General features: G+C 71.3%; 48 protein-coding genes, 1 pseudogene and 1 riboswitch (2 of these 50 running past the window's edge). Of the genes and pseudogenes, 31 read left to right on the top strand and 18 right to left on the bottom strand.

What is annotated here, in order from left to right; translation table 11 throughout:
- The 5 genes and pseudogenes from guaA to OG329_RS14890 all read left to right on the top strand — a co-directional run.
- A protein-coding gene (gene guaA, locus OG329_RS14910; protein ID WP_405795574.1) for a glutamine-hydrolyzing GMP synthase crosses the window boundary here: on the top strand, nucleotides 1–812 show its 3' portion. 769 nt of this gene lie to the left of the window's left edge; only the last 812 of its 1,581 coding nucleotides appear in the window; its start codon lies beyond the left edge, outside the window; the stop codon is at nucleotides 810–812.
- 123 nt (nucleotides 813–935) lie between these two features.
- Entirely contained in the window at nucleotides 936–1,556 is a 621-nt protein-coding gene (locus OG329_RS14905; protein WP_405795572.1) for a Uma2 family endonuclease, read from the top strand.
- Between the two features lie 42 nt (nucleotides 1,557–1,598).
- Nucleotides 1,599–2,362, top strand: a pseudogene (locus OG329_RS14900) (SAM-dependent methyltransferase).
- 96 nt (nucleotides 2,363–2,458) lie between these two features.
- Nucleotides 2,459–3,724, top strand: a complete 1,266-nt coding sequence (locus tag OG329_RS14895; RefSeq protein ID WP_405795570.1) for a hypothetical protein — start codon at nucleotides 2,459–2,461, stop codon at nucleotides 3,722–3,724.
- 112 nt (nucleotides 3,725–3,836) lie between these two features.
- On the top strand, nucleotides 3,837–4,355 hold the full coding sequence (locus OG329_RS14890; protein WP_405795568.1) for a DoxX family protein: 519 nt from the start codon (nucleotides 3,837–3,839) through the stop codon (nucleotides 4,353–4,355).
- On the opposite strand, the gene OG329_RS14885 is transcribed toward OG329_RS14890, so the two are convergent.
- Both OG329_RS14885 and OG329_RS14880 read right to left on the bottom strand, forming a co-directional pair.
- Nucleotides 4,262–4,525: a hypothetical protein gene (locus OG329_RS14885; RefSeq protein ID WP_405795566.1), complete on the bottom strand. Its 264-nt coding sequence runs from the start codon at nucleotides 4,523–4,525 to the stop codon at nucleotides 4,262–4,264. The two genes, OG329_RS14890 and OG329_RS14885, sit on opposite strands and share 94 nt — an antisense overlap.
- Entirely contained in the window at nucleotides 4,512–5,840 is a 1,329-nt protein-coding gene (locus OG329_RS14880) for a PspC domain-containing protein (protein WP_405795564.1), read from the bottom strand. Before OG329_RS14880 ends, OG329_RS14885 begins: the two co-directional genes overlap by 14 nt.
- Nucleotides 5,841–6,017: 177 nt before the next feature.
- Here OG329_RS14880 and OG329_RS14875 point away from each other — a divergent pair, with 177 nt between their 5' ends.
- Both OG329_RS14875 and OG329_RS14870 read left to right on the top strand, forming a co-directional pair.
- Entirely contained in the window at nucleotides 6,018–7,424 is a 1,407-nt protein-coding gene (locus OG329_RS14875) for a PspC domain-containing protein (protein ID WP_405795562.1), read from the top strand.
- Entirely contained in the window at nucleotides 7,421–8,149 is a 729-nt protein-coding gene (locus tag OG329_RS14870; RefSeq protein WP_405795561.1) for a LuxR C-terminal-related transcriptional regulator, read from the top strand. The genes OG329_RS14875 and OG329_RS14870 overlap by 4 nt, the downstream gene beginning before the upstream one ends.
- 28 nt (nucleotides 8,150–8,177) lie before the next feature.
- Here OG329_RS14870 and OG329_RS14865 read toward each other — a convergent pair whose 3' ends face one another.
- Nucleotides 8,178–8,567 carry a hypothetical protein gene (locus OG329_RS14865; RefSeq protein ID WP_405795559.1) on the bottom strand — a complete coding sequence of 130 codons (390 nt, stop codon included), beginning with the start codon at nucleotides 8,565–8,567 and terminating at the stop codon, nucleotides 8,178–8,180.
- Nucleotides 8,568–8,653: 86 nt separating this feature from the next.
- On the bottom strand, nucleotides 8,654–9,694 hold the full coding sequence (locus OG329_RS14860; protein WP_405795557.1) for an NlpC/P60 family protein: 1,041 nt from the start codon (nucleotides 9,692–9,694) through the stop codon (nucleotides 8,654–8,656).
- A gap of 288 nt (nucleotides 9,695–9,982) precedes the next feature.
- Between OG329_RS14860 and OG329_RS14855 the strand changes: the two genes are divergently transcribed.
- Entirely contained in the window at nucleotides 9,983–10,225 is a 243-nt protein-coding gene (locus OG329_RS14855) for a hypothetical protein (protein WP_405795555.1), read from the top strand.
- Between the two features lie 36 nt (nucleotides 10,226–10,261).
- Here OG329_RS14855 and OG329_RS14850 read toward each other — a convergent pair whose 3' ends face one another.
- Nucleotides 10,262–11,371 (bottom strand): hypothetical protein, encoded by a 1,110-nt coding sequence (locus tag OG329_RS14850; RefSeq protein ID WP_405795553.1) that lies wholly within the window; start codon nucleotides 11,369–11,371, stop codon nucleotides 10,262–10,264.
- A 135-nt stretch (nucleotides 11,372–11,506) separates the two neighbouring features.
- Nucleotides 11,507–12,691, bottom strand: a complete 1,185-nt coding sequence (locus OG329_RS14845; RefSeq protein ID WP_405795551.1) for an NlpC/P60 family protein — start codon at nucleotides 12,689–12,691, stop codon at nucleotides 11,507–11,509.
- A riboswitch (cyclic di-AMP (ydaO/yuaA leader) is annotated at nucleotides 12,690–12,851 on the bottom strand. It overlaps the preceding gene by 2 nt.
- Before the next feature lie 202 nt (nucleotides 12,852–13,053).
- On the opposite strand from OG329_RS14845, the gene OG329_RS14840 reads away from it, so the two are divergent.
- Nucleotides 13,054–15,642: an ATP-dependent DNA helicase gene (locus OG329_RS14840; protein ID WP_405795549.1), complete on the top strand. Its 2,589-nt coding sequence runs from the start codon at nucleotides 13,054–13,056 to the stop codon at nucleotides 15,640–15,642.
- A 99-nt stretch (nucleotides 15,643–15,741) separates the two neighbouring features.
- On the opposite strand, the gene OG329_RS14835 is transcribed toward OG329_RS14840, so the two are convergent.
- Both OG329_RS14835 and OG329_RS14830 read right to left on the bottom strand, forming a co-directional pair.
- Entirely contained in the window at nucleotides 15,742–17,325 is a 1,584-nt protein-coding gene (locus OG329_RS14835) for a peptidoglycan DD-metalloendopeptidase family protein (protein ID WP_405795548.1), read from the bottom strand.
- A gap of 305 nt (nucleotides 17,326–17,630) precedes the next feature.
- Complete coding sequence (locus OG329_RS14830; RefSeq protein WP_405795547.1) at nucleotides 17,631–18,551, bottom strand: esterase/lipase family protein; 921 nt, start codon at nucleotides 18,549–18,551, stop codon at nucleotides 17,631–17,633.
- Between the two features lie 228 nt (nucleotides 18,552–18,779).
- Between OG329_RS14830 and OG329_RS14825 the strand changes: the two genes are divergently transcribed.
- Nucleotides 18,780–19,193 (top strand): cobalamin B12-binding domain-containing protein, encoded by a 414-nt coding sequence (locus OG329_RS14825; RefSeq protein WP_405801844.1) that lies wholly within the window; start codon nucleotides 18,780–18,782, stop codon nucleotides 19,191–19,193.
- A 52-nt stretch (nucleotides 19,194–19,245) separates the two neighbouring features.
- On the opposite strand, the gene OG329_RS14820 is transcribed toward OG329_RS14825, so the two are convergent.
- Nucleotides 19,246–20,892, bottom strand: a complete 1,647-nt coding sequence (locus OG329_RS14820; RefSeq protein ID WP_405795545.1) for a DUF5691 domain-containing protein — start codon at nucleotides 20,890–20,892, stop codon at nucleotides 19,246–19,248.
- A gap of 195 nt (nucleotides 20,893–21,087) precedes the next feature.
- Entirely contained in the window at nucleotides 21,088–22,461 is a 1,374-nt protein-coding gene (locus tag OG329_RS14815) for an SWIM zinc finger family protein (protein ID WP_405795543.1), read from the bottom strand.
- 118 nt (nucleotides 22,462–22,579) lie between these two features.
- Between OG329_RS14815 and OG329_RS14810 the strand changes: the two genes are divergently transcribed.
- The 5 genes from OG329_RS14810 (at nucleotide 22,580) to sucD (ending at nucleotide 29,663) form a co-directional block, all read left to right on the top strand.
- Entirely contained in the window at nucleotides 22,580–23,716 is a 1,137-nt protein-coding gene (locus OG329_RS14810; protein WP_405795542.1) for an AAA family ATPase, read from the top strand.
- Nucleotides 23,713–26,130, top strand: coding sequence for a DUF5682 family protein (locus OG329_RS14805; RefSeq protein ID WP_405795540.1), 2,418 nt, complete (start codon nucleotides 23,713–23,715; stop codon nucleotides 26,128–26,130). Before OG329_RS14810 ends, OG329_RS14805 begins: the two co-directional genes overlap by 4 nt.
- Nucleotides 26,127–27,344, top strand: coding sequence for a VWA domain-containing protein (locus OG329_RS14800; protein ID WP_405795538.1), 1,218 nt, complete (start codon nucleotides 26,127–26,129; stop codon nucleotides 27,342–27,344). The genes OG329_RS14805 and OG329_RS14800 overlap by 4 nt, the downstream gene beginning before the upstream one ends.
- Nucleotides 27,345–27,582: 238 nt before the next feature.
- Entirely contained in the window at nucleotides 27,583–28,758 is a 1,176-nt protein-coding gene (gene sucC / locus OG329_RS14795; RefSeq protein ID WP_405795537.1) for an ADP-forming succinate--CoA ligase subunit beta, read from the top strand.
- A gap of 20 nt (nucleotides 28,759–28,778) precedes the next feature.
- The gene (sucD, locus tag OG329_RS14790) at nucleotides 28,779–29,663 is read left to right on the top strand and encodes a succinate--CoA ligase subunit alpha (RefSeq protein ID WP_405795536.1); all 885 of its coding nucleotides are present in this window, start codon (nucleotides 28,779–28,781) and stop codon (nucleotides 29,661–29,663) included.
- Nucleotides 29,664–29,826: 163 nt separating this feature from the next.
- Here the strand turns inward: sucD and OG329_RS14785 are convergent, their stop codons facing one another.
- Nucleotides 29,827–31,206 (bottom strand): helix-turn-helix domain-containing protein, encoded by a 1,380-nt coding sequence (locus OG329_RS14785; protein ID WP_405795534.1) that lies wholly within the window; start codon nucleotides 31,204–31,206, stop codon nucleotides 29,827–29,829.
- Between the two features lie 116 nt (nucleotides 31,207–31,322).
- On the opposite strand from OG329_RS14785, the gene OG329_RS14780 reads away from it, so the two are divergent.
- Entirely contained in the window at nucleotides 31,323–33,125 is a 1,803-nt protein-coding gene (locus OG329_RS14780) for a DUF6350 family protein (protein ID WP_405795533.1), read from the top strand.
- An 87-nt stretch (nucleotides 33,126–33,212) separates the two neighbouring features.
- Here OG329_RS14780 and OG329_RS14775 read toward each other — a convergent pair whose 3' ends face one another.
- Nucleotides 33,213–34,259 (bottom strand): hypothetical protein, encoded by a 1,047-nt coding sequence (locus OG329_RS14775; protein WP_405795532.1) that lies wholly within the window; start codon nucleotides 34,257–34,259, stop codon nucleotides 33,213–33,215.
- A 362-nt stretch (nucleotides 34,260–34,621) separates the two neighbouring features.
- Between OG329_RS14775 and purN the strand changes: the two genes are divergently transcribed.
- Nucleotides 34,622–35,227, top strand: coding sequence for a phosphoribosylglycinamide formyltransferase (gene purN / locus OG329_RS14770; protein WP_405801843.1), 606 nt, complete (start codon nucleotides 34,622–34,624; stop codon nucleotides 35,225–35,227).
- Entirely contained in the window at nucleotides 35,224–36,837 is a 1,614-nt protein-coding gene (gene purH / locus OG329_RS14765; protein WP_405795530.1) for a bifunctional phosphoribosylaminoimidazolecarboxamide formyltransferase/IMP cyclohydrolase, read from the top strand. The genes purN and purH overlap by 4 nt, the downstream gene beginning before the upstream one ends.
- Before the next feature lie 105 nt (nucleotides 36,838–36,942).
- On the opposite strand, the gene OG329_RS14760 is transcribed toward purH, so the two are convergent.
- The 4 genes from OG329_RS14760 to OG329_RS14745 all read right to left on the bottom strand — a co-directional run bounded on the left by OG329_RS14760 (nucleotide 36,943) and on the right by OG329_RS14745 (nucleotide 40,704).
- Nucleotides 36,943–37,509, bottom strand: a complete 567-nt coding sequence (locus OG329_RS14760) for a peptidase inhibitor family I36 protein (RefSeq protein ID WP_405795529.1) — start codon at nucleotides 37,507–37,509, stop codon at nucleotides 36,943–36,945.
- 158 nt (nucleotides 37,510–37,667) lie between these two features.
- Complete coding sequence (locus OG329_RS14755; protein WP_405795528.1) at nucleotides 37,668–39,044, bottom strand: protein kinase domain-containing protein; 1,377 nt, start codon at nucleotides 39,042–39,044, stop codon at nucleotides 37,668–37,670.
- On the bottom strand, nucleotides 39,041–39,793 hold the full coding sequence (locus tag OG329_RS14750) for an FHA domain-containing protein (RefSeq protein WP_405801842.1): 753 nt from the start codon (nucleotides 39,791–39,793) through the stop codon (nucleotides 39,041–39,043). Before OG329_RS14750 ends, OG329_RS14755 begins: the two co-directional genes overlap by 4 nt.
- A gap of 311 nt (nucleotides 39,794–40,104) precedes the next feature.
- Complete coding sequence (locus tag OG329_RS14745; protein WP_405795526.1) at nucleotides 40,105–40,704, bottom strand: hypothetical protein; 600 nt, start codon at nucleotides 40,702–40,704, stop codon at nucleotides 40,105–40,107.
- Between the two features lie 289 nt (nucleotides 40,705–40,993).
- Here OG329_RS14745 and OG329_RS14740 point away from each other — a divergent pair, with 289 nt between their 5' ends.
- The 13 genes from OG329_RS14740 to OG329_RS14680 all read left to right on the top strand — a co-directional run bounded on the left by OG329_RS14740 (nucleotide 40,994) and on the right by OG329_RS14680 (nucleotide 56,491).
- Nucleotides 40,994–41,872 (top strand): bifunctional methylenetetrahydrofolate dehydrogenase/methenyltetrahydrofolate cyclohydrolase, encoded by an 879-nt coding sequence (locus tag OG329_RS14740; protein ID WP_405795525.1) that lies wholly within the window; start codon nucleotides 40,994–40,996, stop codon nucleotides 41,870–41,872.
- A gap of 11 nt (nucleotides 41,873–41,883) precedes the next feature.
- Nucleotides 41,884–42,480 (top strand): DUF3017 domain-containing protein, encoded by a 597-nt coding sequence (locus OG329_RS14735; protein WP_405795524.1) that lies wholly within the window; start codon nucleotides 41,884–41,886, stop codon nucleotides 42,478–42,480.
- Nucleotides 42,481–42,852: 372 nt separating this feature from the next.
- A complete protein-coding gene (locus tag OG329_RS14730; RefSeq protein ID WP_405795523.1) occupies nucleotides 42,853–43,881 on the top strand; it encodes an XRE family transcriptional regulator in 1,029 nt (342 codons plus the stop codon).
- A 555-nt stretch (nucleotides 43,882–44,436) separates the two neighbouring features.
- Nucleotides 44,437–44,859: a hypothetical protein gene (locus OG329_RS14725; RefSeq protein ID WP_405795522.1), complete on the top strand. Its 423-nt coding sequence runs from the start codon at nucleotides 44,437–44,439 to the stop codon at nucleotides 44,857–44,859.
- Nucleotides 44,860–45,224: 365 nt separating this feature from the next.
- Nucleotides 45,225–46,214: a malate dehydrogenase gene (locus tag OG329_RS14720; protein ID WP_405795521.1), complete on the top strand. Its 990-nt coding sequence runs from the start codon at nucleotides 45,225–45,227 to the stop codon at nucleotides 46,212–46,214.
- Between the two features lie 154 nt (nucleotides 46,215–46,368).
- Complete coding sequence (locus OG329_RS14715) at nucleotides 46,369–47,556, top strand: DUF5954 family protein (protein WP_405795520.1); 1,188 nt, start codon at nucleotides 46,369–46,371, stop codon at nucleotides 47,554–47,556.
- Nucleotides 47,557–47,831: 275 nt separating this feature from the next.
- Nucleotides 47,832–48,320 carry a phospholipase gene (locus tag OG329_RS14710; RefSeq protein ID WP_405795518.1) on the top strand — a complete coding sequence of 163 codons (489 nt, stop codon included), beginning with the start codon at nucleotides 47,832–47,834 and terminating at the stop codon, nucleotides 48,318–48,320.
- A gap of 269 nt (nucleotides 48,321–48,589) precedes the next feature.
- The gene (locus OG329_RS14705; protein ID WP_405795516.1) at nucleotides 48,590–50,098 is read left to right on the top strand and encodes an aldehyde dehydrogenase family protein; all 1,509 of its coding nucleotides are present in this window, start codon (nucleotides 48,590–48,592) and stop codon (nucleotides 50,096–50,098) included.
- A 159-nt stretch (nucleotides 50,099–50,257) separates the two neighbouring features.
- A complete protein-coding gene (locus OG329_RS14700; protein ID WP_405795514.1) occupies nucleotides 50,258–51,811 on the top strand; it encodes a GMC family oxidoreductase in 1,554 nt (517 codons plus the stop codon).
- On the top strand, nucleotides 51,811–52,878 hold the full coding sequence (locus OG329_RS14695; RefSeq protein WP_405795513.1) for a glycine betaine/L-proline ABC transporter ATP-binding protein: 1,068 nt from the start codon (nucleotides 51,811–51,813) through the stop codon (nucleotides 52,876–52,878). The genes OG329_RS14700 and OG329_RS14695 overlap by 1 nt, the downstream gene beginning before the upstream one ends.
- Nucleotides 52,875–54,920, top strand: a complete 2,046-nt coding sequence (locus tag OG329_RS14690; RefSeq protein ID WP_405795511.1) for an ABC transporter permease subunit — start codon at nucleotides 52,875–52,877, stop codon at nucleotides 54,918–54,920. Before OG329_RS14695 ends, OG329_RS14690 begins: the two co-directional genes overlap by 4 nt.
- Before the next feature lie 106 nt (nucleotides 54,921–55,026).
- The gene (locus OG329_RS14685) at nucleotides 55,027–55,983 is read left to right on the top strand and encodes a glycine betaine ABC transporter substrate-binding protein (protein WP_405795510.1); all 957 of its coding nucleotides are present in this window, start codon (nucleotides 55,027–55,029) and stop codon (nucleotides 55,981–55,983) included.
- A gap of 145 nt (nucleotides 55,984–56,128) precedes the next feature.
- Nucleotides 56,129–56,491, top strand: a complete 363-nt coding sequence (locus OG329_RS14680; protein WP_405795509.1) for a hypothetical protein — start codon at nucleotides 56,129–56,131, stop codon at nucleotides 56,489–56,491.
- An 11-nt stretch (nucleotides 56,492–56,502) separates the two neighbouring features.
- Here the strand turns inward: OG329_RS14680 and OG329_RS14675 are convergent, their stop codons facing one another.
- A complete protein-coding gene (locus OG329_RS14675) occupies nucleotides 56,503–57,552 on the bottom strand; it encodes a LacI family DNA-binding transcriptional regulator (protein WP_405795507.1) in 1,050 nt (349 codons plus the stop codon).
- 60 nt (nucleotides 57,553–57,612) lie between these two features.
- On the bottom strand, nucleotides 57,613–57,671 hold the final stretch of the coding sequence (locus OG329_RS14670; protein ID WP_405795505.1) for a DUF305 domain-containing protein. It continues 547 nt past the right edge of the window; the window shows 59 of its 606 coding nt (coding positions 548–606); its start codon lies off the right edge, out of view — the gene reads right to left on this strand; its stop codon occupies nucleotides 57,613–57,615.

The following is a 57,671-nucleotide window of genomic DNA, read 5'->3' as shown; positions in this document are numbered from 1 at the left end:
ACGGTCTGATGCGCAAGGGCGAGACGGAGCAGGTCGAGAAGGACTTCGTCGCCGCGACCGGCGTGCAGTTGAAGGTGGTCGACGCCTCCGAGCGCTTCCTGGCCGCGCTGGCCGGGGTCTCCGACCCGGAGCAGAAGCGGAAGATCATCGGCCGCGAGTTCATCCGGGTCTTCGAGCAGGCCCAGGCGGAGATCATCGCCGAGGCCGAGCCCGGCGAGCCGGTCGAATTCCTCGTCCAGGGCACGCTCTACCCGGACGTGGTGGAGTCCGGCGGCGGCACCGGCACCGCCAACATCAAGTCGCACCACAACGTGGGCGGGCTCCCCGAGGACCTGGAGTTCTCCCTGGTCGAGCCGTTGCGCCAGTTGTTCAAGGACGAGGTCCGGATGGTCGGCCAGGAGCTGGGCCTCCCCGACGAGATCGTCCAGCGCCAGCCCTTCCCGGGTCCGGGTCTCGGCATCCGTATCGTCGGCGACATCACGCGTGAGCGCCTGGACCTGCTCCGCGAGGCGGACGCCATCGCCCGCGAGGAGCTGACGGCGGCGGGCCTCGACCGCGACATCTGGCAGTGCCCGGTGGTCCTGCTCGCCGACGTCCGCTCCGTGGGCGTCCAGGGCGACGGCCGCACCTACGGCCACCCGATCGTGCTGCGCCCGGTCTCGTCGGAGGACGCGATGACGGCGGACTGGACCCGGATGCCGTACGACGTGCTGGCGAAGATCTCCACCCGCATCACCAACGAGGTGGCCGACGTGAACCGGGTGGTCCTGGACGTGACGAGCAAGCCGCCGGGGACGATCGAGTGGGAGTGAGCCCCTGCCCTGGGGCCTCCGGGTCAACGCCGCTGCCGTCGCTCATTCGTTTGGGTGGCGGCATTGGCATATGCCCTGGGTAGGCTGCTTGGAGAGGTCAGACTCCGTCGCATGGGAGTAATCATGAGCGCCGCACCTGAACACGGTCTCGAACCGCGCTACCAGTGGCCGATCCCGCCCGCCCAGGGCTGGACCGCGGACGATCTCGACCGGATTCCCGGCCTCCCGCCGCACACTGAGTTGATCGACGGGAGCCTTGTCCTGGTGAGTCCGCAGCGGAAATTCCACACGCGCACGATGTGGCTGCTGGAGAACTCGCTTCTCACCCAGGTTCCGGACGATCTGGACGTCGATCGTGAGATGACGGTGAAGCTCGGCCGCAAGGACCGACCCGAGCCGGACATTCTCGTCTATCGCGCCGACGCCGACACCGGCCCCGAACAGACTTGGTACGACCCGGCGGACGTGGTGCTCGTCATCGAGGTGGTCTCGGACGATTCGGTCGAGCGTGACCGTGACGTGAAGCCTCGTAAGTACGCGGCCGCAGGCGTGCCCTTCTTCTGGCGGGTTGAGGAGGAGCACGGTCTCCCCGTTGTCTACAGCTTTGAACTCGACCCGGCTACGCAGGTCTACGTCCCGACCGGCATCCACCGCGAGCATCTGGAGCTGAAGGTCCCCTTCCCGATCGACATCGATCTGACCTCGGTCGACCGTCGTCGCCGCTCCGGCGGCAGCGCCGGATAACTCGCTCGCACCGCGCCGACCGCGTGTGCGAACGTCTCGGCCATGTCCGACCACGACGAACTCAACGCCATCCTCGCCGCCCCCAACAACCCCCTCCTGACCTGGAACGCACCCCTCTCCGAAGACCACGCCCGCTTGCTGATCGACGCCTGCGCCGTGCCCGACGGTGGGCGGGTGGTTGATCTCGGGTGTGGCTGGGGCGAGTTGCTGTTGCGGCTGGTCGACGGGCTCCCGGCAGTACCGGAGACGGGGTGGAGAAGGACCCCGCCGCCGTGGCGCGTGGGCGGCGGCTCGCCGAGGAGCGGGGGCTGGGTGGGCGGGTGACGTTCCACGAAGGGTCCGCCCATGTGTGGCCGGGGACCGGCTACGACCTCGCCGTCTGTATCGGGGCCGTACACGCCTGGCCCGGTACGACCCGTGAGGCGCTGCGCGCCCTGCGCGCGGCCGTGAAGCCCGGCGGGCGGGTGCTGTTCGGGGACGCGTACTGGACGCGGAAGCCGACCGCCGCCGCCCTGGCGGGACTTGGCGGCGCCGAGGAGGACGAGTTCGTCGGTTCGCTGGACGATCTGGTCCGGGCCACCGCCGACGCCGGCTTCGCCCCGCTGCGTACGACCGTCGCCGACGAGCGCGAAATGGACCTCTTCGAGTCCAACGGCCGGGCCGGCTGGGGCGAGCGCTGGGCGAGCGAGCACCGGGACCACCCGCTGCACGCCGCGGCCCGCGAAGCCGCCGCCGGGTACCGCACCGGCTATCTCGGGGGCTACCGGGGGTACTTCGGCTTCGCGTATCTGGTCCTCGGCGTCTGACACCCTCCCGGATACGGCACAATTCCCAGTCACAGCAAGGTAGTTCACCCAGAGGATCCACATGGGTGCGGGGCGGGCGGGAAGGCGGCATTCGGCGTGGCGGTGCAAGTGGCGGGACAAGGCACGCACGGCGGGGGCTGTACCTGCGGGAACTGCCCGCACGGGGCTCCGGAGGGGCATCGGCGGGCGGTCGCCGCGTTCCTCGCCAAACGGGAGGAGTTCGCGGCGGGGCAGGGTCTGCCCGCCGCCCTCGCCCACTCCCCGGGCGCGTCCCGGCAGTGGGTGTCCGACGAACTCGCCCAGTCCGCGCGCGCCGTCGCCGACCGCAGCCGGGAGGCGGGTGAAGCCTGGCTGCTGGCCGTGTGGCGGCGCACGCTGATCGTGGTGTGGGGCGCCGTCGCGGTGTTCGCGCTCGCGCTGGCCGGGACCGCGATCGGCGCGGGCTGGACCGTCGCCCGTACGGCGGGGCTCCTCGCCGCCCTCGCCGTGGCCGGACTGCTGACCGGCGCGGCCAGGCTGCACCGTACGCGCGGCGGCCTCCTCGCCCCGGTCATCGGGGAGGACAACCGGCTGTCGACCTCCCGCACCGTCGCCTCCGCGTGGGTGCTGCTGCTTGTCTTCGCCGTGCTGGTGCTCGCGCTCCAGCTCGCCGGCGCGTCGGAGAACGACGCGCGCGACGAACTGATCGCCGGGCTCGAACTCGCCCGTGGCGCGGGCATGTTGACCGTGCTGGCCGTGGTGTGCGCGATCGCCGTCGTCGTACGCCGAGTGGTGGGCGTACGCGTCACGGACCGGCGGCTTCAGAAGGTACGGGCCGAGCGTCCGCGCCTCGCCGACCTGCTCTGCGACGATGCCGGGCGCGGCAGCTTCGCCGACGTCCAGTACACGCTGGTGACGGCCGTCGCCGTACTCTTCTCGGCCGTACGCCTGGCCCGCCGCCCCGAGCAGTTGCCCGACCTGCCGTGGGCGCTCGCCCTGCTGGTGACGGTCTCGGCCGCCACCTACTTCGCCGGGAAGTGGGCGGAGGGCGGTCGCCCGGTGGTGCTGTCGGTCGTACGGGCGAGGGAGGCCGGGGATCTGGACGCACCGATCCGTACCGGTGACGACATCGAGATCCGGGGGACGGGTTTCGTACCGCCGGGCGCGGGCACACCGGACCGACTGGGCGCGATGGTCGTACGGATCGGGCCCGTCCATGTCCACGTACCACTGGTCCCGGTCCCCGGCGGCTTCCGGAACCCCTCGGACACGGTGCTCACCGTGCCCGTGCCGGTGGACGTCGAGCCGGGGCGCCTCGATGTGCAGGTGGTGACGGCGGCGGGCGTCGAGACCAACCGGATGCCGATCGACGTCGTGGACTGAGTCACGCGCCGGCGGCTGAGCGTGATGTCCGTCGCATCCGTATGCATGCGCGAGGCGCGCGGGGACAATCGAGCCCTGCGAGTGACGTGGGCGGCGGAGAGGCAGGCGCGCGATGGCGCACGGATACCGGACAGACACCTACGGGACGATCGGCGGTGAGCGGCGGGGCTGGAAGGACACGGCGGCCACGTACGCCCTGGTGCCGCTGCGGATCTTCCTCGGCGTGACCTTCATCTACGCCGGACTCGACAAACTCACCGACAGCGCCTTCATGTCGGCGACCGGGCCCGGTTCGGTCGGCGAGCTGATGCGCGGCGTGCGGGACAGCTCGGCGATACCCGCGCTCGTCGACCTGGCCCTCAAGAGCCCCGAGGGCTTCGGTTACGCCATCGCCCTCGGCGAACTCGCCGTCGGCCTCGGCATCCTCGTCGGGCTGCTGGCCCGGCTCGCGGCGCTCGGCGGCGTGCTGATCTCGCTGAGCCTGTGGCTGACCGTGAGCTGGCAGACGGAGCCGTACTACTACGGCAACGACCTCGCCTACCTCATGGCCTGGCTGCCGCTCGTGCTCGCGGGTGCCTCGGTGTTCTCCCTGGACGCGGCCCTCGCCGACAGGCGGCGCCGGATGCGGTAGTCCACCAGCGCCACGGCGGACGCCAGGAAGAGACCGCCGCAGATGATCGGGATCATCACGAACCACGGGGCGTCCCACCAGCCCCCCGCGTCACCGGCGAACACGGTGGCCGCACCCATCACGGCCAGACCGGCCACCAGCTTGCCCGGCTTGAACTCATGCAGCGGCACGGGTCACCTCCACCTGTCCGACACCGACTTCGAGCCGCAGGTCCAGTGTGCCCGCCGGCTTCACGCCCTTGGGCGGGGCGACCGTACGCGTCCGCTGCTGGGCCGGTGAGAGGTCGATGTCGTTCGGCGGCTCGCCGGGGAGTTGGATGTCGCCGAGGCCCGCCTCAGCGTGCACCTTCAACGTCACGTCGCGCGGTACGACGACCTTCAGCTTCCCGGCGGAGACCTCCGCCTTCGTACGGAGGGTCGTGCCCGCCGGGACGCCGACGGCGGTCAGGTCGAGCTTCCCGACACCGGTGCCGAGTTCGTACGAAGGCGCCACCGAGGCGACGGCCGCCGGGCGCCAGGTCTTACGGACCCAGTCGGTGCTGATGTCCTTGGGGATGGCCGCCGAGGCCGCGAGCAGTCCGGCGGTCAGGACGGTCAGGAAGATCGTGCCGACGCCCGTACGTCCCAGGAAGGCGCTCACGGCGAGGCCGAGGCCGAACACGGCGAGCGCGGCGGCGAAGCCGATCTGGAGGCTCGTACCGAGCGGATGGGTGTCCCACGACAGCCCCGTGCCGAGATTGCCCGCGAGCAGCGCCAGCAGGAAGACCCGCCCGCCGATCCGGCGCGGGCCCTGCCGCGCGCCCGGCGCCCCCGACGGCTTCCCCCTGCCCGCGCCCCGGCGCGACCCGCCCCCGCCGGGCCCACCGGTCCCGTCCGCCTCGTCGGCCGCGTCGTCGGGACCCCACAGATAGGTGGGCGGCGACCCGGGGCCCGTCGTACCGTCCTTGACGATCGGGTCGCGCCACCACGACGGACTGCCCGGCGTCGGCGGCGCCTTCGTCTCCGGGGGCGCCTCGGCCACGGCCGCCGCCGTCCCGTGGTCGAGCGGGCCGCCCTCCTGCGCGGTGGCGCGCCGGCGGTGCGACCAGACCGCCGCGCCGATCACGGCGATCGACAGCATCGTGGCGAAACCGAGCGTGTCGCCGTTGTTGAGCATCGACAGGAACAGACCGCAGCCCACGAGCGCGAGCAGCACGGCGATCAGCGAAGCGCCGTCCACGCGGCCCGACAGCAGCCGGCGCAGCTCGTTGTCGTCCTCACCGTCGAGCGGGACGAGCAGCCAGGCGATGCCGTAGAAGATCAGCCCGATGCCACCGGTCAGTGTCAGTACGACGACGGCGATCCGGAAGATGACCGGGTCGAGGCCGCAGTAGCGCCCCAGCCCGCCGCAGACGCCCGCGACGACCTTCTGCCGGGGCGCGCGCACCAACTGAGGAGGCGGCGGCTGCGCGGGCCGCGTCGAGGTGTGGGGCACGGACTGAGTCATACGTCCATGGTGACCGCCCGCCCGCCCGGTCTCCACCCGTCCCGACCCTGGCCCGTCCCTGATATTCCGCGCCGGCAGGCTCCGGGGCGGCCCGGGGGTGTCAGGGTCGTTCTCGGGGCCGCTCTCAGGGCGCAGCCCTGATGCCACGGGCCGCACCGCCGTGTGACCATCAATGGCATGCCGGTCGCCACGCCTACCCCACCCCCGTCGTCCTCGTCTTCGTCCTCCTCGTCCTCCTCGTCCTCCTCGTCGTCGTCTTCTTCTACTTCGGCCGCGGGATCGTCGAGCGCGCCCCGGAGCCGGAACCGGGCGTCAGGGACGGCACCAGGGGCCGACGAGCAGCCCCTGCGCAAGCTCTACCGCAGCGCGGACGGCAGACTGCTGGGCGGCGTCGCACGCGGGCTCGCGGGCCATCTGGGGCTGCCGGTCGGCTGGGTACGGCTCGTCTTCCTCGCCCTGTTCCTGGGGCAGGGGCTCGGCGCGCTGCTGTACGCCATCTTCTGGATCGTCGTCCCGCTGGGCGTCGGCGGCACCCCCACCGAGACGCGCCCGCTGTTCCACACCACCGGCGACGGGCGGCGCCGGCTCCGTAAACCCGACCGGGGACAGACCCTGGCGATCATCGCGCTGTTCGTCGTGGCGACCGTCTTCGTCGCCGGCGCCGACCTCGGCCGTGGCGGCAACTACATCTGGCCGACGCTGCTCATCGGCGCCGGTGTCGTCCTGGTCTGGCGCCAGGCCGACAACGCGCGCCGCGCGCAGTGGGCCTCGCTGTCGACCGACAACAGGCGCCGCAGGATCTTCCAGGTCGCGCGCGGACTCGCGGGTGTCGCCCTCGTCGGCATGGGCCTGACCGTCTTCATGGTCGTACGCGGCTCGGCCGCCCAGCTCGGCAACGTCCTTACGGCGGCCATCGCCGTCATCGCCGGAGTCGCGCTGCTCGCCGGGCCCTGGCTCGTACGGATGACCCAGGACCTGTCCGACGAGCGTCTGATGCGCATCCGCGCCCAGGAACGCGCGGAGGTCGCCGCGCACGTCCACGACTCCGTCCTGCACACGCTCACGCTGATCCAGCGCAGCGCGGACGACGGCGGCGAGGTGCGGCGCCTGGCCCGCGCGCAGGAGCGGGAGCTGCGCGCCTGGCTGTACAAGCCGGAAGGCACCGGCAAGGACGAGGAGAACGAACCCGACACCCTCGCCGAGGCGGTGAAGGCGACCGCCGCCGAGGTGGAGGACTACCACGGCGTACCGATCGAGGTCGTGGTGGTCGGCGACTGCCCGCTCGACGAGAAACTGACCGCACAGATGCAGGCAGCACGCGAGGCAATGGTCAACGCCGCCAAGTACGGTGGCGAGGGAGGCGCCGTGCAGGTCTTCGCGGAGGTCGAGGGCCGGACGGTCTTCATCTCCGTACGAGACCGGGGGCCGGGGTTCGATCTGGACTCGGTGCCCGACGACCGGATGGGCGTACGGGAGTCGATCTTCGGCCGGATGGAACGCAACGGCGGTACGGCGAGGGTGCGTTCGGCGCCCGACGGGGGCACGGAAGTGGAGCTTGAGATGGAGAGGGCGGCGGACGCATGACCGGCATCAGCGGGACGGGCGGCACGAGCGGCGGCGGCACGAGCGGCGAGGAAGAGGGTTTGACCAGGCGCGTGCGGGTGGTGCTGGTCGACGACCACCGGATGTTCCGCACCGGCGTACAGGCCGAGATCGGGCAGACCGCGACCACGGGCGTGGAGGTCGTCGGCGAGGCCGCCGACGTCGACCAGGCCGTCACGGTCATCACGGCCACCCGCCCCGAGGTCGTCCTCCTCGACGTCCATCTCCCCGGCGGCGGCGGCGTGGAGGTCCTGCGCCGCTGCGCGCCGCTGATGGCGGCGGCCGAGGACCCGGTGCGGTTCCTGGCGCTGTCGGTGTCCGACGCGGCGGAGGACGTCATCGGCGTGATCCGGGGCGGGGCGCGCGGCTATGTCACCAAGACAATCACCGGCACCGACCTGGTGGACTCGGTCTTCCGCGTCCAGGACGGCGACGCGGTCTTCTCGCCACGGCTGGCGGGCTTCGTCCTCGACGCGTTCGCCTCTACCGACGCGCCGCCGGTGGACGAGGACATGGACCGTCTCACGCAGCGCGAGCGCGAGGTGCTGCGGCTGATCGCGCGCGGTTACGCGTACAAGGAGATCGCGAAGCAACTCTTCATCTCGGTGAAGACGGTCGAGTCGCACGTCTCGGCGGTGCTGCGCAAGCTCCAGCTCTCCAACCGGCATGAACTGACCCGGTGGGCGACGGCGCGCAGGCTGGTGTGAGCCCGCCTCTTCAGGAGGTGCGGTCGGATCAGCTCGAACAGAGCCATTCGGTGACGTAGTCCCGGCCGTCGTGGTGCATGAGTCCCCGGACGCACTCGCCGCGTGCCGTGTCGAGCGTGCCGGTCAGCGCGGCCGAGCCGTCCTTGGTACGGAGGGTGCCGAACCAGCCGGGGAACGCGGTGATCCGCGCGTCCTTGCGCTGGTAGCCGAGCTGGACGGGGAGGCCGGGGCCCTTGGCGCGGCCGGCGCCGTGGCGTACGTAACGCGTGGTGAAAGCCCCCTTGCCGCCCACCGGGCCCTCGACACAGAGCCGGCCGCCGGTGAGGTCGCCGCAGCCCTTGGGGGTGACGCCGACCGGGGCGAGGACGAGCAGCGAGCCGACAGCGAGCGCGGTCGCGAAGGCCCGTCCGTGTCTCATGGCGTCATCGTCGTGCGACGGGCATGGCACGGCATCCGGGCTTGGGCCGGGTGGGCGCCGGGGGCTCCGGGGCGTTACGCGGGGCGTTACGCGGGGCGGGCCGCGCCCGCGAACGGCATCTGGTCGATCGGGGCCATCCGCACCACGGCGTCGGGCCGAGGGGCGTGGATCATCTGCCCGCCGCCGACGTAGAGCCCGACATGCGAGATACCCGAGTAGAAGAACACCAGGTCGCCTGGCGCGAGCTGGGCGCGGGTGACCCGTTGGCCCGCGTTGATCTGGGTGTACGTGGTGCGGGGGAGGTCCACTCCGCCGGCGCGCCAGGCGGCCTGGGTGAGTCCGGAGCAGTCGAACCCGTCGGGCCCGGTCGCGCCCCACACGTACGGCTTGCCGATCGCCCCGCGCGCGTACGCGACCGCGGCGGCGGCACGGGCGTTGGGCGCGGCCACGGTCGCCGTAGCGGCGTCGGCGGTCCCGTTGGTCCCGGCCGTCCCGGCGTACCGCGCGCGCTCGGCGGCGGTGAGCCGGTCGAGCAGCTTCCGGGCGTCCTCGAGCTTCTTGTTGACGGTGGACTTGTGTGTGGCCAGCTCCGCCTGACGCTGCTTCAGGTCGGCGAGTTTTCCGTCCGCCTTCGTACGGAGGCGGCCGATGTCGCCGAGCTGCGCGCGCATCCTGCTGACGGCCTGGGCCTGCTGGAAGCCGGCCCGTTCGGCGAGCGCCGAACCGCGCAGATACTCGTCGGGGTCGGAGCTGAGGGCGAGTTGTACGGCGGGGTCGAGGCCGCCCGCGCGGTACTGCGCGGTGGCGATCGAGCCGAGCGCGTCGCGCGAGACGTTGAGCTGTTCCGTACGCCGGGTGGCCTCGTCGCGCAGTCGGTCCAGCGAGGAGCGCGCGTCGTCCGCCTTCTCCTTCGCCCCGTTGTACTTCTCGGTGGCGGCCTCCGCCTCGTGGTAGAGCTTGTCGACCTTGGCCTTCACCTGCGCCGGCGTGAGCTGCGGCTCGGCGTGTGCGGAGCCTTCGAGACCGGTGGCCGTCGCGGCTCCCGCGAGGGCGAGCGTGGCCGCCGTACGGCCGTAGGGGCCGCTGAACGGGCGGTACTTGGATCGGGGTCGGCGGTGCGCTGCCACGGGGGCGTCCACATCCTTCGTTCCACGCAGGCCCGGATGGCCCTTACGGGACAGGACGCTAGGCGCGCGGGTCACGGACGCGCGCTGGCATGGCCGGTATTGCCCGAGGCCGGTAGATCGGCGACGGATTGTGGCCGCCGGGATCCCACCGGATTCGACACTTCCGGACAGAACCTGACCGATCCGACGACACCGGCACACGGGCGGGGGAACGGTGGTACGCGGGCCCCGGACCGGCCGGACTGTCAGTGGGCGCGGCTAGATTTTTCCCATGACCACTCTCGGGGAATGTCGGTCTACACCGCGCGGGCGGCGTGGACCGCGAACGGACCGCTCGCGTTCATGTCGTCGGACGACGGCGACATCCTCTTCGGCGACGGCCGGGTGCGGCGGCTGTCGTCCAAGCCGAGCCTCGCCGCCTTCACCCCGGACGGCCGCGCCCTGGTCACCGTCGGGGGCGCCGAACAGGACGAGATGGAACCCGTCGACGTCTGGTTCCTCGACGGCCCGGACGGCCCGGACGGCCCGTAGAGCCCATAAGGGAGAGGACGCCAGGGGCGTGTCCGCCTACGACCGCGTCGCCGCCCCGCACTCCCCGTCCGCGCCCGCCGTCCCCTCGGTCACCGGCCCGCTGCGGTCGTAGGGGTCGATCGCGGGCCCATCCGCGTCGGCGGCCTGCTCGGCTCCGTATTCGGGGACGAGGTAGCCGGTGGGGTCGCCGCAGCCGCCGTTGGTCATATGGACCTTGTACGAAACGAGGGAGAAGGACCCCCGCTCGGTGATCACCTTGGCGGGATCGTCCCAGTTCAGCACCGTCTCGCGGCGCACGATCACGCGCGCGACCTCGTCGTCGCCGCCGCTGTCCGCCGCCGCCCGCGTGACCGGGTAGACATACGTGACATCGGCGCTCACCTGGAGGGCACCGCGCTCGCCCTCCTGGTAGCTGATCCGCCCCCGTGTCTTGACGACGTCCCCGACGACACGGGTGTGCTCCTTGTCGAACCGGCTGAACAGCAGCAGCGGGTCGTTCTCCTCGCTCGGCGCGCGGAACGCGGTCGCCAGAAAGTCCTGGACGTCCTTCTGATGAGGATTGATCAGCGCGATCGCCTCCGCCGGCTGCCCGCCCCGCAGCACCGCCGGATCCAGACTGGACGCGGCGAGGAAGTCACGGCTGCTGTCGAGCGCGTCCTTCACCTGCGCCTCGCTCATCCACCCGGTCGCCTTGGCCACGGGCACCGTGATCCCGGCCGTCCCGCTGTCCCAGCGCTCCGCGGGCGACCCCTTGAACGGTTCGTCCAGCGTGGGCAGCCCGGCCGGCTCCATGGGCGGTGGCTGGTCCGGGCGCTCCGACTCCGCGGCGAGCGGCCCCCCGGCCCCGCCGTCGTCCTCGAACCACCCGGTGACGCGTCCCGGATCCAGCGCCACGGCCAGCAGCGCGACAGCGGCCAGCAGCCCGACGACGTACCGGCCCTTCAGCCGCCTCGGCCGCCGGGGCGGCTGGTGCGTACGCCATCCCTCCGGTGGCGCGGGCTCCTCCCGCAGCCGCCGCGTCACGATCCGGGCCCGCGCCGACGCCTCCTTGGGCGCGTCGGGCACGCCCTCCGCCGACTCCCGCAGGAATCGCTCCCACTCGTCGTCGGACACGGACGAACCGTCTTGATCCCCACCCGCGTTCATGCCGGACTCCCTCTCTCACCACCGCGGTGTTCGAGACCACCGCGACGGCCCCTCCCCAGGGCACTTTTTCGCATGATCGCACAGGCGGTGAGAGGGGCCCGTGAGACCCCGTGGGCAGCCCCCGGGAGCCAGGGCTCAGGCCGGGCGCACGCTGCCGTAGATCGGCATGTAGTAGATCGACTCCTCACGGACGTTCGCACCCGGCTTCGGCGCGTGGATCATCTTGCCGTCGCCCTTGTAGATGCCGACGTGGCTGATGTCGTCGTAGAAGAACACCAGATCGCCGGGGAGCAGATCCGCCGTGGCGACGCGCGTGCCGACCTTCACCTGGTCCCAGGTCGTACGCGGCAGTTGGACGCCCGCCGCCTTCCAGGCGGCGGCCGTCAGCCCCGAGCAGTCGTACGAGTCGGGGCCGGTGGCGCCCCACACGTACGGCTTGCCTATCTGGGCGCGGGCGAACGCGAGGACCTTCTCGGCCTTGGCCGCGTACGTACCGTCCGTGGCCCCCGAGCCGGTCCCGGTGTCCGCGCCGGTGTCCGTCCCGGTGTCCGTGCCGCCGGTGGCGGGCGCCTCCTCCTGCCGCGCCTCCTCCTGCCGCTTGCGCTCCGCCGCCTCCTCCTTGGCCTTCGCCTCGGCCTTGCGGCGCGCCTCCTGCTCCTTCTTCCGCTCCAGCTCGGCGAGCCGCGCCTTCTCCTCGGCCGTCAGCTCCGACAGCAGCGAGCGCGCCGCGGCGAGCTTGTTCTGGACTTTCTGCTTGCCCTCCTTGAGGGAGGTCTGCGACTCGGTCAGCGTTTCCAGGCTCTTGGTCGCCTTCGCGCGCTGCTGGGCCGCGGACCGCTGCTCCTTCTGGAAGTCCTCGACGGCCTCCTGCTGGCGGTCGGTCAGCCGGCTCATCAACTGGGTCTGCTCGAAGTACGACTCCGGGCTGTCGGCGAACATCAGGGCGGCCGTGGGACCGACCGCGCCCGCGCGGTACTGCGCCGCCGCATACGTACCGAGGGCGCGCCGCGCCTCGTTCACCTTGTCGGCGCTCTTGGCGACGTCGTCCAGGACCCGCTCGACCGACTTGCGCTGGGTGTCGGTCGCTTCCTTCGCCTTGTTGTACTGCTGCGTCGCCGTACCGGCCTGCCGGTACAGGTCGTCGACCTTCTTCTGCACCTCTTCCACCGAGGGCTTGGGCTCGGCCGGCGCGGCGGTGGCGCTCTGCGTCGACAGCAGCGTGACGGAGGCGAGGGCGGCCGTCGTGAAGCCGACAGCCGGAGTGTTCGCGCGCATGCCGGTCCGACTGCGCGATTTGCGATGCGACGCCAAGGTCGACATCTCCTTCCGTGGACCGCCTACCGGGTTAGCTGTCGGGTTCGGGCGGAACGGAAGGCTGCCCTACGGGCCAGGAACGCGGCCCGATTCACCCCGGTCGAACATGGTGGGTCCCCGGTTCCGAACCCCCCTTCGGGAAGCCCGGATTCGGCGCAGGCCGCCCGCCCGGCGCTGATCGCCGGTGGAGTACGGACCGCCTCGGCGAGCACGCTAGCCAACCTGTGGTGCCCCTGTGAAGGTTCGATTCCGATATGCCCGATACATTTTCGTGACCTTTCGCGTAAACGCTCGTCGGCGGCCCCGCGAGGCCGTGTGGCGCCATGCGGCGGCGGGCTGTCAGTGCGGCACCCTAGACTCAGGAAGCGATGAGCAGCCTTTTTGACGACAGCTTCCTGGCGGACCTCCAGCCCTCGGCCGAGGAGCCCCCGCCGCCGCCCGAGGACACCGTTCCGGAACAGGTGCCCGACGATCTCTTCGGAGGGAAGTTCGACGTGCCCCCGCCCAGGGATCCGTATCACCGCGACGGTGCCCCGCGCACGGTCGTGGACCCGGCGGCGCTGCTCGAGGGGCTGAACGACGAGCAGCGCGCCGCCGTCGTACACACCGGATCGCCGCTGCTCATCGTGGCCGGCGCGGGCTCGGGCAAGACCCGGGTGCTGACGCACCGGATCGCGTATCTGCTGGGGACCCGCAGCGTGCATCCCGGCGAAATACTGGCCATCACGTTCACCAACAAGGCCGCCGGCGAGATGAAGGAGCGCGTCGAGCAGTTGGTCGGACCGCGCGCCAACGCCATGTGGGTCATGACGTTCCACAGCGCCTGTGTGCGGATCCTGCGCCGCGAGTCGAAGCGGCTCGGTTTCACGTCGTCGTTCTCCATCTACGACGCCGCCGACTCCAAGCGGCTCATGGCCCTGGTCTGCCGTGATCTCGACCTCGACCCCAAGCGCCACCCCCCGAAGGCGTTCAGCGCCAAGATCTCGAATCTCAAGAACGAGCTGATCGACGAGGAGACCTTCGCCGGTCAGGCCACGGACCCCTTCGAGAAGACGCTGGCCGAGGCGTACCGGATGTACCAGGCGCGGCTGCGCGAGGCCAACGCGCTGGACTTCGACGACATCATCATGACGACGGTCCATCTGCTCCAGGCGTTCGGGGACGTCGCCGAGCACTACCGCCGCCGGTTCCGCCACGTCCTGGTGGACGAGTATCAGGACACCAACCACGCGCAGTACACCCTGGTGCGTGAGCTGGTCGGCCCCTCGGGCGAGGGACACGACCCGGCCGAGCTGTGCGTCGTCGGTGACGCCGACCAGTCCATCTACGCGTTCCGGGGCGCCACGATCCGTAACATCCTCCAGTTCGAGGAGGATTACCCGGACGCGACGACGATCCTGCTGGAGCAGAACTACCGCTCCACACAGACGATCCTCAGCGCGGCCAACGCGGTCATCGAGCGCAACGAGAGCCGGCGGCCCAAGAATCTGTGGACGAACGCGGGAGCGGGCGCCCAGATCACCGGGTACGTGGCCGACACCGAGCACGACGAGGCGCAGTTCGTCGCCGACGAGATCGACCGTATGACGGACGCGTCGGAGGCCAAGGCGGGCGATGTCGCGGTCTTCTACCGGACGAACGCGCAGTCGCGTGTCTTCGAGGAGATCTTCATCCGCGTCGGCCTGCCCTACAAGGTCGTCGGCGGTGTGCGCTTCTACGAACGCAAGGAGGTCCGCGACGTGCTGGCCTATCTGCGCGTCCTCGCCAACCCGGAGGACAGCGTCCCGCTGCGCCGGATCCTGAACGTGCCCAAGCGCGGTATCGGCGACCGCGCGGAGGCGATGATCGACGCGCTCTCGGTACGGGAGAAGATCTCGTTCGCGCAGGCGCTGCGCCGGGTGGACGAGGCGTACGGCATGGCGGCCCGCTCGTCCAACGCCGTGAAGCGCTTCAACACGCTGATGGAGGAGCTGCGTACGGTCGTGGAGTCCGGCGCCGGACCGGCGACGGTCCTGGAGGCCGTGCTCGAACGGACCGGCTATCTGGCCGAGTTGCAGGCGTCGACCGACCCGCAGGACGAGACGCGGATCGAGAACTTGCAGGAACTGGCCGCCGTGGCGCTGGAGTTCGAGCAGGAGCGGGCCCAGGCGGCGGGGGCGGACGCGACAGCGACCACGGACGCGGACGCGGGTGTGGACGCGGGTGCAGAGGGCGCAGGTGCGGAGGGCGCAGCGGGTGCGGGTGCGGCGGGTGCCGACTCCGATGAGGCGACGGCTGACGCTGACGCGGACGCGGTCGCAGCGGCCCCGTCCGGCACACTCGCCGAGTTCCTGGAGCGCGTCGCGCTCGTCGCCGACTCCGACCAGATCCCCGACGAGGACGAGGACGGCTCCGGCGTCATCACACTCATGACGCTGCACACGGCGAAGGGGCTCGAATTCCCCGTCGTCTTCCTGACGGGCATGGAGGACGGCGTCTTCCCGCACATGCGCGCGCTCGGCCAGGCGAAGGAGCTGGAGGAGGAGCGCAGGCTGGCGTATGTCGGCATCACGCGCGCCCGCGAGCGGCTGTATCTGACCCGGTCCTCGATGCGCAGCGCCTGGGGCCAGCCCTCGTACAATCCGCCGTCGCGCTTCCTGGAGGAGATCCCGGGCGAGCATCTGCACTGGAAGCGCACCGGCCCGATGGCGGCTCCGGCGGGACCGACGTCGGGGATCACGTCCTCGCTGTCCACGTCCCGCTCACGGTCGGGCCCCGCCGGCTTCGCCACGCGGCGCGCGACCGAGAAGCCGGTCATCTCGCTCGCGGTGGGGGACCGGGTCACGCACGACCAGTTCGGGCTCGGCACGGTCGTCACGGTGACGGGGTCGGGCGCCGACGCGCAGGCGACGATCGACTTCGGCGACTCCAAGCCGAAGCGGCTGCTGCTGCGGTACGCGCCGGTCGACAAGCTGTAGAAGCACGCGGACATACGGATGCGGCGGGCCGGGAGGCCCGCCGCATCCGTCGTATGCCTGGTGAGGTCGCTGTGCGCGCTGTGCGGGTCGCCGTGCCTGCTACAGGTCGAGACCGTGGCTGCTGAACCAGGCCAGCGGGTCGATCGCCGCGCCGCCGCCCGGCCGTACCTCGAAGTGCAGGTGCGGACCGGTGGAGTTGCCCGAATTCCCGGAGTACGCGATCTCGTCACCGGCCTTGACCTGGCCGGAGCGGATCTTCGTGCTGCTGAGGTGGCAGTACCAGGTCTCGGTGCCGTCGGCGGCGGTCACGATCGCCATGTTGCCGTAGGAGCCGTTCCATTGCGTACGGACGGTGCCGTCCGTCGCCGCCATGACCGGCGTGCCGTACGAGACGGGGAAGTCGATGCCCGTGTGCATCGACATCCAGTTGACGCCGGCCTGGCCGTAATACGCGCTGAGTGCGTGATTCGCCACGGGGATCGCGAACTTGGGGCGGGCGGCCTCACGGGCCGCGGCCTCCTCGTCGCGCTTCTTCTTCTCCTGCGCCTGGCGTTCCTTGAGGTCGATGCGCTCCTGGGTGCGGCTGGCGCGGTCCCCGAAGTCACGCGCGTCGGCGTCGAGAGCGGCGAGTTGGGTGTCGAGCTTGTTGTTGACCGCGGCGGGTTTGACCGCTGACGCGTCCGACGCGCTGAGCGAGGTCGAGCTGTCCTTGGTCTCCTCGGCGCCGAGTCCGCCGACCGACGCGGCGGCGATACCCGCCACGCCCATCACACAGGCGGAGGGCACGGCCACGGTCAGCAGAGCCGAACGCTTCGTCGGTGTACGGCGCCTGCCACGGGCGCTTCCGGCCGCGCGGCGTACGGAGCGGGGGGCGGGGGGTGCGGCGGTCGCGGCGGTGACGGTGGCGGCCCCGACGAGCTGGTCCGCGTCCTCGGAGTGGGCCGGTTCGGGCTCCAGCTCCGATTCCGACACCTGTTCAGGCTCCGGACCGGGCGTGTCGTAGTCGTACTCATGCTCGCGCCGCGCGTACTCGCCGTGCGGGTAGTCGTCCTGCGCGAACTCCGGCTGGTCGTACGCGGGTTCGTGCTGGTGCTCGACCTCGGGCTCGGGCTCGTAGGCCGCGGGCTCGTACGTCGTGGTGTCGCCGTAGTACGCGGCCGGAACCTCTGCCGGGAACGGCTCAGGCTGGAACTGCTCGGTCTGGAACGGTACGTCCGCCGGGGCGGCCACGGGTGCGCCCGAGTTCCAGGCGGTGGCGTCGTACGCGCCGGTGTCGGCGACGGGCGCCGCCGCCCACTGCTCGGCCGACTCGTAACCGTAACTGGCCGTCTGACCGGCCTCGTTCGCCTCGTTCCAGGCGTTGGCGTCCCACTGGCCCGTCGTGTCGTACGACTGCTGGGGCTGCTGGAGTTGGTCGAGTTGCTGGGCCTGTGCCGCGTACGCGTCGTACGCCTCGTACTGGGCCTGGGGTGCGTGCGGCGCCTGTGTCGCGTAGGGGTCGTAACCCTCGTAACCCGCGTTCCACTGCGCCGAGTCGTACTGACCGCTGTGGTCCGACTCGTAAGTGACCGTGCCCACCGGGCTCGTGCCCGGAAGCGCGCCGAAGAGCGGGTCACTGTCGAAGCTGCCTGTGGAATAGCCGTCGTGGGCGGCGTATCCGGCGTGGGGGTGCTGGTCGTTCACCAACTTCTCTCTCGCCTCGGCAGCAGAACCAGGCTCCTGGGCCGCCTTGACGCACGGAGGTACCCAGAAGGGAAAGCAGTGGCCGCGACTGTACCCGGCGGTATGCGACGGCGACAATCTTCGGCGGCTTCCGGGCGCTCTGGAAACGGGCATTCGGCCGTCTTTCGGCGGACTGCGGGCACACCTTTGGCTCTACGTTCGAGAGGTGTTCGATTTCCAGGGTGTCGGTGAGATGTCGAAGCAACATCGAATCGGGTGTGAGTGCAACCAATTTCGATGTCGGCGGTCGGGACGTCGCGCGATCCCTACGCCACCGATATCGCCCCGTCGGCCTGGCCCTCCGCCCGTTCCGTACCATTTCCCGCCCATTCGGCCGACTCGGCGAGACCTGCGAGGTCCGCGCTGCCGTCGTGCTCCAGGACGTAACGGATTCCGGCGGCGACGGCCGGATGCACCGGCAGCGCGAGGTGGCCGATGCCGGTCACGCCCACGTTCTCCGCGACGAGGTCGGGGTGGTCGACGCGGGCCGCGTCCACCGGTGACATGACCTGGTCGAGATCGCTCCAGAAGCTGACGAACCGGGTCCGGCAGCCGGGCGCCGGCTGCCGCAGCTCCTCGATCAGGTCGGAACCGGGCCGCATCTGCCGCACGACGGGATGCGCGCTCGCCAGCGGGACGGCGGCGGTGCCCGCGTGCGGGGTGCCCATGGTGACCAGGGTCCGCACCCGTACGTCACCGCCCATTCGCTGTACGTAATACCGGGCGATCAGGCCGCCGAGGCTGTGGCCGACGATGTCGACCTCGCGGTGTCCCGTACGGGCACAGATCTCCTCGATGTGGCGGCCCAGCACCTCGGCCGCGAGCCGGATGTCGCTGGTCAGTGGGGAGAAATTGAGGGATTCGAGATGGCGCCAGCCGTGCCGGGCCAGTGAGCGGCGCAGGAGGACGAAGACGGAGCGGTTGTCCACGAATCCGTGCAGGAGCAGGACAGGCGGTCGTGAGCGGCCCTCGGTGGGCAGTGTGGCCGCCTCGGGCGGCAGCTCGGGGGCGGGGCGCTCCTTGGTGATTCCGGCCGGATACAGGACCAGATGACCGGCGAGGATCGCCACCTCGAGGGCCGAGGCCCGCAGGAGGGTGACGGGCAGCTCCCAGGCCGCCGGCCGCCGCACCACGGAGGGAAAGGGCGAGAAAAGGTCGAAAAGCTCGGAGAAAGGCGGGATCCTCATTGACCTACCTCCCTACGCCACACGGGAAGCGGCTCCCTTGCGGCTCCCGTGCCGGGTGGGGCCGGCACGACGCAGAGTGAACATGTCCCAATGTGTGATTTCCCCCTCCCCGGCCGTCGCGAAACAGTGGCGTGGGAGATGCTGGAGATAACGTTCGTTCACCTCTTCGGCCCTCATCGGTGCGGGGACCTGTGCCAATGACGACGACGTCGGTATGTGGAGGCAGTGATGGGTGTGACCGGTCCGATCCGTGTGGTGGTGGCCAAGCCGGGTCTCGACGGCCACGATCGCGGGGCCAAGGTCATCGCGCGAGCGTTGCGGGATGCGGGTATGGAGGTCATCTACACCGGGCTGCACCAGACGCCTGAGCAAATCGTCGACACAGCGATTCAGGAGGACGCCGACGCGATCGGTCTGTCGATCCTGTCCGGCGCGCACAACACGCTGTTCGCGAAGGTCATCGACCTGCTGGAGCAGCACGACGCGCTGGACATCAAGGTCTTCGGCGGCGGCATCATCCCGGAGGCGGACATCGGGCCCCTGAAGGACAAGGGCGTGGCGGAGATCTTCACGCCGGGCGCGACGACGACGTCGATCGTCGACTGGGTGAACGCGCATGTCCGGCAGCCGGCGGGAGCGTAGTGGTGGTGCGGTGACGCCGGGTGCCGGGACGCCGGGCGGCTGCTGTGTGTCCTCAAGTGCCGGACGGGCACAGGTCGGCCCGTTCCCCACCTTCCTCACCCGTCAGTTCCGACAGCATCGCGGCGCGCAGCCGCAGCGTGGAGACCAGGCGTTGGAACGCCTCCGACCAGTAGCCGCCCGCCCCCGGTGACGCGCCTTCCGGCTCGTCCGGGGTGGCGGTGAGGATTTCCAGCCGGGACGCCTCCGCCGGATTCAGACAGCGTTCGGCCAGGCCCATCACACCGCTGAAGCTCCACGGGTAACTCCCGCCGTCCCGCGCGATGTCGAGCGCGTCGACCACCGCGCGGCCCAGCGGCTCGGACCACGGCACCGCGCAGACCCCGAGGAGCTGGAACGCCTCCGACAGGCCGTGCGCGGCTATGAACTCGGCCACCCAGGACGCCCGTTCCGTCACGGGCAGGGTGGCGAGCAGCTTCGCCCGCTCCGCGAGGGACGACGCCCCCGGCCCGGTGGCCGGGGACGCGGCCGGCGGTCCCAGCAGGGCACGGGCCCAGCGGGCGTCCCGCTGGCGGACGGCGGCGCGGCACCAGGCCGCGTGCAGTTCGTCCGTCCAGCCGTCCAGCACCGGCAGCGTCACGATCTCCTCGGGCGTACGGTCCCCGAGTCGGCCCGGCCAGAGCGACAGCGGCGTCGCCTCCACCAACTGACCCAGCCACCAGGACCGTTCGCCCCGGCCGCTGGGCGGTGTCGGGCTCACCCCGTCGCGCTGCATGTCCGCGTCGCACTCGTGCGGCGCCTCGACGACGACGGTCGGGCCTGCCGGGCCGCCGGTGCGGTCCAGGCTCACGCACGTGGCCGCCCGCGCGGCCATCCGCGCGGCCAGCGCGGAGTTCGGCAGCGCGGACAGCAACTCCGCGGCGGTCGCGCGGACATTGCGGCTGCGGTCGGAAAGTGCCTCCTCGAGGAAAGGCTCGTCCAGGTCGGAGAGTCCGGCGCGCAGCGAGTCGAGGAACATCAGCCGGTCCTCGGCGCGCTCCGTCGACCACGTCGTGGCGAGCAGCGCCCGCGCCGCGCCGGTGTCCTGCGCGCGTACGGCCGCGAGCAGTGCGACGCGCTCGGCGAACAGCCCCTGCTCCCACAACTGCCGTACGGCTTCGGCGTCCTGGGCGCTCGGCAGGACGGCGCCGCCGGACGCGCCGCGCAGGGCGAACTTCCAGTCCGGGTTGAAGCGCGCGAGCCACAGCCCGCGCGCTCCGGCGAACGCGAGGGCGTGCGGCCGCAGGTCGTTGCGCCCGCGCGCGGCGTCGAGGAGCGCGGGCAGCGCGGCGGCGGGGGCGCGGTAGCCCTGGTGGTTGGCGGTCGTGAGCCACTGGGGGAGCAGTTCGGTGAGGTCAGGGGCCGTACCGCGTCTGCCGCCCGTACCGGCGGGGGCCGAGCGGTCGGCCAGCAGTTGGGCGAGGCGCCTGCGTGCGGGTTCCGGCAGTTCGCGACGGTCGTCGGACGGCGCCGGCTCCGGCCGGGCGCCGGCGCGCGCGGGGAGCAGCCCCGCCCGCCGCCGCAGCGTGTGGAGCGCGGCGGCGTCGAGCAGCGCGCCGGGCGCGTCCTGGCCGGGAGCGATGACCTCGGCCGGTGGGGTGCGTCGATCGGTGCCGAGCAGGGCGGAGGTGACGAGGTCTTCCCAGGAGGTGGTGCGGGTCATCGGATGCCTCCGTATACGTATAGATAGGGGATAGGGGAGGGGTGTAGGGCGTGGTGCGGATCCGGTGCGTTGGTCAGGTTGCGCGGCTTGTGGGCCGCGTTCGTCCTCAATCGCCGGACGGGCTTGAAATGCCCGCCGGACGGGCTGCTTTGAGCCTGTCCGGCGATTGAGGACGAACCCGATACCGGGGAACGGTCATGTCAGGCGGACCGTCTCCGAAGAGTCCGGCGACCACGCGGCGAGCGGTACGAATCCTCGGTGCCCGCACTCGCCGAAGACCGTCACCGGGCCGCCCCCCGACAGCGCCACCAGCTTCCACAGGCCCGGCCTCGCCAGCGACGACGGTGCGATCGGCAGGGCCGACTCCCCCTCCGCGTCCGCCAGTTGCCACTCGTCCCCGTCCGGGACGGGTATGACATCCGTCAGCGTCACCGGCCAGGACTCCAGCCAGGGATCCTCCCGCAGCGCGGCCCCGTACGTCTCCACCGCCGCCGTGGTCGGCCCGCCCGTCGGGGGCGCCCCGCCCGGTTGCGGGATGCCCGTCTCCTCGCCCAGATCGGCGCGCAACTGCCCCGCCCCCGCGTGCGGCGTCAGCTCCGCCTCGATCACCCGGCCCACCGGCAGCGCCGGTTGGGGCGATCGGCCCGCCGCGCCGAACCCCAGCACCAGTGCCGTACGCCCCGACTCCCGCCCGTACAGCCAGATCCGGCGCGTGGTGATCTTGCCGTCCGACGTGTCGTACTGCGCGAGGACCAGCCAGTGGTCCTTGACCGGCGGGCCGTCGGCGGGGGAGGGGAGTCCGACCCTCGTGCGGACCGTGGTCGCCAGGGGCGCGGGCAGTCGGTCGATCCCCAGCCAGCCCTGATCCAGCAGATGCAGCAGCGCCGACTCTTCGAGCAGCCGCACCGGCCAGCCCGCCCCCGAGCCCGGAATCGAACCCAGCTCCCGCACCCGCGCCGCCAGTCCGGGCGCCTGCGCGTCCACCATGCGGGCGGCCGTCTCCTCCCACAGCCCGTATCCCGACTGCTCGGCCGCCGCCAGCCCGCCGCGCAGCAGATCCGTCAGCCGCTGCTCAAGCTCCAGCGCCCCGCCCGTGATCCGGGCGGCCCTGCGCTCCGCCCGGCGTCTGGCCGCCTCCGGGTCGGCCGACTTGGCCGCTCCGCCGGCCCCGTCCTTCGCGGCTTTCTCCTGCTCCTCGCCGCGCTTGTGGCGGGAGCCCAGCCACTCCCGCGCCCAGTCGGGCGCCTCCCCGTCCCCGACGTCCACGACCGTCCGGACCGCCGACGCCTCCTCGGCCGCCCAGAGCAGCAGCAGCCCCAGCGCGTGTTTGCACGGGAACTTGCGGCTCGGGCAACTGCATTTGTACGCCGGGCCTTTCGTGTCTATCACCGTCTGATACGGCTTCTTGCCGCTCCCCTTGCACAGCCCCCATACGGCTCCCTCGTCGCTGCTGCCCGCGTCCGACCACGGCCCGGCCGCGCTCAGCCTGGCCCCCGCCTTGCGTGACGCATCGTCAGGCGCCAGGGCCAGCACCTGCTCCGTCGTCCAGCGCACCCCCGCTTCATCCATGCCCACGACGTTAGGCCGCCCCACTGACAACCGGCTCCGACCTGCGGAAACGGTCGATTGTCAGTGGCATGGTGCACCGTGGATCCCGTAGCCGGTCGAACGATCTGGAGGGGGATCCATGACCATGCCCGAAACGAGTGCGACGACTGCCGAGACGGTCGGCGAGCCCGTCGGCGCCGAGGTCCTGCGACCGCACGCCGAGGACGCGTTCGCCGACGAACTCAAGGCGCTCGCCGCCGCCGACGACCGGCCCCGGCCGGCCAGATGGCGGCTTTCGCCGTGGGCGGTCGCCACGTATCTCCTCGGCGGGACGCTCCCGGACGGCACGGTCATCACGCCGAAGTACGTGGGCCCGCGCAGGATCATCGAGGTCGCCGTCACCACACTCGCCACCGACCGGGCGCTACTGCTCCTCGGCGTTCCCGGCACGGCGAAGACGTGGGTGTCCGAGCATCTGGCCGCCGCCGTCAGCGGTGACTCGACCCTGCTGGTGCAGGGGACGGCGGGCACGCCCGAGGAGGCCATCCGCTACGGGTGGAACTACGCGCAGTTGCTCGCCCACGGTCCGAGCCGGGACGCGCTGGTGTCCAGTCCCGTCATGCGGGCCATGGCGGAAGGCATGACCGCCCGGGTCGAGGAGCTGACGCGCATCCCGGCCGACGTGCAGGACTCGCTCATCACGATCCTGTCCGAGAAGACCCTGCCGGTCCCGGAGTTGGGGCAGGAGATCCAGGCGGTCCGCGGGTTCAACGTGATCGCGACCGCCAACGACCGTGACCGGGGGATCAACGACCTGTCCAGCGCGCTGCGCCGCCGCTTCAACACCGTCGTTCTGCCGCTGCCCGCCACCGCCGAGGCGGAGGTCGACATCGTCTCGCGGCGCGTCGACCAGATCGGGCGCTCGCTCGATCTGCCGGGCGGTCTCGAAGGCATCGCCGAGATCCGCCGGGTCGTCACGGTCTTCCGCGAGCTGCGCGACGGCGTCACGGCCGATGGGCGTACGAAGATCAAGTCGCCGTCCGGGACGCTCTCCACGGCGGAGGCGATCTCCGTCGTCACCAACGGCCTCGCGCTCGCCGCGCACTTCGGCGACGGCGTGCTGCGGCCCGGCGACGTCGCGTCCGGCATTCTCGGCGCCGTCGTCCGCGACCCGGCGGCGGACCGGGTGATCTGGCAGGAGTATGTCGAAACGGTCGTGCGTGAGCGGGACGGCTGGAAGGACTTCTACCGCGCCTGCCGAGAGGTCGGCGCATGACGATGCCGCGCGAGGCGACCCCCACGTGGCCGGCCGGGAGCGGGCCGTTGCTGCTCGGCGTCCGGCACCACGGGCCCGGCTCGGCCCGTGCCGTACAGGCGGCGCTCGACGCGGCGGCGCCGTCCGCCGTCCTGGTCGAAGGCCCGCCCGAGGGCGACGCGTTGGTGTCCCTCGCGGGGGATCCCCAGATGCGCCCGCCCGTCGCGCTGCTCGCGCACGCCGTGGACGATCCGGGGCGCGCGGCGTTCTGGCCGCTGGCCGAGTTCTCCCCGGAGTGGGTCGCGATCCGCTGGGCGCTCGCCCACGACGTCCCGGTCCGCTTCATCGACCTTCCCGCGACGCACTCCCTGGCCTACACGGACGAGGACAGAGACGAGGGCAGAGACGGGGACGGGGACGGGGACGGGGCGGCGGAGAGCGAGACCGACCCCGACGCCTCCGCCCGCGCCCTGCGCGTCGATCCGCTCGCCGTCCTCGCCGAAGCCGCCGGGTACGACGACGCCGAGCGGTGGTGGGAAGACGTCGTGGAGCACCGCGCCGCCGCCGACGACGACCCGTTCGCGCCGTTCGCCGCCGTCGGCGAGGCGATGACAGCCCTGCGCGAGGAATACGGCGACGGCGGCCACCGCCGCGACCTGGTCCGCGAGGCGTACATGCGCATCCAACTCCGCGCGGCGCGAAAGGAGTTCGGCGACGACCGGGTCGCCGTCGTCTGCGGCGCGTGGCACGTGCCCGCACTCCACGCGCAGACCACGGCAACCGCCGACCGCGCCCTCCTCAAGGCACTACCCAAGGTCAAGTCCGAGATGACCTGGGTGCCATGGACCCACCACCGACTGGCCAGACACAGCGGATACGGCGCCGGGATCGACTCCCCTGGCTGGTACGGCCATCTCTTCGGCGCACCCGACCGCCCCGTGGAGCGCTGGATGACCAAGGTCGCCGGTCTGCTGCGCGAGGAGGACCAGCCCATCTCCTCCGCCCATGTCATCGAGGCGGTACGGCTCGCCGAGACCCTGGCCACCATGCGCGGCCGGCCCCTGGCCGGACTGACCGAGACGACCGACGCGATCCGCGCCGTCATGTGCGACGGGTCGGACGTGCCGCTCGGACTCATCCGGGACCGGCTCGTCGTCGGGGACGTCCTGGGCGAGGTTCCCGACTCCGCGCCGGCCGTGCCGTTGCAGCGCGACCTGACCCGGCTCCAGCGCTCGCTGCGGCTCAAGCCCGAAGCGCTGGAGCGCGAGCTGGACCTCGACCTCCGTAAGGAGACGGACGCCGGGCGGAGCAGGATGCTGCACCGGCTGCGGCTGCTCGGCATCGGCTGGGGCGAACCGGCCGCCGGGCGCGGCAGCACGGGCACGTTCCGCGAGAGCTGGCGGCTGCGCTGGGAGCCCGAGTTGTACGTACGGGTCGCCGAGGCCGGGGTCTGGGGCACCACGGTCCTCTCGGCGGCCACCGCCAAGGCCGAGTCCCGCGCGGTGTCGGCGACCACCCTCGCCGATGTCACGGCCCTGGCCGAACAGTGCCTCCTGGCCGAGCTGACCGACGCCCTGCCCGTGGTGATGAAGGCCCTCGCGGACCGCGCCGCGCTGGACGCCGATGTCGCCCACCTCGCCCAGGCCCTGCCCGCCCTCGCCCGCTCGCTGCGCTACGGAGACGTACGGTCCACCGACACGGCGGCGCTCGGCGAGGTCGCCGCCGGGCTCGCCGAGCGGATCTGTGTCGGGCTGCCGCCCGCCTGCGCCGCGCTCGACGCGGACGGCGCGGCCGAGATGAGAGGGCATCTCGACAGCGTCCACACCGCGATCGGCCTGCTGCCCGAGGTCCCGGGCCGCCCCGCAGGGGACCTGTCCGGGCGCTGGGAGGCCGTCCTGCGCAAACTCGCCGCGCGGGACACCGTGTCCGGTGTCATCCGGGGCCGGTCCGCCCGGCTGCTCCTGGACGACGGACGACTCGCCGAGGACGAGGCCGCGCGTCTCATGGGCCTCGCCCTGTCGCCGGGCGCCCCGCCGGCCGACGCGGCGGCTTGGATCGAGGGGTTCGTCGGGGGAGCGTCCGGCGGTGGAATGCTCCTGGTCCACGACGAGCGGCTGCTCGGCCTCGTGGACACCTGGCTGACGGGGGTGCCGGACGGCTCGTTCACGGACGTGCTGCCCCTTCTGCGCCGTACGTTCTCCGCGTACGAACCGGGAGTGCGCCGCACGCTCGGCGAGCTGGTCCGGCGCGGATCGGCGGGCGACGGCGCGCGGGCCGACCGTGCCGAGGCGGGGATCCCCGGCTTCGGAGCCGGTATCGACGAGACCCGCGCGGACGCGGTCCTGCCGGTCCTGCGCCTGCTCCTCGGCGACACCAACTACGACAACAACCACGACAACCACCACGACAACGACCCTGCGGGGGTGGCCGGATGACCACGACCGGGACGACGACCGGCACCACGACCGGCACCACGACCGACGCGGCCGACGAGCGGCTGAGGCGCTGGCGGATGGTGCTCGGCGGCGACTCCGCCGACGGCACCGGGCGCACGCTCACCGGCCAGGACGCGGCGATGGACGGCGCGTTGACCGCTCTGTACGGAGGCGGAGGCGGGGGCGGAAACGGCACCGGCACGTCCAGGAAGAGCGGCGGCAACCGCTCCGCGGGGCTCGGCGCCTCCGCCCCCTCGGTCGCCCGCTGGCTCGGCGACATCCGTACGTACTTCCCCAGCTCCGTCGTGCAGGTCATGCAGCGCGACGCGATCCAGCGGCTCGGCCTCTCCGCGCTCCTGCTCGAACCGGAAATGCTGGAGGCCGTCGAGGCGGACGTCCATCTCGTCGGCACGCTCCTCTCGCTCAACAAGGCCATGCCCGAGACGACGAAGGAGACGGCGCGCGCCGTCGTACGGAAAGTCGTCGCCGACATCGAGAAGCGGCTCGCCACCCGCACCCGCGCCACGCTCACCGGCGCCCTCGACCGCTCCGCGCGGATCAGCCGGCCGCGCCACCGGGACATCGACTGGGACCGCACGATCCGCGCGAACCTCAAGAACTATTTGCCCGAGTACGGCACGATCGTCCCCGAACGCCTCATCGGATACGGCCGCGCCTCGCAGTCGGTGAAGAAGGAGGTCGTCCTGTGCATCGACCAGTCCGGTTCGATGGCGGCGTCAGTCGTCTACGCCTCCGTCTTCGGCGCCGTCCTCGCCTCGATGCGCTCCATCTCCACCCGCCTCGTCGTCTTCGACACGGCGGTGGTCGACCTCACCGACCAACTGGACGACCCCGTCGACGTCCTGTTCGGCACACAGCTCGGCGGCGGCACCGACATCAACCGCGCGCTCGCCTACTGCCAGTCGCGGATCACCCGCCCCGCCGACACCGTCGTGGTCCTGATCAGCGACCTCTACGAGGGCGGTATCCGCAACGAGATGCTGAAACGGGTCGCCGCGATGAGGGCGTCCGGCACGCAGTTCGTGGCGCTGCTCGCGCTGTCCGACGAGGGCGCCCCCGCCTACGACCGTGACCACGCGGCGGCCCTCGCCGCACTCGGCGCCCCGGCCTTCGCCTGCACCCCCGACCTGTTCCCGGAGGTGATGGCGGCGGCGATCGAGAAGCGCCCCCTGCCGATACCGGACACCGCCTGAGCACGCCTGTGACAGGTATCACCGCTCAGGGGTGATCTGTGATTTAGGGGTCCACGGTCCACGGGGATAACCTGCGAGACGGACATGCCGCGCTCCGGGACCTCCGTCTGCGCATTCCTTGTGACAAGTGCAGTCACGTTGTGACAAGCGCAGTCACGTTGCCCATCGCGGCACGCCCACGCAGATTACGAACCGCGATCACTGCGAATCTTAGAAGACAGACAAGGGACGGACGCGCGTGGACCTGTTCGAGTACCAGGCGAGGGACCTCTTCGCCAAGCACGGTGTACCGGTGCTGGCCGGTGAAGTCATCGAAACGCCTGAGGCGGCGCGCGAGGTGACCACGCGTCTCGGCGGCAAGGCTGTCGTCAAGGCGCAGGTCAAGGTCGGCGGCCGAGGCAAGGCCGGCGGCGTGAAGCTGGCCTCCGACCCGGCCGACGCGGTCGCCAAGGCCGACGCCATTTTGGGCATGGACATCAAGGGCCACACGGTCCACAAGGTGATGCTGGCCCAGACGGCGGACATCGCGGAGGAGTACTACGTCTCCTTCCTCCTCGACCGCACCAACCGCACCTTCCTGGCCATGGCCTCCGTCGAGGGCGGCGTGGAGATCGAGGTCGTCGCCGAGGAGAACCCCGAAGCGCTCGCCAAGATCCCGGTCGACGCCAACGAGGGCTGCACCCCTGAGAAGGCCGCCGAGATCGTCGCCGCCGCGAAGTTCCCGGCCGAGATCGCCGACCAGGTCGCCGACGTCCTCCAGCAGCTCTGGACCGTCTTCATCAAGGAAGACGCCCTGCTCGTCGAGGTCAACCCGCTGATCAAGTCCGGCGACGGCAAGATCATCGCGCTCGACGGCAAGGTCTCGCTGGACGAGAACGCCGACTTCCGCCAGCCCGGCCACGAGGCCCTTGAGGACAAGGCCGCGGCCAACCCCCTCGAAGCCGCCGCCAAGGCCAAGAGCCTCAACTACGTCAAGCTCGACGGCGAGGTCGGCATCATCGGCAACGGCGCGGGGCTCGTCATGAGCACCCTCGACGTCGTCGCGTACGCGGGCGAGGCCCACGGCGGCGTGAAGCCCGCCAACTTCCTCGACATCGGTGGCGGCGCGTCGGCCGAGGTCATGGCGAACGGCCTGGAGATCATCCTGGGCGACCCGGACGTCAGGTCCGTCTTCGTCAACGTCTTCGGCGGCATCACCGCGTGCGACGAGGTCGCCAACGGCATCGTCCAGGCCCTGGAACTGCTCAAGTCCAAGGGCGAGACCGTCAGCAAGCCCCTGGTCGTGCGCCTCGACGGCAACAACGCGGAGCTGGGTCGCAAGATCCTCTCGGACGCCAACCACCCGCTCGTACAGCGTGTGGACACCATGGACGGCGCGGCCGACAAGGCCGCCGAGCTCGCGGCTGCGAAGTAAAGGTAAAGGTCACCAACACCATGGCTATTTTCCTGACCAAGGAAAGCAAGGTCATCGTCCAGGGGATGACCGGTGCCACCGGCATGAAGCACACCAGGCTCATGCTCGCTGACGGCACCAACATCGTCGGCGGAGTCAACCCGCGCAAGGCCGGCACGTCCGTCGACTTCGACGGCACCGATGTCCCGGTCTTCGGCTCCGTCAAGGAAGCGATCGAGAAGACCGGCGCCGACGTCTCCGTCCTCTTCGTGCCCCCGGCGCACGCCAAGGCCGCAGTGGTCGAGGCCATCGACGCCGAGATCTCTCTCGCCGTCGTCATCACCGAGGGCATCGCGGTGCACGACTCCGCCGCCTTCTGGGCGTACGCGTCGAGCAAGGGCAACAAGACCCGGATCATCGGCCCCAACTGCCCCGGTCTCATCACGCCCGGCCAGTCCAACGCCGGCATCATCCCGGGCGACATCACCAAGCCCGGCCGCATCGGTCTCGTGTCCAAGTCCGGCACGCTGACCTACCAGATGATGTACGAGCTGCGCGACATCGGCTTCTCGTCCGCCATCGGCATCGGCGGCGACCCGGTCATCGGCACGACGCACATCGACGCCCTCGAGGCGTTCGAGGCCGACCCCGACACCGACCTCATCGTGATGATCGGCGAGATCGGCGGCGACGCCGAGGAGCGCGCGGCCGACTTCATCGCGAAGAACGTGACCAAGCCGGTCGTCGGCTATGTCGCGGGCTTCACGGCGCCCGAGGGCAAGACCATGGGCCACGCGGGCGCCATCGTCTCCGGCTCGTCGGGCACCGCGGCGGCCAAGAAGGAGGCCCTTGAGGCCGCGGGCGTGAAGGTCGGCAAGACGCCGACCGAGACGGCCGGTCTCGCGCGCGCCATTCTCGCCGGCTGACGCCGGGCTGACGCGGGCCGACCCTTGGCGGTACGGTCTTAGGGAGTACGGCAGTTGTACTGCCGCACAACGCGCGTGGGCCCGCACCTTTCAGGTGGTGCGGGCCCACGCGCGTGCGCGTTGCCGGATACCGCGATCTCGGTCCCGGGTCAGGGGATCCGGGTCAGGGGATCCGGGGCACCAGCCGCTCCGGACCGTTCATCGGTACGGCGCGGAGCTTGGCGCGCAGCTTCAGGTCCTGCTTGCTGAGCTTCTGCGGTCCCATCGGCGCCGGGACGCCGCCGACCCGCTGGCCGGGCGCGGGCACCGGCTCGTACCGCGTCGGCGCCGTGACCACCGTGAAGGCCGTCGCCCCCACGATCAGCACGGTGACGGCGATGGCCACCCGCGTCCAGAACTTGGCGCGGCGCTCGCTCCCCAGCCGTACGGCGGACGCGTTCGCGATCGGCGGCGCGGTCACCGTCTCCGCCAACTCCCGCATCCGCTCGTGCAGGACCGCCGCGTCGCCCAGATCGGGCAACTGCTCGGCGACCGCCTCGCGCGCGTGCAGCAGCCGGTTGGCGGTGGCCGACGTGGTGGCCTCGGACTCGGCGGCCGTCTCGGGCAGGCCGAGCCCCAGACCGTCGTAGAGGAGCAGCGTGCGCCGGTACATCGGCGGCAGTTCGAGCAGCGCCTTGCGCAGCGCGTGACCGTCGCGGCCGTCACGGCCGTCCCGTCCGCCGGTGACCGGGTCCGGGTGCCGGTGGGCGCGCCGGAACCGGTGCCAGGGCGATGTCGCGTAGTCGTACGCCGCCCCCCGCACCCAGCCCGCGGGGTCGCGGTCGACGGCGACCTCGGGCCATCGGTGCCAGGCCAGATGGAAGGCACGCTCGACGGACTCCTGCGCGAGCGTGCGCCGTCCGGTGAGCAGATACGTCTGGCGTACGAGGGCGGGGGCGGCGTACGCGTACAACTCGTCGAAGGCCTGGGCAGGTGTGAGCCTGGCGGCCTCGGCTGCCGCAGCCCCGGCCAGGGCCTCGGCCTTCTCCTTGCGGCGCTGGGCGTTCTGCTGGGACCGGCTGTCGGCCTTGACCGGGCGGACGGGGCGGCGGTTGAGCGGCTTCTTGCGGGAGGGTGAGGGCGGGGGCTCGGCGGGGGCTTCGTCGGCCGGGGGCTCGGGCTCGGGTGCGGGCGCCTGGGCCTGGGCCGGTGCGGGTGTCGGCTCCGGCGCTGGGGCCTGGGGCGGGGGCGGTGTCTCCGCCGGAACCGGGGGCGGCTCCGTCGCCGGGGTGCTCGCGGAGTCGTTCGACCGCCGCTTCCCCTTCGCGCGCTTCTTCTCGTCAAGCTCCGCCGCGTACGCGGCCAGCAGCCGCGCGTACGCCTCACGCTTGCGCCCCAGGGGCGTCGTACGCCCCGTCTCCCAGGATCTGACCGTCCTGCGTGTGACCCCGACCTCGGCCGCCAACTGTTTCTCGGTCACCGCCATGGCCTCACGCAGCCTGCGCCGCTCCTTGGGGGAGGGAAGCGTGGGCACCGAGGAGGTGCGAGTGGTGCTCTGCGTCATGGCGAACTCCTCGCGGCACTGCACCGGCCGAAAAAGTACATAAACGTATATTGAGCGACACAACGGCTATACGCCTGTTACGCGGTTTAAGCGCGTGTCGTTGGGACCATGGCGCCGTGACCCAAGTGAGCGAGCGCGGCACCACGTTGTCCTCGGCCTCGGCCACCGAGCGGGGCCGGGCCGCCGCGCTGACCGCCGCGTTCCTCCGGGGAGGGCTCGCGGCGGGCCTCGGCCTCGGCGCCCTCGCCGTACTGGTCATCGCGGCATGGATCAGCTCCCCGTACCCCGACAGCGGTGCCGGCGGCGCCCTGCACATCGCGGCGGCGCTGTGGCTGCTCGCCCACGGGGCGGAGCTCGTACGGCCCGACACGCTGTCCGGCGTCCCCGCGCCAGTCGGAGTCGTACCGCTGCTGGTCGTGGCGCTGCCGGTGTGGCTGATCTACCGGTCCGCGCGCGACGCGCTGGAGGCGGACGAGGGCCGCCCCCAGCTCACGGCGCTCGGCGCGCTGTTCACGGTCGCGGGCGGATATCTGCTGGTCGGCGGCGCTGTCGTGCTCTACGCGCGAGGCGGCGCGCTCTCCACGGACACCCTCGCCACGGCGCTCGAACTGCCCCTCGTGCCCGTGCTGTCGGCCGCCGCCGGGGTGTGGGTGGGGAGCGGTCGGCCGCTCGCCCCGCTGCTCACCCGGCTGCCCGGCGTCGGCCGGTCGGACACGGCGGTGGCGGAAACCGGGGCGGTGGCTGCCGGGAAGCGCCGGCGGGCCGTCGTCGTGATGCGGTCGGCGACCGCCGGGACGGTGGTGCTGCTGGGCGGTGGCGTCCTCCTCGTCGCCTGCTCGCTGCTGTGGCACGCCGACGCCGCACAGGAATCCTTCCTGCAACTGGCCTCCGCCTGGTCGGGCCGGATCGCCGTACTGCTGCTCGCCCTCGCCCTGCTTCCGAACGCGGCGGTCTGGGGCGCGGCGTACGCACTCGGCCCCGGCTTCGCGCTCGGTACGTCGGCGACGGTCACCCCGCTCGCCGTCACCGGCAGCCCCGCGCTGCCGCCCTTCCCGCTGCTGGCGGCCGCTCCGGCCGAGGGGCCCGGCATGGCCGTGACCTGGGCGGCGGGGGTCGTGCCGGTGGTGGCGGGGCTGGTGATCGCCTGGTTCACGGTACGAGTCGCCGCCCCGCCCTACGCCGAGCGGGACGAGGCGTGGAGCGCACGCGACACCGCGCTCGCGGCGGCGCTCGCGGGGGCCGGGTGCGCGGTGCTGATGGCGGCGCTGGCCGCCGTCGCGGGCGGGCCGATGGGGACGGGGCGGCTGGCCGAGTTCGGGCCGGTGTGGTGGCTGACCGGGGCCGCCGCGCTGGCCTGGACGGTGGGTGTCGGCGTACCGGCGGCGCTGTCGGTACGGGCCTGGCGGCTGCGGCAACGGCGCGCGACGGACGTGGCGGACGTGGCGGACGAGCTGGACGAGCCGGACCTGATGGGAGAGGCGGCGGAGGTGGCAGAGGTGCCGGATGTAGCGATGGATGCGACCGTGGCGAAGCCCGCCTGGTGGCGACGCGTGCCGTGGCGGCGGGGAAAGACGTCGCCGGAGAAGGCCGTCGACGACGGGCCGTCGGTGGAGAACGAGAACGAGAACGGGGACGGGGACCGTACGCCCGTGGGCGTGGCAGACCCTCCGCCCACGCTGGACGGCGCCGACCCGACGCACGAGCCGTACGACTTCCTGCCCATGGACGCGTGGCACGACCGGGACGCGCAGGAGGCGCGCTGGGCGGCGATCCGGCAGGCGTCCGGCGGTCTGATGACCGCATTCCCGCCGAACCCCGGCCCCGGCCCGACCTCTTCCCCCAGCCCCGCGCCGCCGACACCGGAACCCGAGGCCACGCCTGACCCCGAACCCGACCCCGAACCGAAAACGGCGGATTGACCGACACCACTCGAACGAGCGGCGGCCCCATCCCTCCCGAAACCAGGAAGGGTGGGGCCGCCGTCGTGTGTGCCGCGTGCTGCTCGGCTACTTCTGGACGCCGAAGATCGGCACCAGCGAGTCGGGAAGTTTGTCGTTGCAGGCCAGTTGGCCCGTCTTCGTCAGCGCGTCGTTCACACAGGTGTAGTAGTCGCGGTAGACGAGCTGCACCGTGAACGTCGCCGCCACGACCAGCAGCGCGATGGACGCCGCCACGATCCCGCTCACCGCGACGGTCGTCTGCGGCTTGTGCGCCGTCGTGCCCTGGGCCGCGGCGCCCGGAGCGCCCGGTGCCGGCGGGGCCCCTGTGGTGGCCGGCGTGGAAGCAGAAGGCGTCGTACCGGAGCCCGTACCGGAGCCCGTACCGGAGCCCGTACGCGCGTCCGCACCGCCGCCCGCAGTTGGGCCGTCGACCGACGGGCGCGCGATCGGCGCCTTGGCCCGCAGCGAGCTGATGCCCCAGTAGAGGGCGAGCGCGCCGAGGAGCAGCGCGATCTCCGGGAAGTCGAAGAGGGCGAAGAAGAAGGCCCACATACCGCCGAGCAGCGCGTACCGCGCGCGGCGCTGGAACGGGTCGGTCGGGTCCCAGCGCAGGCCGGTCTTGCCGGGCCGGCCGTCCGAACCGTTCTGGCGGCCACCGGGGCCGTTCTGCCCCGCGCCCGGTCCGCTCTGGCCGCCGGGCCTGCCGCCGAAACCGCCGCCCGACGAACGGCCGGGCTGTCGGCTGCTCCACTGGCTGCCCCAGGACGAACGGTCACCGCCCGACGACTGGTCGTCCGGCGTCCCGCCCCCGTTCTCGGGGTGGCGCGGCTGCCACGGCTGGTCGGGCCTGTCCTCCGGCGGCGGCGCGAACGGATTGTCGTCGGAGGACCCCGAGGACCCCGAGGACCCCGAGGACCCCGAGGACCCGGAAGACCCTGAGGATCCGGAGGCCTCCGAGGACCCGGACGACCCCGAAGATCCTCCCGACCCCGAAGAACCCGGGTCCTCCGGCCCGGAGGATCCGGTGGACGAGGACTGGCGTTCCCGCAGCAGAAGCACCGGCCCGGTGGGCTGCGGAACATGGAGTGCCGTGCGGTGTCGTCGGTCCGGCATCTGGTGAACGTCTTCCCCTCAGACCCTTGGCGCAAGGGGTCTTGTGTCGTATGGCCCATCCGGGAGACAGGTCCGTGTCCCCAGACGCTACCTCCCGGGCGCGCCCCCGTCCCCCGGGGGCCGTTCGGTGTGCCGGTATCGTTGCTGACGGTCGGCTCCTTCGTAGAGTTCCCCGATACGGGAGACACGAGTCGTTCGTACGACCACACAACGCCGTCCGACCCGTACGACCCGCGAGGCTGTGCTCGCTTCCAGAAAGGCGCTCCGCCGTGGCCTCCCCGCCGTCCCCGCCCGCCCCCGACGACCCGGCCGACCGCACGGAACCGGGCTCCCCGGTCGAATTCGGGTCCCCGGCCCGTCTCGTGGTGCTCGTCTCGGGCTCCGGTACGAACCTCCAAGCCCTGCTCGACGCCATCGACGCCGACCCGGAGGCGTACGGGGCGCGCATCGTCGCTGTCGGCGCCGACCGGGGCGCCATCGCTGGTCTGGAACGTGCCGAGCGCGCCGGGGTGCCCACCTTCGTCTGCCGGCTCAAGGACCACGCGACGCGTGACGAGTGGGATGCCGCCCTCACCGAGGCCACCGCCGCGTACGAGCCCGATCTCGTCGTGTCGGCCGGCTTCATGAAGATCGTCGGGAAGCGGTTCCTCGCACGCTTCGGCGGACGCTTCATCAACACCCACCCCGCCCTGCTGCCCAGTTTTCCCGGTGCCCACGGGGTGCGTGACGCGCTCTCGTACGGGGCGAAGGTCACCGGTTGCACCGTCCACTTCGTCGACGACGGCGTCGACACCGGCCCGGTCATCGCGCAAGGCGTGGTCGAGGTGCGGGACGAGGATCACGCGGACGGTGGCGTCGCTCTCCATGAGCGCATCAAGGACGTCGAGCGACGGCTGCTCGTCGATGTCGTGGGGCGGATCGCCCGGCACGGCTACCGCATTGAGGGACGAAAGGTAACAATCCAGTGAGCGTCGAAGAGACCGCCGGACAAGCCGTCGCACAGACCGCCGCAGCGGCCGGCGAAGGTACGAAGCGGCCCGTCCGCCGCGCGCTGGTCAGCGTCTACGACAAGACGGGTCTGGAGGAGCTGGCCCGTGGGCTGCACGCGGCCGGCGTCACGCTCGTCTCGACCGGTTCCACCGCCGGGCGGATCGCCGCCGCCGGTGTGCCCGTCACCAAGGTCGAGGAGCTGACCGGCTTCCCCGAGACCCTTGACGGCCGCGTCAAGACGCTGCACCCGCGTGTGCACGCCGGCATCCTCGCCGACCAGCGTCTCGCCGCGCACCGCGAGCAGTTGGCCGAACTCGGCATCGAGCCCTTCGAGCTGGTCGTCTCCAACCTCTATCCCTTCCGCGAGACCGTCGAGTCCGGCGCCACCCCCGACGAGTGCGTCGAGCAGATCGACATCGGCGGCCCGTCCATGGTCCGCGCCGCCGCGAAGAACCACCCGTCCGTCGCCATCGTCACCAGCCCCGCGAGGTACGGGGACGTCCTCGCGGCGGTACAGGACGGCGGATTCGACCTGACGACCCGCAAGCGGCTCGCCGCCGAGGCGTTCCAGCACACCGCCGCGTACGACGTGGCCGTGGCGTCCTGGTTCGCGGCCGACTACGCCGCCGCCGACGATTCGGGACTCCCGGACTTCCTGGGCGCGACGTACGAGCGCAAGAACGTCCTGCGCTACGGGGAGAATCCGCACCAGGCCGCCGCGCTCTACACCGGCGACCAGGGTGGCGGGCTCGCCGACGCGGAGCAGTTGCACGGCAAGGAGATGAGCTACAACAACTACACGGACACCGACGCCGCGCGCCGTGCCGCATACGACCACTCCGAGCCGTGCGTCGCGATCATCAAGCACGCCAACCCGTGCGGTATCGCGATCGCCGACGACGTCGCCGAGGCGCACCGCAAGGCCCACGCGTGTGACCCGCTGTCCGCGTTCGGCGGGGTGATCGCCGTCAACCGGCCGGTCTCCGTCGCGATGGCCGAGCAGGTCGCCGAGATCTTCACCGAGGTCATCGTCGCGCCCGGGTACGAGGACGGCGCCGTCGAGGTGCTGTCCCGCAAGAAGAACATCCGCGTGCTGCGCTGCGACGGCGGTCCTTCGGCCCCTGTCGAGGTGAAGCCCATCGACGGCGGCGCGCTGCTCCAGGTCGCCGACCGGCTCCAGGCGGTCGGCGACGACCCGTCGACCTGGACGCTCGCGACCGGTGACGCCCTGTCGGACGCCGAGCTGCGCGAGCTGGCCTTCGCGTGGAAGGCATCCCGTGCGGTCAAGTCCAACGCGATCCTGCTCGCCAAGGACGGTGCGAGCGTCGGCGTCGGCATGGGCCAGGTCAACCGCGTGGACTCGGCGAAGCTGGCCGTGGAGCGCGCGGGCGAGGAGCGGGCCCAGGGGGCGTACGCGGCCTCCGACGCGTTCTTCCCCTTCCCCGACGGTCTGGAGATCCTGCTCGAGGCGGGCGTCAAGGCCGTGGTGCAGCCGGGTGGTTCGGTACGTGACGAGCTGACGATCGAGGCGGCGAAGAAGGCGGGCGCGACGATGTACTTCACCGGGACGCGGCACTTCTTCCACTGATAGACCACCGAGGTCACTGAGATCACCGGGATCACCGGGATCACTGAGCCACGGAGATGGCCGCCCCCGTCGCGCCGGGGGCGGCCACCGTTCGGGCCGCGTCCGTCAGCCGTGGACGGCGCTCGCCTTGTTGTCGAAGGAGCCGAGGGACGAGGCGTAGGAATTGGCCGACAGCGTCACCCGGGTCCCCGACGCGTCCGTGTGCTGGGCCAGCGACGCGCTGTCGCCGCCGCTCTGGTTGTTGCGCCAGGACGAGGTCTGGTCGTTGAAGCCGTGGTTGTCCAGGTTGTGCCAGTACTCATCGTTGAAGATGAGGCGCCTGCCGCCACCGTTCGTGTGCTCATACAGGCACACCCAGCCGTTCGCGCACGCCGGGATCGCCCGCGCTCCGCGCTCGTCGGCACGCGCCGCCAGCGGGTCGGCCGCGCGGTCGTAGCCCGACGCCCGGTCGGCCGCTTCCGTGGTGCCGTAGCAGCGGATGTCGTCCTGCGCGAAGACCGCGCACGCCTCAGCGCCCTGCCACCCGCCGGCCAGATCGATGCTGCGGTTCTCGAACGTGGCCCGGACACCCTGGTCGGCCGTGGGACCGGCCTGCGCGGTCCCGGCCAGGCCGGTGAAGGCGAGCGCGGCGCCGATCGTGAGTCCCGCCACCGCCGTACGGATCTTGCGCATGATTGCTCCTCCCGCACCACTCAGTCCGGTGGTGCTTCCCCGTCGCGCCGCCCCTTGACGGCACGACTTCATCGTTCCGCCGGAGGCTCGGGAGAGGTACCTCAGATGTCTCAGGGTGCCTGCGGCACCCGGTGGGTGCGACACTCGGACCGGACGGCTCAGCAGTGTTCGACCCAACGGTGGGAGAGCGGCGCGTAAGTGCCCTTGAGATTGCCCTGCGTGTTGACCGACGTACATCCCGTCCGCCGGGTGGGCCGCGTCAGGTCGATCCCCGTGGGGACCCAGTCGGCGCCCCGGTAGTACGCGACGTCGTGCCGCTTCTTCGACTCCTGGTCGTTGTTGAAGACCGATCTGACCGGGCGGTCACGGGTCCACGCGCAAGTCTCCCGGCCCGTCAGCCAGTTCTTGTCGTCCGCCTTCCAACTGCACAGTTCGCCATTGCCGTTGGGCTCGCTGAAAAAGCAGACGGAGCCGGCCGGGCAGCGCTCGTACCCGTACCCGTCCGGTGTCTCGCGCAGCGTCAGATAGGCCGTCGCGGCGAGCACGGCCGCTCCGACCGTCCCCGCCGCCGCGATGTTGCGACGGAGTCCGGGGCGCCGCGGGCGCAGCCGGGGCAGCCGTGGGGCGCGGGAGCTGCCCGAGGCGCGCTCCGCGCGGCGGAGCAGGGAGGCCGCGTCGTGCGGAGCGCGCTCGTCGTGGGTGCGCGCCAGACAGTCCGTGACGATCTCCCGCCAGGGGCCGGTCAGTTCGGGCGAGAGCCGTAACTCCTCCTCGCCGCGCGCGTAGCGCAGGAGCGTCTCCTTGCGCGCGGTGCGGGTGCCGCCCAGCAGCGGCATCGTGCCCGTCAGGACGAGATGGGCGAGGACGCCGAAGGCCCAGATGTCCGTGCTGGGGCGGGTCTGCCGGCCGCGCTCGCTGATCTCCGACCACAGCAGCTCGGGCGGGGTGTAGTCGGAGGTGGCGAACATGGGGGAGTAGGCGTGCGTGCCCTCCAGCTCCGCCGCGAGGTTGAAGTCGCCGAGGCGGGCGGTGCCGTCCGCCATCAGCAGTACGTTGCCGGGCTTGATGTCGCCGTGGATCCATCCCGCGTGGTGGAGCTGGTGCAGCCCCTCGCAGATCTGGGTGAGGAGGGCGGGCCCGGCGGCGGGGCGCGGGCTGCGGGCGAGCAGGGTGTCGAGGGAGCCCTCGGCCCGCTCCAGGACGAGCACGGTGGCGCCGTCGAGTTCGGGAGATTCGGGCGATTCGGGGGCCGAGACCGTCAGGGCCTCGTACATCCGGATCAGCCGTGGGCGCTTCAACTTGCGGTACGTCTCCAGCTCGCGGTGCGTGAGGTCCTGGAGATGGCGCAACTGGCGCGGCGTACAGGTGCCGGTGGGCAGGAACTTGAGCGCGGCGTGGGAGGGCAGCGCGTCGTCCGTCGTGCGCCGGGCCGCGTACACACTGCCGAAGGCGCCCGACCCGATCGGCTCCCGCACCTCCCAGGCACCGACACGGAAGCCGTACGGGACGCGGACGGCCAACAGCTCCCGCCTCATGGCGCCCCCGCCCGCGCCGATGTCACGCAGGCGACCATGCCCGCCGCGCCCGCCGCCGTCCCCGCCTCCAGCACGGCCAGCTCCGCCTCCCGTACGAGATCGAACCGCAGCGCGAGCGAGACCAGTGACTCCTTCTTGCCGTTCAGCCGTGGCCCGCAGTCCGCCGACTCCGGCGGCTGCTTCATGCGGAACTTGACCGCGAGATAGTCGATGTTCCACTGGACGGCCGTGCGGCTCGCCGCCGGCCAGACCGGGCGCAGCCGGTCCACGACCTGGTCGGCGGTGGGCGGTGGGGCGTGCGGCGCGCCGCGCAGCCGTGCCTCGCAGAGCGCGGCGAGGACGAGGAAGTAGCGCTTGGTGCGGTCGAGCGGGAACGCGTGCGCGGTCGGCTCACCGCCGTGGTCGGCGGCGGCCTCCTCCGCGTACTCGTGGCGCGGCGCCCAGACGTCGAAGCTCAACAGGTCCTCTGCGGCGGGCAGGACGACCCTGGAGAACTCGAACGGGATGGGCGCCTCGATCCGGCCCGGCGCGATCTTGATGTGCTCGCCGGCGCCTTCCGGATTCTCCACGACATACGTCGACGTACGGCTGAGATTGCTCAGTGTCCAGTACGACCCGGCGGCGGTGATCTCGCCCGCCCTGCGGGACACCCCGTGATGAGGGATGGTCAGGAACTCGGCGGGGCGGCCGGGAAAGTCCGCAGGGGTGCCACGGCCGAACCGCAGTATCTCGCCCGGAGCGAGCCTCATCTGGTCGTCGGGACCCGAAGCGTCGTCCGGCACGACGATGACGCTGTACGTCGCGCCTCTGGCGTTGCCGCCGTTGCCGCATGTGCTGCTCACATTGATCCTTCCCCCGATGGAATCCTTGTCAGGATAGGAAGCCCCGGAGGCCGAGTCAGTGCATTGGCGACCATCCGCCACCATCCGCCGAAGGGTTTCGGGGCGGTAGACGCCGGAAGGCCGTAACACCCTTCGCGTCGAGGGGTGTTACGGCCTTCCGGCAGATGCGCGGCCACTCGCGCGTGGCGCGAGCGCGGTGCGGTGCGGTGCGGTGCGGGTCAGTAACGCGGGCGGTTGAACCAGGCGGACGCCTGCGAGTTCACCATCGAGGCGAGGATGATGCCGCCGATGGCGAGGCTGATGACGCCGCCGACCGCGCCGGTCGCCTGACCGGAGGTGAAGTTGGCGAGCGAGCCCAGGATGATCAGCGACGCGTACACGATGGTGCAGACGCGGATCGCCGTGCCGCCGTTGGAGAACTTCACGGCGAGGAAGATCGACACACCGGCGATGATCAGCAGGATGACGACCCCGATGAAACCGATACCGGCGACGAGGTCACCCTCGTCGGAGTCGGCCACGTCCGAGACGGCGGCGAGGGCGATGGCGAAGATGATCGCCGCGATGATCTGGAACCCGGCCATGATGTACATGAGGACGCGGGCCGCGGTCATCAGTCCGGGCATGGACTGCGGGACACCCATGGGGCCACCGGGGTAGCCGCCGTAGCCCGGCTGGACCGGAGGGGCCTGCGGGTAGCCGTAGTTGGCCGGCGGCTGCTGGGGCTGGCCCTGCTGCGGGTAGCCGTAGCCCGGCTGGCCCTGGGGCTGCTGCTGCCCCTGCTGTCCGTAAGGGTTGTTCGGGTCGCCAAAGCTCATGGCGGGATTCCTCCGTTGGTAACGCGGGGACATCGCGGATCCGAGGGAGGAACGTCATAAAACCGAGCGGTTTGCCCCCCAACACCGACCGCTTACTGCGCCGCTCATCGTGCGGTTCACGCGGACTTTTTGTCCAGTCGGAATTCCCAGGTGTTGTGCAAGTGCAACCTGACGGCGCGTCGGTGATCTTTACCGCGCGGGGCTGTGGCGGGTCCGCGCGGACCAGTACGTGACCCCGTACATGACCTTGGATTGGAACAGCGGTGGGGTCATCCGCGAAGATGGACGCATGACCGCCCAAATTCTCGATGGCAAGGCCACCGCAGCCGCGATCAAGTCCGACCTGACCGCCCGCGTGGCGGCCCTCAAGGCGCGGGGCATCACGCCCGGCCTGGGGACTCTGCTCGTCGGGGACGACCCGGGCAGCCGTTGGTACGTCAACGGCAAGCACCGCGACTGTGCCGAGGTCGGTATCGCCTCCATCCAGCGTGAGCTGCCCGACACGGCCTCTCAAGAGGAGATCGAGGCAGTCGTACGCGAACTGAACGCGAACCCCGACTGCACGGGCTACATCGTCCAACTCCCGCTCCCCAAAGGCATCGACACCAACCGTGTCCTGGAGCTGATCGAGGCCGAGAAGGACGCCGACGGGCTGCACCCGATGAGCCTCGGCCGGCTGGTACTGAACGAGACGGGGCCGCTGCCGTGCACCCCGTACGGCATCATCCAGTTGCTGCGCGCGCACGGTGTCGAGATCAAGGGCGCGCATGTCGTGGTCGTCGGGCGCGGGATCACCGTGGGCCGTTCGATCCCGCTGCTGCTCACCCGTAAGTCCGAGAACGCGACCGTGACGCAGTGCCACACCGGCACCCGTGATCTCTCCACGCATCTGCGGCAGGCCGACATCATCGTGTCGGCGGCCGGGGTGCGCCACATCATCAAGGCCGAGGACGTCAAGCCGGGCGCGGCCGTCCTCGACGTCGGTGTCAGCCGCGACGAGAACGGCAAGATCGCGGGGGACGTCCACCCGGATGTCGCGGGAGTGGCAGGCTGGATCTCGCCGAACCCCGGCGGAGTGGGTCCGATGACCCGCGCGCAGCTTCTGGTCAACGTCGTCGAGGCGGCGGAGCGCGCCGGAGGCGGAAGCGAAAGCGGGAGCGGAACGTGAAAGGGGCACCCATGGGTGCTGATACGAGTGCGGGCGCCGACGCGGCCGCGTCGGCCGAGCCCGGTGGCGGCGGTGCGGGCGGTGCCACTGGTTCGGGCGGTGCCGGTGGTGCGGGCGGTCCCGCCGCGAACGAGCCGGTGGTGGGGGAGGCCGTCGCCGACCCGGGCCACGAGGGCGCGAGCCCGGACGGTGACGCTCAGGCCACGCCCGGCACCTCGCGGCGTTTTCCGACCGTCACACAGGACACCGCGCGCCCCGAGGGCGGCGGCCGTGCCGCCCCGGGCGACGCTCCCGCGCCCGCCCGTCAGTGGCCACTGCTCAGTGTGGTGGGTGCGATCGGTCTCGGGCTGCTGATCGTCGGGCTGGCGCCGTTCGAGCAGTCGTTCCGTATCGGCACGATACTGGTCGGTGTGGCGTTGATCACCGGCGCGATCCTGCGGCGGATCCTGCCGTCGGTCGGCATGCTCGCCGTACGGTCGCGCTTCACCGACATGGTGACGTACGGCCTGCTCGGTGTCGCGATCGTGCTGCTGTCGCTGATGACGCAGCCGAGGCCGTGGCTGGAGATCCCGTTTCTGGAGGATGTGGTTCACTCCACGGTCCCGTAGTCGCCGCGGCAATCTCCCCGCAGATGAAGAAGACGGCGCCCATCCCCTCCCCCGAGGTCAGGACGGGCGCCGTCGGCATGTGGTCAGCGTCATGGACGCGCCAATCGGGTTCAAGGTCCGGCAGTTGCCTGTGGCATGGAAGTGACCATTCCGCCATGGTGTGATCGCCGGGCGGCGGATGCGAGACTGGGTGACGGATTCGGGGACGGCGCGCGAGGGGGCGCGGGGACTGTCCCGAATGCTCCGGTGCACTCCCATTTCTGGAACTGACGCCCTGGCTCCGTGCATCCCTTGGGGTAGTCGTCGGCCGGCGTGGGGGCGCGGGCGACGCGGAGCACAGTCAGGAACGCGTGCGGGGGGAAGGGGGACGTAATGCCTCGTTGGAAGGCACTACCGGAGGAGCTCGACCCACAGGTCAGGGAGTTCGCCACGCAGTTGCGAAGGCTCGTGGACAAGAGCGGCCTGAGCATCGCCGCGGTGGCGGACCGCACCGGCTACAGCAAGACGTCGTGGGAGCGGTATCTGAACGGCCGGCTGCTCGCGCCCAAGGGCGCGATCGTGGCGCTCGCCGAGGTGACGGGCACGAATCCGCTGCATCTCACGACGATGTGGGAGCTGTCGGAGCGGGCGTGGAGCCGTTCCGAGATGCGTCATGACATGACGATGGAGGCGATCCGGATCTCCCAGGCGCGGGACGCGCTGGGCGAGACCGGGGGCGGGGCTGTCGTCGGGACGCCGGACGGCTGGCCACGCCCCGAGCACGCCGGCGCGAACCGGCCCCCGACCGGCGCCCCCGTGGGCCCGCCCGGGGGACCTGGAAGACCCGGACCGCCAGGACCGTCCGCACCGTCCGCACCGTCCGCACCGCCCGGTCAGGGGAGCGGGCGTGGTCGGCGCCGTACGGCGATGTTCGTGGCGGCCCTCGTCGCCGCGGCGCTGGTGATAGCCGGGGCCGTCCTGCTGACCGACCTCGGCGGTGGCGGCGGCGACGACAAGAAGGCGGTCGCCGAGTCCCCGCCGGCGAAACCGTCCGCCAGCGCGTCCGAACTGCCCGCCGGAGTGAAGTGCGCGGGCGAGGACTGTACGGGCGAGGACCCCGAACTCATGGGCTGCGGCGGCGAGTTCGCCGAGACGGCGACGACCGCGACGGTCGGCACGGCGGTCGTCGAGGTCCGCTACAGCGAGACGTGCGGGGTGGCCTGGGCCCGTATCACCCAGGCGACACCGGGCGACACGGTCGAGATCGCGGCCGACCAGGGTGAGGGCAAGCCCCAGACGGGCACGGTCAACGCGGACAAGGACGCGTACACCCCGATGGTCGCGGTATCCACGGCCACCGAGGCGGAGGCGTGCGCGACGCTCACGACGGGCGTGGAGGGCTGCACGACGTCGGGCGGGTGAGGGGCGACGCGGAAGCGCCGCGATGGTCGGGTTGGTGGGTGGCAGTCGGGCCACGACCGTGGCGGCTCCACGATTGGGTGCGGACCTCTGCTCCGTCCGCACCGGCCCGCCGGGCGTGACGCGGATCGTGGTGTACGGGAACGTGGTGCCGGGTGCGCCCGGTTGCGATGGCCGCCGCGATCGTCAGGGTCGGCCGATGGCACCGTGGCCGCGCGTCACCACGGTGGCCCGTGGCCGCTCCACCGGCCGGACGGTCCGGGCGGCCCGCAGCGCGCGACCAGGTCGCGGTGCGCAGGAACGTGGCCTGGGAGCGCCCGGTTGCGGTAAGCGCCGCGATCGTCGGGCGGTTGGTGGGTGGCAGTCGGGCCACGACCGTGGCGGCTCCACGATTGGGTGCGGACCTCTGCTCCGTCCGCACCGGCCCGCCGGGCGTGACGCGGATCGTGGTGTACGGGAACGTGGCGCCGGGTGCGCCCGGTTGCGATAAGGCCAGGCCGCCGCGCCACCCGGCGACCGGCGGGGGGTGCTGGTTCGGGTGTCTGGAACGATGTGTCTGTGCATGCTGATGATCAGGTTGGTGAGGGTGTTTCTGCGGAGCTCGCGCTGTTTCTGCGGAACGTTGACGACGGCCGTCCGGTGAAGGTCGTTCCTTCGGTGTGCGGCGGATGTGGCGAGCGCGTGTTCTCCGTGCTCGTTGACGATGTCGAGGGCGTAGCCGAGCGGGTGTGCGCTGGTTGCGGCGACCGCGCGTTCATCGCGGACAGCGAGGAGTTCTGGGAGGACGCGGATCCTGGCGAGGCCGGCTGTCCGTGCGGGAGCGATGAGTTCGAGACGGCAGTCGCGTTCTCGCTCGACGGCGACGGGTCGGTCCGCTGGGTGACCGTTGGGCTGCGGTGCCAGAAGGACGGTGCCGTGGGGGTCTATGTCGACTGGAAGATCGACTACAGCCCCACGGATCATCTCCTGACCATGGTCTAGGTCTGCGGCGCAGCATCGCGAAGAGGACGTCGGCCCTGCGCAGGGCGCGGCCAATACAGGGCGGTGCGCGACGGGCGCTGCGGCGCGCCCGCGTTCGTGGCCACGCGGTCGTGTGCGTGGTCGCTGTGGGCGACGCACGTCGTGGGACGTCGCCGAGGGGACGGCCAGAGTGACGCACGTCGTGGCACGCCGACACCCTCCCGGCGCCCCCCGCCAAGGCGACGCCCCCGCCCCGTCGGATAGCCTGACCGGCGGTTGTCTCTTCACGTCAAGACACAAGGTCCACCCGCCGTCGGAGAGATGGCCCGCACCAGGGGCAGGGCCCCTGCCGCCCGCCGTTCCACCGCTGTCTAACGGAGACCGCCATGACCCGCACTCCCGTGAATGTCACCGTCACCGGCGCAGCCGGCCAGATCGGCTACGCGCTGCTCTTCCGCATCGCCTCCGGTCAACTGCTCGGCGCGGATGTGCCGGTCAGCCTGCGCCTGCTGGAGATCCCGCAGGGCCTGAAGGCCGCCGAGGGCACCGCCATGGAGCTCGACGACTGCGCCTTCCCGCTGCTGCGCGGCATCGAGATCACCGACAACGCGGACGCCGCGTTCTCCGGCGCCAACGTCGCGCTGCTCGTCGGCGCCCGCCCCCGTACCAAGGGCATGGAGCGCGGCGACCTGCTCTCCGCCAACGGTGGCATCTTCAAGCCGCAGGGCAAGGCCATCAACGACAACGCCGCGGACGACATCAAGGTCCTCGTCGTCGGCAACCCGGCCAACACCAACGCCCTCATCGCCCAGGCGGCGGCCCCGGACGTACCGGCCGAGCGCTTCACCGCGATGACCCGGCTCGACCACAACCGCGCGATCTCGCAGCTCGCCGCGAAGACCGGCGCGCAGGTCACGGACATCAAGCGGCTGACGATCTGGGGCAACCACTCGGCCACCCAGTACCCGGACATCTTCCACGCGGAGATCGCGGGCAAGAACGCCGCCGAGACCGTCAACGACGAGCAGTGGCTCGCCGACACCTTCATCCCGACCGTCGCCAAGCGCGGCGCGGCGATCATCGAGGCGCGCGGCGCCTCCTCGGCGGCCTCGGCCGCCAACGCCGCCATCGACCACGTCCACACGTGGATCAACGGCACCCCCGAGGGCGACTGGACCTCCATGGGTATCCCGTCGGACGGCTCGTACGGCGTCCCGGAGGGCATCATCTCGTCCTTCCCCGTCACCACGAAGAACGGCGTGTACGAGATCGTCCAGGGCCTGGACATCAACGACTTCTCCCGTGCGCGCATCGACGCCTCGGTGAAGGAGCTGACCGAGGAGCGCGACGCCGTCCGCGAGCTCGGCCTTCTGTAGTAGGGCCTCGGTACGTAGTACGACCAAGCTCCCGGCAGTCGGCCCCGGCCGCCGGGAGCTTTGTCGTGGATCGCGGGCCAACCCCCGTACACCTGACGGGTGTTGATTTCCTGTTCCGCTCCACCGGCGGCGCGCCTTCGCGCACACTGAGTGCATGAACGCATACGGAGAGGGGTTGCCCGCGTACCGGACCATCCGCATGACGGTGCAGGAGGGTCCGATCGCGGCATTCGCCGACGAGGAGGCGTGGCGGGCGCGGGAGCGGTATCCCACCATCGTGGGCATGGGGCTGCCGGTCTTCGTCGCCGCGACGGAGTCGGAGCGGGGCGGCTGGGAGATCCTGGCCCCCGCCGGGGACACACCGCAGGCGGTCCGCGACTCCCTCGGCTCGCACTTCCGCCGGCTGGCCAAGGGCGCGGAGGAGGCCGGGCGTGCGGGGGACCGCAAGAAGTACCGCGCGGCGTACGAGAAGCTCGACTGGGTCGCGGCGGACGAGCTGAGGGTGCTCGGTACGCGCTATCGCGTGGTGCGGGTGGAGCAGTTCATCCGGCTCGGTCCGGACGGGCCCGAGCCGCCGAGGCCGTCGGACCCGGACCCGGGAGAGGTGGGGGAGGCGCATGGACTGCCCAGCCGGCTCACGGGGTTCGTCATCGATCCGTACACGGGGACGGGGATGGCGGAGGGGCTGCTCAAGTTCGACCTGATGCAGTTCGTGCTCAAGGCCGGGACCGCGCCGCCCGATGTGCGCGGGGACTCGCTGCGGGCCGTCGAGACGCATCCGGGCGGGGTGCTGCTGCCGGCGGAGTTCGCGATCGCCGAGTGCGGCAAGGACGGGCAGTGGAAGCCGCACTCCGGCGCGGCGCCGAGCCCGCAGGCCGCGCGGGACCGGCTGGCGACGCATTTCCGCGTCATGACGCCCATGCAGCAGAGGCTGAGCGAGGCGGAGGTCGAGGAGTACGCGCGGGCGGCGGACCGGCTGGACGAGAAGCGCGGGCCGGGCGTGGCGGTGGCCGGGCGGCGGTTCCGGGTGGCGCGGGTGGAGCAGTTGGTACGGATCGGGCCCGACGGACCGGAGGGGCCCAGGCCCTCGGACTTCGACCCGGATCCGCCGATCGAGGTGCACTCGAAGCAACTGCGCGAGCAGGGCCTGCTGGACGACGACGAGGACGAGGGCGGCGAGGACGCTGCCCTCGAACTGGAGGAGGACATGAAGGAGATGAAGCGGCTGATGGACAAGGAGGAGGCGAGGCGGGCCGCTTGGAAGAGGAAGAAGGAGGCGGAGAAGGCCGCGAAGCGAGGCGTGAGAAGGGGCGCGAAGCCTGAGGGGCCGGGCGGCCTCTAGTACCGCGTGGGTGGGTGCGCGCGGATCGTTCGCGCCGATGGGCGCGACAGCGCGCGCCCGTCGAACGGCAAGTTGCGTCTTATGTCGGCGAGTTGGGCCCCTGTTCTCCAGTTGTTTCGTCATGAACATGGTTACATCACGCCGCTTCCGGGGGACCATTCCGGCGTCGGTCATCGCGCGTAGACCCGTGCGGCGACCGCGCAGCTCGCTCTGAGGGAAGCTCCGTGTCACCGGACGCGGAGCGTCAACCCGTCTCCCCACCGGAGGTTTTCGAAATGCGCCGACGACTGGCCATGCCGCTCGCCGCTCTCGCCCTCGTCATCCCCGCCATCCTGATGTCGGCCGGCTCCGCCGCCGCCGCGCCGGCCGACAAGCCGCAGGTTCTGAGCAGTTGGACACAGACCAGTGCCGCCAGCTACAACTCGTGGCTCTCCGCGCGCAACAACCAGGGCTCGTGGTCCGCGTACGGCTTCGACTGGTCCACGGACTACTGCTCGTCCTCGCCGGACAACCCCTTCGGCTTCCCGTTCCAGACGTCCTGCGCGCGCCACGACTTCGGCTACCGCAACTACAAGGCGGCCGGCACCTTCGACGCCAACAAGTCGCGGCTGGACAACGCGTTCTACTCCGACCTGAAGCGGGTCTGCGCCGGTTACTCGGGCGCGACGAAGGTCTCGTGCGACGGTACGGCGTGGACGTACTACCAGGCCGTGAGCATCTTCGGGCGCTCCGCGGCGGTCGACGGCACCAAGTCCGTCGTCTGACCGACCCGTCTGACCGACCCGTCTGACCGACCCCGTGGCGGCTCCGTGGCGGCTCCGGCCGCCGTACCCCCCACCCCCCACTCGACGGCCCCTCGTTCCCCCAGGCGAGGGGCCGTCGTGCTGCCCGGCACCGCGCAGGGGGTGCGTCGAGTGACCCTGAACACTTTCAGCCATCGAACACGCATGCTTCTCCCGTCCCGGGGCAGGGGCCCAGATCGCCAGTTGTTGCTGGTGGTGGTAGATATCGGGAACGGAAGGCCAAACGCGACGTGTCGGCACAACAGACCATCTTTGTGGACGGAGAGTGGCGTAAATCCGCCTCCGGCGCCACACGCGACATCATCGACCCCGCCGACGCCCTGCCGTTCGCGGTGGTGTCCGAAGGCGGCGCCGAGGATGTCGATGCCGCCGTCGACGCCGCGCGCCGGGCCTTCGACGGCGGTGCGGGGGTCTGGCCGCGTACGTCCGTCGCCGGGCGGGCCGCGTTGCTGCGGCGCGTCGCCGAACTGCTGCGCCGGGACCGGGAAGCGCTCGGGGCGCTGGAGAGCCGGGACGCGGGCAAGACCGTCGAGGAGGGCCGGGTCGACGTCGACTGCGTCGCCGACGCCTTCGCCTACTTCGCCGATCTCGTGACGAACGACGGCGGTGGCCGGGTCGTGGACGCCGGGTCCCCGGACGTCCACAGCATCGTCGTGCACGAACCGGTCGGTGTCTGCGCGCTCATCACCCCCTGGAACTATCCGCTTCTCCAGGCGAGTTGGAAGATCGCCCCGGCGCTCGCCGCCGGCAACACCTTTGTCGTCAAGCCGAGCGAGATCACCCCGCTCAGCACCGTCGCGCTGATCGACCTGCTCACCGAGGCCGGTCTGCCGCCGGGCGTCGCCAATCTCGTGACCGGCGCCGGTGACCCCGTGGGCGCCCGGATGGCCGAGCATCCCGCCGTGGACCTCGTGTCGTTCACCGGCGGACTGGCCAGCGGTACGAAGGTGATGGCCGCCGCCGCGCCCGGCGTGAAGAAGGTCGCGCTGGAGCTGGGCGGCAAGAACCCGAACGTCGTCTTCGCAGATTCGTGCGCCACCGACGAGGGCTTCGACACCGCCGTCGACCAGGCTCTGAACGCCGCGTTCATCCACAGCGGCCAGGTCTGCTCCGCCGGTTCGCGGCTCATCGTCGAGGAGTCGCTGCGTGAGCGCTTCGTCGCCGAACTCGCCCGCCGCGCCGAGAGGATAAGGCTCGGCCGGGGCACCGGCGAGGGCGTCGAGTGCGGACCGCTCGTATCGGAGCGGCAGTTGGCGAAGACCGAGGAGTACGTCGCGTCCGCGCTCGCCGAGGGCGCCGTACTGCGCTCCGGCGGCAAGCGGCCCGAGCCCGCCGAACTACGGCCCGCCGCCGGGTACTTCTACGAGCCGACCGTCCTCGACCGGTGCCACCGCGAGATGCGGGTCGTGCGCGAGGAGGTCTTCGGCCCCGTACTGACCGTCGAGACCTTCCGTACGGAGGACGAGGCCGTCGCGCTCGCCAACGACACCGAGTACGGACTGGCCGGCGGCGTCTGGACGGCGGACCCCGGGCGCGCGCGGCGCGTCGCCGGGCGACTGCGGCACGGCACCGTCTGGATCAACGACTTCCACCCCTATCTGCCACAGGCCGAGTGGGGCGGCTTCGGCAAGTCGGGCATCGGGCGCGAGCTGGGTCCGGCCGGTCTCGCCGAGTACCGCGAGGCCAAGCACATCTACCAGAACCTCGCGCCGCGGCCCGTGCGCTGGTTCGCCGGCTGACCGCCGCCGGACGGCCTTCACTCACGCTGCGGGCGATCAACTGCCTTGCGGCTGAGCGTCGTTACGCCTCAGCCTGATCATGCCCCAGCCTCATCACGCCTCAGCCTCATTACGCGGAAGCACCTTGAAGCACCCTACGAAGTGGAGTAGACGACACCCATGGCCGAACACGACGCCGCATACGACTACGTCGTCGTCGGAGGCGGCACCGCGGGATCGGTGATCGCCTCCCGGCTCACCGAGGACCCCGACGTCACCGTCGCCGTCATCGAGGGAGGGCCGTCCGACATCGACCGCCCCGACGTGCTGACGCTCCGGCGCTGGATGGGGCTGCTCGGCGGTGAGCTGGACTACGACTACCCGACGACCGCGCAGCCGCGCGGCAACTCCCACATCAGGCACAGCCGGGCCCGGGTGCTCGGTGGCTGCTCCTCGCACAACACCCTGATCGCCTTCCGGCCGCTGCCCTCCGACTGGGACGAGTGGGCCGCCGCCGGGGCCGAGGGCTGGGACGCGGCGTCCATGGACCCGTACTTCGGGCGGCTGCGCAACAACATCGTGCCGGTGGACGAGCGGGACCGTAACCCCATCGCCCGCGACTTCGTCGACTCCGCGCGGACCGCGCTCGGCGTCCCGCGCGTGGAGGGCTTCAACAAGAAGCCCTTCCACGAAGGCGCCGGTTTCTTCGACCTCGCCTACCACCCGGAGGACAACAAGCGCTCGTCCGCCTCGGTGGCGTATCTGCACCCGTTCCTGGACCGCCCCAACCTCCGTCTGCTGCTGGAGACCTGGGCCTACCGACTGGAGCTGGACGGCACGCGCGCGACCGGCGTACACGTACGGGCGGCGGACGGCACCGAGTCGTACGTACGCGCCCGGCGTGAAGTCGTCGTCTGCGCCGGAGCCGTCGACACGCCCCGGCTGCTCCTGCACTCCGGCATCGGGCCGCGCGCCGACCTGGAGGCGCTGGGCATCCCCGTCGCACACGATCTGCCGGGGGTCGGCGAGAACCTTCTCGACCACCCCGAGTCGGTCATCGTCTGGGAGACCGACGGACCGATCCCCGAGAACTCGGCGATGGACTCCGACGCGGGCCTCTTCGTCCGGCGCGACCCGGAGGCCGAGGGGCCGGATCTGATGTTCCACTTCTACCAGATCCCGTTCACGGACAATCCCGAGCGCCTGGGGTACGAACGCCCCGCGCACGGCGTCTCGATGACGCCGAACATCCCCAAGCCGCGCAGCCGTGGCCGGCTGTTCCTCACCAGCGCCGATCCCGAGGTCAAACCGGCCCTGGATTTCCGCTACTTCACCGACGAGGACGACTACGACGGCCGCACCCTCGTGGACGGCATTAGGATCGCCCGGCAGGTCGCCGCCGCCGAACCGCTCGCCAACTGGCTGACCCGTGAGGTCTGTCCGGGGCCGGACATCACCTCCGACGACGAGCTGAGCGAGTACGCGCGCAAGTGCGCCCACACCGTCTACCACCCGGCCGGCACCTGCCGGATGGGTGCCACGGACGATGAACTGGCCGTGGTGGGACCGGATCTGACCATTCGCGGGCTGTCAGGCATCCGTATCGCCGACGCGTCCGTCTTTCCCACCATGCCGGCCGTGAACCCGATGATCGGCGTCCTGATGGTCGGCGAGAAATGCGCCGAACTGCTCACCTCGACACCCAACACAACCGCACCGGGAGGTGATGCGTGATGACCGCCACCCAACCGGTCTTCTCCGTACGCGATCTGTGGAAGGTCTTCGGACCGAAGGCCGAGCGGATACCGGGCAACAAGGAGTACGCGGCGCTGTCCGCGGAGGAGTTGAGGGCGCGGACCGGCTGCACGGCGGCCGTCCGAGACGTCTCCTTCGACGTCCGCAAGGGCGAGGTCTTCGTCGTCATGGGCCTCTCGGGCTCGGGCAAGTCCACTCTCGTACGCTGTCTGACCCGGCTCATCGAGCCGACGAGCGGGCAGTTGGCCATGGACGGCGAGGACGTCATCGCCATGGACAAGACCCAACTGCGCGAACTGCGCAGGCACCGCGCCGCGATGGTCTTCCAGCACTTCGGTCTGCTGCCGCACCGCTCCGTGCTCGACAACGTCGCCTACGGCCTGGAGATCCAGGGCATGGGCCGCCTCCAACGGCGCGCCAGGGCGGCGGACATCGTCGCCAAGGTCGGTCTCGAAGGGCTGGAGGACCGGCGCCCCGGCCAGTTGTCCGGCGGCCAGCAGCAGCGTGTCGGGCTCGCCCGCGCGCTCGCGGTGGACCCCCAAGTGCTGCTGTTCGACGAGCCGTTCAGCGCGCTCGACCCGCTGATCCGCCGCGACATGCAGGAAGAGGTCATCCGGCTGCACCGTGAGGAGGGCCGCACGATGGTCTTCATCACCCACGACCTGAACGAGGCGCTGCGCCTCGGCGACCGCATCGCGCTGATGCGTGACGGCGGGATCGTGCAGCTCGGCACCCCGGAGGAGATCGTCGCCAACCCGGCCGACGACTACGTACGCGACTTCGTCCGCGACGTCCCGCGCGAGCAGGTCATCTCCGTACGCCGCGCCATGCGCCCCGCGCGCGACGGCGAGGGCGAGTCGGGCGTCGCGCTGCGGCCCGAGACGCTGGTCTCGGAAGCGATCGAGGCCGTCGCCCGCAGCGGCGCGCCCTGCCGGGTCGTGGACAACGGGCGGACGCTCGGCGTCGTCGGTTACGAGGAACTGCTGGCCGTCGTCGCGGGACTGGACGACGACGAGGCGGAACCCAAGGAGGTGGCGGCGGTATGAGCGCCGCGCCGCCCAATCCGGTGTTCGAGAAGACCGACCGCACCCCGCGGAGCGCCGGCGACGCCCGGGTGAACAAGGCCGAAGCGGTCGACGGCGCCACCCCCGGCCCATGGGCCCGGCTCGCCGGCAACCCCCGCGCGATGCTGCTCGTCGCCGCCGTCCTCGTCGCGATCGTCAGCGCCGTCGCCACCGGCAGCGGAGCCTGGCCGGCCGATCTGACGGTCGACGTACGCTCGCCGCTCGACGACCTCAACCGCTGGCTCGTCGACAACCGCACCACCCACCCCCTCTTCCTCTACTTCCTCCTGCACATCAGCAACACCGCCGAAAGCTCGGTCGACGGGGTGTTCAGCGTGCTGGAAAGCCTCGGCTTCATCGGGGTGACCCTCGCCGCCGTACTCATCGCCTGGTACGCCGGCGGCGCCGGCCTGAGCCGCCGCGCGCTGCGCACCGCCGCCACCGCGCTCGCCACCCTCGCGGTGATCGGACTGCTCGGCATGTGGGAACCGGCGATGGAGACGCTGGCCCTGATGGTCGTCGCCGTCGCCGTCTCCGCGCTCGTCGGCGCGCTGCTCGGGCTCGCGGCCGGTCTCTCCGACCGCTGCCAGCGGGTGCTGCGGCCGGTCTTCGACACCATGCAGGTGCTGCCCGCCTTCTCGTACCTGCTGCCGTTCGTGCTGCTTTTCGATATCGGCATCCCGTCGGTCTTCGTCGCGACGGTCATCTACGCGGCTCCGCCGATGGCCCGGCTCACCGCGCTCGGGCTGCGCGGCGCGGACGCCGCCGCGCTGGAGGCGTCCACCTCGCTGGGCGCCGGCCCCTGGCAGCGGCTGGTGACGGCGCAACTGCCGCTCGCCCGCAAGCAGATGCTGCTCGGCCTCAACCAGACGATCATGATGTGTCTGTCGATGGTCGTTCTCGCCTCGATGATCGGCGCGGGCGGACTCGGCGACGAGATCTTCACGGCGCTGTCCACCGTCGACGTCGGCCTCGCGCTGCCCGCCGGAATCGCCGTCGTCCTGCTGGCGATCTGGCTGGACCGTACGACGGCGGCGGCCGGCGAACAGCTCGAGGACCCCGCCGCCGGGCGCCGCGCCACCTGGTGGAAGCTGTGGCCCGGCGTCGTGGCGGCCGTCGCCGGTGGCGCGGTGCTCGGAGCCGTACTCGGCCGCAAGGAGTGGCCCGAGGCATGGACCGTCGCGATCAGCGAACCCGTCAACACCGTCGTCGACTGGATCGAGCGCGAACTCGGCTCCGGCATACCGGTGTTGGGCGGCACCCTCACCTGGTCCGAAGGCTTCGCCGAATGGGTCATCAACCCGGTGCGTGACGCGCTGCTGGCCACCCCCTGGTGGGCGCTGCTCCTCGTCGCCGGTGTGCTGGCGCTGCGCAGCGGCTGGCGGGCCGTCGTCACGGTGGTGCTGTCGCTGGCCGCGATCGGCGCGATGGGGCTCTGGGACCGCTCGCTCGACACCCTCTCGCAGGTCCTCACCGCACTCGTGGTGACGCTGCTGCTCGGCTTCGCCATCGGCATCCTCGCGGCGCGCGTCGCGAGGGTCGAGCGGGTGATCAGGCCGGTGCTCGACATCATGCAGACGATGCCGCAGTTCATCTATCTGATTCCGGTGATCGCGCTGTTCAGCGGTGGCCGTACGGCTGCCGTCGCCGCGGCCGTCGTCTACGCGCTGCCCGCCGTCGTACGCATCACCACCCAGGGAATCCGGCAGATCGACCCCTCGGCCCTGGAGGCGGCGCGCTCACTGGGCGCCGGTACGGCGCAGCAACTGCGCCAGGTCCAACTGCCGTTGGCCCGGCCCGCCCTTCAACTCGCCGTCAACCAAGGCGTGGTGCTGGTCCTGGCCATCGTTGTCATCGGCGGCATGATCGGCGGTGGCGCGCTCGGTATCGACGTGGTGAAGGGCCTGGCCAAGGGCGATCTGGGCCTGGGTATGACGGCCGGTATCGCGATCGTGTGCCTGGGACTGCTGCTGGACCGGATCTCACAGCCGAGCGCGGCGGCGAAGGAACGCGCCCTGATGTGAACGCGCCCGGATGTACACGCGTCCTGTTGTGCACGCGCCCGGATGTACACGCGTCCGACAACACAACTGAATCCATAACTGAAACCGCTACAGAAAGAACTACGACGTGACCCACAGCAAGCGGATAAGCACCACCCTGGTCGCCGGAGTCGGCGTGCTCGGCATGCTCGCGCTCAGCGCGTGCGCGGCGGAGACGGAGTCGAAGTCGGGGTCCGACGAGATCACCCTGACCGTCCCCTCCTGGGTCGGCGCGCGCGCCAACGCCGAGGTCGCCAAGGTGATCATGGAGCAGGAGCTGGACGTGAAGGTCGAGCTCCAGCAGCTCGACGAGCCCGTCGCCTTCGACGCGCTCAACAACGGCAAGGCCGACGCGATCCTGGAGGACTGGGGCGGCTCGCCGAAGAAGGAGCAGCTCTACGTCGAGGACAAGAAGACCATCGTCAAGGGCGGCGACCTCGGCGTCGTCGGTCACATCGGCTGGTTCGTCCCGAAGTACTACGCGGACGCGAACCCCGAGGTCACCGACGCGAAGAACCTCAACAAGTTCGTCAAGGACTTCAAGTCCGCGAACAGCGGCGAGATGGGCGAGTTCCTGGGCGCGGCGCCCTCGTACACGACGTACGACGAGCACCTGATGAAGAACCTCAAGCTGGATCTCAAGATCAAGGAGACGGGCAACGAGGCCGCCCAGATCAAGGAGATCCAGCAGAAGTACCGCGACAAGGAGCCCTTCATCACCTACTGGTGGGACCCGCAGTGGCTCAACGCGGACATCGACCTGGTCGAGGTGAAGCTGCCCGCGTACGAGGAGGGCTGCAACGTCCCGGAGACGGCGACGGACTGCGCGTACGCCAACACCCCGCTCCAGAAGTACCTCAACGCGGACTTCGCGAAGGACGGCGGTGACGCCGCCGAGTTCATCAAGAACTTCAAGTGGAGCACCGAGGAGCAGAACGAGGTCGCGAAGGCGATCGCGAAGGACAAGATGAGCGGCCCGGACGCGGCCGAGAAGTGGGTCAAGGAGAACAAGGCGACGTGGGAGCCCTGGCTCCCGAAGAAGTAACCCGTCGCACCCGCTCGGACGGCCCGGAGGGCTCATCGGCTCCGGGCCGTCCGTGCGGGTTCCGGGCCGTCCGTGCGGGTGGGCATACCTCAGAACTGGCTCAACTCTCTTGAGATCGCGGCTGCGCGGCAGACAGGATTCGATGATGAAGCTGTTCGGGCAGGACAAGGAAGAGTTCACGGTTCTCGTGGTGCGCGAGGCCGACGAGATCGCCGAGGCGGTCGACCAGGCGTTGAAGACCGCCGGTCCCGAGGAGCGTCCGGGGCTGGAGCGGGCCGCCGCACTGCTCGCCGCGGCCAGGGAGGCCACCGACGCCGAGGTGCGCGGGAGCTGGGCGCGCCGGAAGATCGCGGAGGCGGGGGTGAAGGGGCGCGCCGACTCCGTACCGGCGGTGAAGGCGCTCCGGGAGGCCCAGCCGGGACTGAGCCTCCTCCAGGCGACACGGCTGTCGCAGGAGGCCGCCGCGCTGGAGGACGAGGAGCGGCAGGACCGGGGCCGTACCGCCTGAGACGCGCGGCGTTACGCGGACTCCCGCACCACCAGTGTCGGTGTGAAGATCATCGACGGCAGCGGCCCGCCCGGCGCGGCGATCTGCTTCAGCAGCAGCCTGGCCATCTCCGAGGACATCTCCTCGACCGGCTGACGTACCGTCGTCAACGCCGGATCGCAGGTCAGCGCCGCGTTGCTGTCGTCGAAGCCCACCACGGCCATGTCGTGGGGCACCCGCCTGCCCGCCCTGAGCAGCACCGGCAGCGCGCCCAGCGCCATCAGGTCGGAGGCGATGAACACCCCGTCCAGATCCGGGTGTTCGGCCAGCAGCCGCCGCATCGCCGCCGCGCCGCCCGTGTGGGTGAAGTCGCCCTCCGCGACCGCCACGTCCTCGATCCCGTACGTGGCCATCGCCGCCCGGAACCCCGCCAGCCGCTCCTGCCCCGCCGGCATGTCCTGCGGCCCCGCGACCGTACCGATCCTGCGCCGCCCCAGCCCCGCCAGATGCCCGGCCGCGAGCCGCGCGCCCGCCGCCTGGTCCGCCTCGACGTACGTGAGCGGCGACGGCTGTCCGGGCCGGCCGGCCAGCACGGCGGGCAGCCGTGTCTCGTGGACCAGCCGGGGCAGCGGGTCCCCGGCGTGCGAGGAGATCAGGACGATGCCGTCGACATGGCCCTGACGCAGATACGACAGCAACTGGTCGCGCGAGGCGGCGTCGTCCGCCAGCATCAGCACCATCTGCACACCGGCCGGCCGCAGCACGTCCAGCAGCCCGCCCACGACCCGGCCGAAGTACGGGTCCGAGAACATCCGGCCCACGAACGGCTCGGCCACCGGCCGCCGTTCCTGCTCGGAGACGACCAGCGCGACGGAGTCGGTGCGGCGGGTCACCAGGGAGCGGGCGGCGCGGTTCGGCACGTAGTGCGTGGTGGCGATGGCCTCCTGGACGATCGTGCGCAGCGCGGGATCCACCGTCGTCGCTCCGTTGATCACGCGCGACACCGTGGCACGTGAGACGCCTGCCACGGCGGCCACGTCCTCGAGGGTCGGGCGCGCGGGCGGCGAGGCGTCGGCAGTCATGCAGCCTTTATACCGGTTGGTACTTGGTGCCCGGAGTGGGTCCCCGGTCCCCGGGCGGCGCTACGCGGTGATGCGGTTCAGGCCGGCGAGTTCGCCCTGCCGCGCCTCGACGAGCGCGG

Origin of the sequence: Streptomyces sp. NBC_01506 (genome assembly GCF_045040295.1) — a bacterium.
Taxonomy (GTDB): Bacteria; Actinomycetota; Actinomycetes; order Streptomycetales; family Streptomycetaceae; genus Streptomyces.
Note: the sequence above shows the minus strand (reverse complement) of the source record. Positions and strands in the feature narration are given on the sequence as shown.

Coding starts and splice junctions, on each gene's coding strand:
- OG329_RS14745 (WP_405795526.1), bottom strand. CDS start 40,704: ATGAGCTTTGGCGACCCGAACAACCCTTACGGACAGCAGGGGCAGCAG.
- OG329_RS14890 (WP_405795568.1), top strand. CDS start 3,837: ATGGCGCACGGATACCGGACAGACACCTACGGGACGATCGGCGGTGAG.
- OG329_RS14800 (WP_405795538.1), top strand. CDS start 26,127: ATGACCACGACCGGGACGACGACCGGCACCACGACCGGCACCACGACC.
- OG329_RS14865 (WP_405795559.1), bottom strand. CDS start 8,567: ATGAGACACGGACGGGCCTTCGCGACCGCGCTCGCTGTCGGCTCGCTG.
- OG329_RS14710 (WP_405795518.1), top strand. CDS start 47,832: ATGCGCCGACGACTGGCCATGCCGCTCGCCGCTCTCGCCCTCGTCATC.
- OG329_RS14855 (WP_405795555.1), top strand. CDS start 9,983: ATGTCGGTCTACACCGCGCGGGCGGCGTGGACCGCGAACGGACCGCTC.
- OG329_RS14755 (WP_405795528.1), bottom strand. CDS start 39,044: ATGAGGCGGGAGCTGTTGGCCGTCCGCGTCCCGTACGGCTTCCGTGTC.
- OG329_RS14810 (WP_405795542.1), top strand. CDS start 22,580: ATGACCATGCCCGAAACGAGTGCGACGACTGCCGAGACGGTCGGCGAG.
- OG329_RS14735 (WP_405795524.1), top strand. CDS start 41,884: ATGGGTGCTGATACGAGTGCGGGCGCCGACGCGGCCGCGTCGGCCGAG.
- OG329_RS14775 (WP_405795532.1), bottom strand. CDS start 34,259: ATGCCGGACCGACGACACCGCACGGCACTCCATGTTCCGCAGCCCACC.
- OG329_RS14820 (WP_405795545.1), bottom strand. CDS start 20,892: ATGACCCGCACCACCTCCTGGGAAGACCTCGTCACCTCCGCCCTGCTC.
- OG329_RS14695 (WP_405795513.1), top strand. CDS start 51,811: ATGACCGCCACCCAACCGGTCTTCTCCGTACGCGATCTGTGGAAGGTC.
- OG329_RS14845 (WP_405795551.1), bottom strand. CDS start 12,691: ATGTCGACCTTGGCGTCGCATCGCAAATCGCGCAGTCGGACCGGCATG.
- OG329_RS14815 (WP_405795543.1), bottom strand. CDS start 22,461: ATGGATGAAGCGGGGGTGCGCTGGACGACGGAGCAGGTGCTGGCCCTG.
- OG329_RS14830 (WP_405795547.1), bottom strand. CDS start 18,551: ATGAGGATCCCGCCTTTCTCCGAGCTTTTCGACCTTTTCTCGCCCTTT.
- sucD (WP_405795536.1), top strand. CDS start 28,779: ATGGCTATTTTCCTGACCAAGGAAAGCAAGGTCATCGTCCAGGGGATG.
- OG329_RS14760 (WP_405795529.1), bottom strand. CDS start 37,509: ATGCGCAAGATCCGTACGGCGGTGGCGGGACTCACGATCGGCGCCGCG.
- OG329_RS14785 (WP_405795534.1), bottom strand. CDS start 31,206: ATGACGCAGAGCACCACTCGCACCTCCTCGGTGCCCACGCTTCCCTCC.
- OG329_RS14880 (WP_405795564.1), bottom strand. CDS start 5,840: ATGACTCAGTCCGTGCCCCACACCTCGACGCGGCCCGCGCAGCCGCCG.
- OG329_RS14675 (WP_405795507.1), bottom strand. CDS start 57,552: ATGACTGCCGACGCCTCGCCGCCCGCGCGCCCGACCCTCGAGGACGTG.
- OG329_RS14825 (WP_405801844.1), top strand. CDS start 18,780: ATGGGTGTGACCGGTCCGATCCGTGTGGTGGTGGCCAAGCCGGGTCTC.
- OG329_RS14730 (WP_405795523.1), top strand. CDS start 42,853: ATGCCTCGTTGGAAGGCACTACCGGAGGAGCTCGACCCACAGGTCAGG.
- OG329_RS14805 (WP_405795540.1), top strand. CDS start 23,713: ATGACGATGCCGCGCGAGGCGACCCCCACGTGGCCGGCCGGGAGCGGG.
- OG329_RS14850 (WP_405795553.1), bottom strand. CDS start 11,371: ATGAACGCGGGTGGGGATCAAGACGGTTCGTCCGTGTCCGACGACGAG.
- OG329_RS14715 (WP_405795520.1), top strand. CDS start 46,369: ATGAACGCATACGGAGAGGGGTTGCCCGCGTACCGGACCATCCGCATG.
- OG329_RS14840 (WP_405795549.1), top strand. CDS start 13,054: ATGAGCAGCCTTTTTGACGACAGCTTCCTGGCGGACCTCCAGCCCTCG.
- OG329_RS14905 (WP_405795572.1), top strand. CDS start 936: ATGAGCGCCGCACCTGAACACGGTCTCGAACCGCGCTACCAGTGGCCG.
- OG329_RS14740 (WP_405795525.1), top strand. CDS start 40,994: ATGACCGCCCAAATTCTCGATGGCAAGGCCACCGCAGCCGCGATCAAG.
- OG329_RS14875 (WP_405795562.1), top strand. CDS start 6,018: ATGCCGGTCGCCACGCCTACCCCACCCCCGTCGTCCTCGTCTTCGTCC.
- OG329_RS14680 (WP_405795509.1), top strand. CDS start 56,129: ATGAAGCTGTTCGGGCAGGACAAGGAAGAGTTCACGGTTCTCGTGGTG.
- OG329_RS14720 (WP_405795521.1), top strand. CDS start 45,225: ATGACCCGCACTCCCGTGAATGTCACCGTCACCGGCGCAGCCGGCCAG.
- OG329_RS14690 (WP_405795511.1), top strand. CDS start 52,875: ATGAGCGCCGCGCCGCCCAATCCGGTGTTCGAGAAGACCGACCGCACC.
- OG329_RS14700 (WP_405795514.1), top strand. CDS start 50,258: ATGGCCGAACACGACGCCGCATACGACTACGTCGTCGTCGGAGGCGGC.
- OG329_RS14870 (WP_405795561.1), top strand. CDS start 7,421: ATGACCGGCATCAGCGGGACGGGCGGCACGAGCGGCGGCGGCACGAGC.
- OG329_RS14750 (WP_405801842.1), bottom strand. CDS start 39,793: ATGAGGCTCGCTCCGGGCGAGATACTGCGGTTCGGCCGTGGCACCCCT.